The organism is Nocardiopsis sp. LDBS0036 (genome assembly GCF_041228755.1).
GTDB lineage: Bacteria > Actinomycetota > Actinomycetes > Streptosporangiales > Streptosporangiaceae > Nocardiopsis > Nocardiopsis dassonvillei.
Window position 1 is genome coordinate 806680 of sequence record NZ_CP141103.1, and the last position, 56541, is coordinate 863220.

A 56541-nucleotide genomic window follows, 5' to 3' on the forward strand; every position below is an offset into this window, starting at 1 on the left:
GGTTTCCACCGCCCCGTCCGACCCGTCCTGTACGAGTACGGCCTCCGAACGGCTTCGCGGCTTCCGGCACCGCGGCACCCGAACCGCCGTCCGGGCCGCGCGGCGGCGGTCGTCCCGCTCCCCCCGCCTGTGGGGCGGGCCCCTCACCCGGGTCGGCGGACATCGGCCCAGGTCAACCTCTGTTGACCGCTGGTGTCGGCCGTCATACCGTGGGAGCGCGCGGTCGGCCGAACCGGCGGCGCCCCCTTCTGTGAAAGGCACCCACATGGCCACCATCCTGGTCACCGGCGCGTCGGACGGACTCGGCCGAGCCCTGGCCGAGGACCTCGCGGCGGCAGGGCACCGGCTCCTGCTCCACGGCCGCGACACCGGACGGCTCGCACAGGTCGCCGCGGACACCGGCGGCGAGGTCTACCGGGCCGACCTCTCCTCCCTCGCCGGGGCCAAGCGGCTCGCCGCCGAGGTCGCCGCCCGCCACGACCGGCTCGACGTGCTCGTCAACAACGCCGCGGTGGGCTTTCGGATCGACGGCGCCGAGCGCACGACCTCGGCTGACGGCCACGAGTTGCGCCTGGCGGTCAACTACCTGGCGCCGGTGCTGCTCACGAGGGAGCTGTTGCCGCTGCTGCGCCGGTCCGCTCCCTCACGGGTGGTCAACATCGCCTCCCGGGGACAGCAGGAGTTGGACCTGGAGGATCCGCAGTTCGAACGCGGCTTCACCGAACCCGCTGCCTACCGCCGGTCCAAGCTGGCCCTCATCAGCCACACCCTGGACCTGGCCGGGGAACTGGTCGGCAGCGGGGTCACGGTCAACTCCCTGCACCCGGGGACCTACATGGAGACCTCCCTCACCAGGGCCGCGGGCGTGGAGTTCCACGACCCCCTGGAGAAGGGGGTGGCCGCCACACGCCGTCTGGTGGACGCGCCCGAGCTGGAGCGGGTCAGCGGACGCCACTTCGACGACGGCGTGGAGACACCGCCCTCCGTCCCCGCCGCCCTCGACCCCGGGTACCGTCGTCGTCTCGCCGAACTGACGAACGAACTGCTGGAGAAGTCCGGCGTCTGACCGGCGGGGCGGGTCGGCCCCCGACGTCGGCTGAACGGCGGAGGCCGGGGCGGTGGAGTCAGCGTTCCTCGGTCCCGGTCTCCGACACCTCGACGCGGTCTTCCCGTGCCACCACGGCCCCTTCGGGGGTGGTCTCCGAGGTCTCACCGGTGTCCGGATCGTAGCCGTCGGCCCACTCCCCGGTCCCGAAGTCGAAGCCGACCGGTTCGCCCTCCTCATTGGTGCGCTGGTACCACTCCGTGTAGCTCTCGTCGGTGGAGTCGATGCCCGCCCCGGCTCCGTCCCCGGGCCGCGATTCCACGACCTTCAGGGAGAAGTCGTCGCCGTAGCGGTCCACCCCCTCCGTCACGGCGTTGTCCATCGCCGTGTCGATGTAGTGCATGCGCAGGGTGAGGGGATCGGTGCGCAGCTCCCTGAACCACGCGACGACGGCGAGGACCAGCACGAGCGCGAAGGGCACCGCCGTGACGATCACCAGCTGCTGCAGGCCCGTCAACGCCGTCGCGTCGCCCAGAAGCAGCATCACGATCGCGATCCCCGACATGACCAGGCCCCAGAAGACGACCACCCACAGGCGCGGGTTCTGGTCCCCCTGCGTGGTGAGCATGCCCATCACCACCGACGCGGAGTCGGCGGCGGTGATGAAGAAGATCGCGAGCACCACGATCACGACGAAGGGCAGCCACTCCACGTACGGCAGGTTGTCGATGAGGGCGAAGAGCACCTCGGGCGCGGGCATGCCCTCGGTGAGACCGGGGGCGCCCTCCCGGTACATCCAGATGGAGGTTCCGCCCATCACCCCGTAGGCGACGAAGAGCAGCGAGGACGGGATGATGATCGTGCCGAGGGTGAACTGGCGGATGGTGCGGCCGCGGGAGATGCGCGCGAGGAAGATGCCCACGAAGGGCGACCAGGAGATCCACCACGCCCAGTAGTAGACGGTCCACAGCGACTGGAACTCCTGCGTCTCGGGACCCCACGAGAGCGATCGGCCCATCATGTCGAACAGGGAGCCGAAGTACTCCATGACCGCCGAGGGCAGCAGGTTCAGGAGGAACAGTGTGGGGCCGAGGAAGAGGAAGACCGCGACGATGCCGATCGTGAGCACGATGTTCACGTTCGACAGGAGCCGGATGCCCCGTGCGACGCCCGAGACCGCCGAGACGACGAAGCCGACGGTCAGGACCGCGATGATGACGACCAGGGTGTTGTTCGTGAGGTCCCCGGCGCCCGACACGATGCTGACGCCGGAGCCGATCTGCATCGCCGCGATACCGAGGGCGGCGGCGGTGCCGAAGAGCGTGGCGATGATCGCGAAGATGTCGACGAGCTTTCCGGCGAAACCCTCGGTGAGCCGTCGGCCGAACAGGGCGCGGAAGATCGAGGACATGAGCAGGGGACGGCCGCGGCGGTAGGCGGCGTAGGCGACGGCCCCGCCGACCAGCGCGTAGACGGCCCACGCGTGGAAGCCCCAGTGGTAGTACATCTGAGCGAGCGCCGTGTGCATGGCCTCGACCGACTCCGGCTCGTTCGTCAGCGGAGGCGGTGAGATGAAGTAGCCGAGCGGCTCCGAGGGCCCCCAGAACAGGACCGCCACACCCAGCCCGGCGGCGAACAGCATGGCCGTCCAGGAGAACGTGCTGAACTCGGGCCGCTCGCCGTCCTTGCCCAGCGGGATCCTCCCGTAGGGCGAGAACGCTATGCCCACGGTGGAGACGAGCACGACGATGGCCACGACGTTGAACATCCAGCCGAGGTTGTCGGTCGACCAGTAGAACGCCGTCTCGGCGACCGCGGCGACGCTTCCCGGCGACCAGATGCCCCAGACGACGAAGGCGACCGTCAGCGATCCGGCGACCGCGAAGACGAGCCAGTCGACCCGGTAGCTGCGGCGCTGGTCGTCGATCGAGATGCCCGGGACGAGGACCGGGTGTGTGTCGTGGGGATACGTGGGGTGCTGGTAGTCCAGGCTCCCGAGCGCGGTGTGGCCCGTCCGGCTCCGCGACGCCGAGGCCCGGTCCTTGCCTTTCTCGTCTTTGTGTTCCTTCCTGCGACGGCTCGTTTGCTCTTTGTCTTTATGTGGTTTTTCGGGCATGGCGAACACAGCCTCACGAATAGTGGAGCAGGGGCGCGAACCGTGCCCGGGGGCACGAACGCACGCCGGAAAGGTTGATGAAAAGGGTGGGAGAACCGACGACCATGTCGCCTGGACCCGGCGGAACTAGCAGCCGCTGCCGCCGGGCGTGCCACCGCACAATACGTGTGCCTCGCCGCGTACGCGCTGATGCTGGGAAGCTCCGATCACCGTTTGCCGCGATGCCGATCGGATGTCCCGGAGGGCTCCTGGCCGCGGCTCACCGTGCCTGACCACGGGCTGTTTCCGGGGCTCACCGTGTCGGTCGGGTCGTGGGGCGGCCGGGTCGCCGGGTGCGGTTCGGGCCGTAGGTCCTCTTGTGAGCCCGGATCCGGGTCGGCCTTCCACCAACGATGCGAATTTCGACATAAGCGACGACAATAACTGTGGCGTGGGCAGTTGTCAACCGGAAGGGCGAAAACTCGGTGCGTCGATCGGATGGCGCGTTCGCGGTCGAGGCTTTTTTCTTGGTTCTTCTTGTCGGTGAATTCCTCTGCGGGGTCAGGTGTGCGCGTTTCCTTCGGGCCGCTGTGGCGGGCTTGGTCATCGTTCGCCTCGCGGGCCGGGCGCCGCCCGGTCGCCTGCCCGCCATAACGGTGAACGCCATCGTCGGCAGAGGTCGGATTCCGTACTCCGGCCCCGCCCCGGAGTGCGCGCCGCCGGGTCCCCTGTGTGGGTAACGTCCATAAGCGAACAGGGTTCGGATCGACGGCGTGCCGGAACTGCCGGAAGGACAGGGGGCCGCAGTGTCATGGGTCGGACGGATCGCCGACGCCGTCGAGCGGCGTCCGAGGAATGTCGACATCGCGTGGGATGTGGTCGAGGCGCGCCTGGGCACGGCGCTTCCCGCCGACCACAAGGAACTCTGCCGGTGTTCCGGCGCGGGGGAGTCCAGCGGTTATGTGCATGTGTACGGTGCGCCGAGGGCTGTGCCTGCGAGGGGGCCGGTGGGCGTGTGACCAGCTTGATAGACCCCTGGCCGCTGGATCTTCGGATGAGTTGCCAGACCGACGCTCCCCCTCTTCACCAGAGCGAACACCGTCATGTCTCGAGCGCGGAGGAATGGGCCAAGGTCGAGTAGCTGCGATTCCCTCCTACAACGAAACGCGCTCACCCCGGGCCCGACGCTTCAAGTACTCCTGCTCGAAGCGAGTCCCCCTGACACGCCGGCTTCCGGGGTAGTGGTTGTAGCCGCGGTACTCGCGGCCACGAGCGGTTACGGCGTAGGCGCCAAGCCAGAACTGTTCCGACTCCTTGCCGGCCTGGTATCTGGAGAAACCGGCGAGTGCGGTGCTCGGAACCTCCCGACTCGCATGGCCTCGCACCGTCAGTGGAAACTCCACCTCTGGTGCTGTGATTCTTGCCAGATCGACGCCCGTCTCGCGTGGTGCTCGGCGGAGAACGAACCCGGCCTCGGCGATCACCAGCGGCGCCGGAAGTTTGTTCCGGATGCTGAGTCGGTAGGTCTCGGGTTCCTCCCACGGCCTCCAGAAGAAGTCCCACGGCGCTGCTCTCGGGTCGGGGGAGCGGCCCGAGAAGCTCCAGCCGGGGCTGACGCTCGCATCGTTGGGTCCGTGCGATTCCCCGACGTTCACGATCTGGATCACGTCACCGTGCACCACGCCAGCTTGCACGACTGGCCCGTGAGGATCTCCGGTGAGGTGGTTGCTCGTCTCCATACGTACATAGTGGTACGCCTCGGAGGTTGTCGGATCGAAGGGCTGACGTGCGGCCGGACACGTGGGTCCAGGGTGTGCCTATCAATCTTGGACGAGTGGACCTCACACGGGGTTTCTCAGCCCGATGGGTGCGTTTGACTGAGGTTGAACTGAAGAGCGCGTATGGAGCACACATCGCCCAAAAAAAGCTGTGAGGTCCTTTTGCGGGATCCTCGTGCACTCCGTCTGAGCTGGGTTTTCGTGGCGTACCCGGCAGGGTTCGAGCCTGCGGCCATCGGATGAGAATTTCGCTGGATACGTACCGTCACGTGTCGCTTTGCAACCGTCGGTCCCCTACCATCCGATCAGCCGTGCCGTCGGATGCCGTGTGGTGACGCCCGGTGTCGTCCCAGTCCGCAACTGCGGAGCGCGAACGGAGCGCACGCCGGCCCCTGGCGGTATCCGATGGCACCTCGCGAGGTCCTGGTGCGCTGCGGCGGGTTCTCGCGCGAGTCCGTTGAGTGGCCCTTTCGGTCGCGTCTGTCGTGCGTGTGCGTCTCAGTCCTTGGCGAACATCCCGTGGGTGAGCAGCCGCTGGTTGGCCGCGCTGCGTTCGGCGACCACCGAGGGGTCGAAGACTGGTGTGTCCAGGCCCGGTCGCATCACCGGTTCCAGGAGCATGGGGCCCAGGACGAGGAAGAGTACCTGGTAGGGGGCCCACCGCTCATCCGTGCCGCCCATCGTCGAGAGCCGTACCCGTACCCCCTCCAGCAGACGGGCGAAGAGGCGGGCGCTCAGGTCGCTGCCTTCTGCCAAGGCGCGGCGGAGGTATTCACGCCGGATCGCGTCCGTTCCGAACAGCCTGGCGCTGGCCTCGCCGAAAGCAGCGAGGCTCTCCGGTGCGCCTTCCCGCTCGCCGATGTCGGAGAGGACCGTGTCGAAGGCGTCCAGGACGTCCTCGTCCACGGCCTCGCGCAGTTTCTCCTTGGAACCGAAGTGGTGCCGGACCAAGGCGTGAGAGACCCCGGCGTCGGCCGCGATGGCGCGGAGCGAGGTGCTGGAGAAGCCGTGTTCGGCGAACAGGCGCAGCGCGGACATCCGGATGCGGGCCCGGCCGGTGAGATCGGCACTGTGCGTCATGGGCGCACAGCCTAGCCGTCCCACCGGCGGGGCGCCGTTCACAGCACCCGGCGCAGGTAGGGGGTTCGACTGGCGCCCCAGGCCAGCGCGAAGCTCAACACCAGGCCACCGACGGCGGACAGGGCGAAACCCTCCCACGGGCCCGCGGCCAGGGCACCCGCCGTGTACTGCAGGGCGACGACCACTGGAACGTGGACGAGGTAGACGGTGAAGGCCAGCCCCGCCAGGGCGAGCGGCAGCCGACTCGGCCGGGCGGCCCACCGGCGGAACAGCACGAGCAGGCCGATGGACAGGGAGACGCACATCAGCGTCTCCACGGTCGACCACAGCAGGGAGCCGGTGTTCCAGCCGCCTGTGGTGTACCACCTGTCCAGTTCCTCACCGAAGGCCAGGTGGGCTCCGGCGAGCACCGTGCCGAGGGTGAGCCAGGCATACCCCGCGCGGTCGGGGAAGGCCGTGAGCCAGCCCTGCCGGTAGGCGAGGAGGCCTGTCACGAAGAAGGAGGACTGCAGGGCCAGGTCGCCGGGCTCGGCTTGGATGAACTCCAGGAGCGGGACCCAGGTGTCCACGGGATACCAGACCCGCAGTGCGAAGGTCGCCAGCGCCACCAGGGCCACGAAGAGCAGGATCGCGGCGGTCGAGGGGGCCCGGGGAGCAGTGTCCGTGGAGGAGGGCGCCCGGCTGCGCAGCCGGGCCGTCAGAGCGCGCCACAGGGCGTACAGGAGGGCATAGACCAGCAGGTGCTGGATGAACCACAGGTGGGCGAACTGGCGGTCCGGCCAGATGGGGCCGGACCAGCCCTGCGGTCGATCGGCACCGCCCATGTAGACGTCGGCGTAGTAGGCGGCGAAGCCGAGGTCGGGGTGAGGACGGAAGTTCAAGTAGTAGGCGTACATCAGGACCGGGACGACCACCAGGAATCCGACGAGGACCAGCGGCAGGAACCGCCGGAAGCGGTCGCCCAGGAAGGCCTTGGGGCCCTTGTGGTCGTAGGCCGCCGGGACGAGGTAGGCGGAGATCAGGAGGAAGAGGCTCATCAGAAAAGTGCCCGCGACGAGTGCGGCGTTGGAGAGCAACGGCGCCTGGGCCTGGTCCTCGAAGTACCACCAGTCGGCGGGGCCGTAGGGCTGTGCCGCGTGGAGGAGTACGACGAGTGCGATGAGCAGGAGTTTGAGGTGGTCAAGGTAGTACAGCCGACCGTTGTCGGCCTGCGGGTACTGTCCAGCTGGATTCTTTACTGTCCACATGGACAGTACGCTAAGCGGGCGTGTTGACGGCTGCCAGGGGTTCGCGTTGATATCAGGGAATTCTCCGGGATCTCCCTTGGGGTGCGTGGGCTGTCGGTGCTACGGCCTCAACGGCGGGCTGTCACCCGGGCGGGTTGGTGGAGTTGGCGCCCAAGAGCGCGGCGAGCCGCCGCATGCTCGTGCTGGACCACACCACCACCGGGGTGTTGCGCCGTCACCAGTGGCATCAGCAGAAGGAGGCTGAATCTCATAGTCGGGTGTGGGATGCGCGCGGGTTCGTTTCACCGCTGTGCGGGGTGGTCCGCTGGCTCCTCAGCGGTTGTCCCGGCTGTTCCGGAAACTGAACACGGAGAGTGGGTCGCCGCCGGTGCGGTGGCACGATCTGCGCCACGGTGCGGCGACGTTGGCGCTGGCGGCGGGGGTGGAGCTGAAATGTGGTGCAGGCGATGCTGGGCCATGCCAGCATCGTGCTCACCGCGGACACCTAGTCCGGGGCGCATCCCGCGCAGTGCTGTTGCCGCCCCTGGTGGCGTATCCGCGAGCCCCGCGCCGGGGTGCCCTTGCGCGGCACAGGGCGGAGCAGTCCATGGGACTGGCCAGGGACCAAGGCCGAGGGCGGGACCGCGGGGGCGCAGTAGACGGGGCTGCGGCGCCCCCGGCCGACCCCTCAGAAGCGGCTGCCGGGCCTGGCCACGCTCACCGGGCCGGAGAACCCGCGTGCCGCGTGCAGGGCGCCCTCCTCCCACATGCCGGGGTCGGCGAAGTGGGTGAGGACCAGGTGGTCGACCCCGGCCTCCGCGGCCAGGTCACCGGCCATCGCGGCGGTGAGGTGGCCGTGGCCGGTCAGGGCCTGGTCGTCGGCCTCCAGGTAGGTCGACTCGCACACGAACAGGTCGGCCCCCTCGGCCGCGCGCACGACGGCCTCGCAGTACCCCGTGTCGGAGGAGAAGGAGACGACTCTGCCGCCGTCGGGGTCCTCGAACCGCAGCGCCGCCGAGGGGACGCTGTGGTGGGCCCGGAAGGAGCGGAAGGAGGCTCCCGCCGCCTCGTAGCGGGTGGTCCCGTCCATGGCCATCTCCCTGGGCTCGAAGGACTGGGCGATGGGGCTGTTCATCGTGGGCAGCGTCGGGATGCCGAAGACCGCGTCGAAGGCGGCCAGGCGCTCTGCCTCCCCCTCCGGGTAGTACAGGGGGATGCGCGGCAGGACCTCGGGGAAGGTCCACCGGTAGGCCCAGGCCATGAGGTCCAGGCTGTGGTCGGCGTGCAGGTGCGTCACCACGATCCCGCGCAGCCGGTCCAGCCCGTAACGCGCACAGTAGGCCAGCAGGGACCCCGGCCCGGCGTCGACCAGCAGGACGCCGTCGTCGGTGTGCAGCAGGTAGCAGGAGGCGGGACCCTCCGGGGTGGGAGCGGTGGCGTTGGAGCCGAGGATTTCGAGTTCGAGCACGGGTTCCTCCGTCGTGGGGTGGTCCGGCGGCATCGGGGGCGGAGCCGGGGTGCTGCTCTCAGCGAGCGGTGCCCTCAGCGGGCGGTGTCCTCAGGGCACGTTGGTCTCAGGGCAGGCTGGTCTCAGGCCGCGGGAACGAGCAGGGTGGCGCGGCCGGGAACGACCGCCAGCGACACGGAGCGGCCGATCCGGGCGTCGGGCGGAACCCGCACGCCGAACACGTGGCCGTGCGCGTCGACCGTGAGGCGGACGGCGTCGCCGACGAACTCGGCGTGCGTGACCTGTGCGGTCACGGCTCGGGCGTCGTCGCGGTCGGTGACGGTGAGGCTGTCGTCGCGCAGGAGCAGGCGGGTGCGGCCGTGCCGGGTCGGCCCGGTCCGCAGGTCCGACGCGGGGATCCTCCACCGGCCGCCGAGCACCGCGGCCTCGCCCTGGGAGGGTTCGGCGTCCAGCAGGACCGCGTTGGCCAGGAAGTCCGCGACGAAGGCGTCGGCGGGATCCTCCCAGAGCTCCCGGGGCGTCCCGAACTGCACCAGGGACCCCTCGCGCATCAGGGCGATCCGCGACCCCAGGGACAGGGCCTCGCGCTGGTCGTGCGTGACGATCAGCGTGGCGCACCCCGAGGAGGAGAGCATGGCGGACAGCTCCCGGCGCAGGCCGCCCCGCAGCTGCGGGTCCAGGGCCGCCAGGGGCTCGTCCAGGAGCAGGACGTCCGGCTCGACGGCCAGGGCCCGGGCCAGGGCCACGCGCTGGCGCTGGCCGCCGGAGAGCTGGTCGGGCCGCCGCCCCGCGAGTTCGGTGAGCCGGGTCAGCTCCAGCATCTCGGCGACCCGGCGGCGCCTGCGGTCGGCGGGGAGCCGCCGGGCGCGCAGGCCGTAGGCGATGTTGCCCGCCACGCTCAGGTGCGGGAACACGGCGTAGTTCTGCGGGACCAGGCCCACGCCCCGGCGGGCCGGGTCCAGGTGCGTGATGTCGCGTCCGCCGAGGCCGATGCCCCCTTCGGCGACCGGGGTGAGCCCCGCCACCGCGCGCAGGGTGCTGCTCTTGCCGCAGCCGGAGGGGCCCACGACGGCCACGGTCTCGTCGGGCAGCACCTCCATCGACACCCCCCGGACGGCCTCGGTGTCTCCGTAGCGGATGGTCAGGTCGGACACGGTGAGGCCGGACGCGCGGGCGGCGTCGTCGGGCGTGGGAGCGGCGGGGTCGGACGCGCGGGTCCCGGGTTCACGGAGATCGGTCACGGAGTGCTCCTCAGGGCGTGCCGCCGGGCCAGCACGATGGCCGTCAGCACCGGGGCGACGAAGGCGATGAAGATGATCGACTGCGCGGACGCGGGTTCGAGCCTCTGGGTGGAGTAGGAGTCGAACAGGGCGAACGGCACGGTGGGCGTGGCGGGCGGATTGACGAAGAAGGAGATGTTGAACTCGCCGAAGGACAGGGCGAAGACCATCGTCATCGCCTGGGTGATGGCGATGAGGCAGCTGGGGACGGTGACCGTGGCCAGCACCCTGGCCGGTCCGGCCCCCAGGCTGCGGGCGACCTGCTCGTTGAGGCGCAGGCCGTCGTCGGCCAGCGCGGGCACCAGGGCGGCCAGGGTGAAGGGCAGCGTGAACACCACGTGGCCCATGACCAGCAGCAGCCCGCTGGGGCGCAGCGCCGCGTAGGCGCTCACCAGGGCGACGCTCAACGCGATGCCCGGCACGGCCAGGGGCACGTTGACCAGGTACCCCGTCAGCCGGGTCAGCGGCGAGGGGTGGCGGGCCACCCACCAGGCCAGCGGACCGCCCAGGGCGAGGTTGAGCACCACCACCAGCGCCGCCACGGCCAGGCTGCGGCCGATGACGGGAGCCAGCGGGGGCCAGGAGTACGCGAACCAGTCCAGCGTGAACCCGCCGCCCCAGGGGCCCTGGGAGAAGTCCACGCTGGTGGCCACCACCAGGGTCGCCAGGATCGGGACGAGGACGAAGGCGCAGACGGCCCAGGTGACGACGCGGTTCACGAGGCCACCGCCCGTCCGACCAGGCGGCCCAGGCCGCGGCCGAGGACCAGCGCGGCGACGGCCATGGCCGCCAGCAGCACCGCCAGGGTGGAGGAGGCGGCCAGGCGGTAGCCGGTGGTCAGTTCGTTGGCGACGTTGAGCGGAAGCAGGCGGATCCCCTCCGAGAGCGTGGCGACCGTGCCGTACCCGCCCAGGGCGATCGCCGCCGCCGTGCCCCCGGTCTCGATGAGCGCGGGCAGCAGCAGGGGCAGGGTGACCGTGAACAGCACCCGCACCCTGGAGGCGCCCAGGGTGCGGGCGCTCTCGGTGAGCGAGGGCGCAAGCCCGGCCGCGGCGGCACGCAGCGGCCCCAGGACCCGGGGCAGCGAGAAGTAGACGTAGGCCACGAGCAGGCCGGGCAGGGTGTAGGCCAGCCCCGCGAAGCCCTCCCACAGCGGCGCGAGCAGCCCGGTCCTGCCGTTGAGCACGATCGCGAAGAACCCGATGATGATGCCGGGCAGGGCGATGGGCAGGGTGAGCAGGGCGTCGGTGGCGGCCCCGCCGCCCCCGGCACGGTCCTGCCGTGCCTGGTGCAGGACGACGGGGACGGCGATCACGAGCGTGGCCAGGACCGCCACCCCGGCGACCAGCGCCGACGCGGCCAGCGACTCGCGCACGGCCGCCGAGGACAGGGCGTCGGCGTAGTGCTCCAGGGTGGGGCCCCCGTCGGCCGGGGACCGGCCCAGACCGAGGGAGTTGGCCACCAGCACCGCGACCGGGTAGGCGCTGAACAGGCAGACGAGGGTGAGCGCCGGGAGCGCCGCGGACCACGGGGGCGGTGTGCCGCGGCGCACGCGCGCGGTACCGGGGGACACTAGAAGCCGACCTCGCTCTGGTACAGGTCGATGAACTCCTGCTGCCGCTCGCCCTGTTCGAGGTAGTCGATGGTGATCGCGCGCTCGTAGTCGGACTCGGGCAGGACCCGGTCGGCGAGCTCCTCGGGCATCTGGCCGACCACCGGGCGCATGTACCCGTCCGCGAAGAGGCCCTGTCCCTGCTCGGAGAAGTAGAAGTCCAGCAGCTCCCTGCCGTTGTCGGCGTTGGGGGCGCCCTCGACCAGGCCGACGATGTAGGGGATCTGCAGCGAGCCCTCCTCGGGGATGACGACGCTGACGTCGGCGCCCTCGTCGCGGAGCTTGTAGCCGTTGAAGTCGGTGTCGATGAGGATGGGGATCTCGCCCTGGGCGACCTTGGCGGTGGCGGTCTGGGCCGAGGTGGAGGCGCCGTTCTCCTTCAGCTCGGCCAGGTAGTCCAGGCCCGGCTGCCAGTCGGACAGGTCGCCGCCGAGCGCGTGGTTGACCGCCGTCGCGGCGGAGTAGCCCACGGCCGCCTGGGTGGGGTCGAGGTAGCCGACCTTGCCCTCGTAGGCGGGGTCGAGGAGGTCCTCCCAGCTGCTCGGCACGGGCGCGCCGTCCAGGTGGTCCTCGTTGACGATGAAGGCGATGGTGCCGGTGTGGACGGCCGTCCAGTTCCCGTCGGGATCGCGCAGGTCCTCGGGGACCTCCTCCGCGCCCTCGGGCACGTAGGACTGCAGGACCCCGGCCTCCACGAGCTGTCCGGCGAAGGCGATGCCGGTGTAGGCGACGTCGGCGACGGGCGCGCCCTTCTCGGCCTGGAGCGCGGCCAGGGCCTGCCCGGAGTTCTTCGGGTCGTTGGGGGCCTGGATCCCGGTCCGCTCGGTGAAGGCGGCCAGGACCTCGCCGTAGTTGCCCCACTCGGCGGGGGAGTTGTAGGTGATGACGGTGCCGCCGTCGCCGGTGGCCGCGGCCGGGGGCAGGTCGGCGTTGCCGCAGGCGGTCATGGCGAGGACGGAGGTGATCGCGGCGGCGCTCAGGACGCCGCGTCCGCGGGTGAGGGTCATGGGGACTCCGGGTTCGGGGTCAGCGGTGCCCGCCGGACACCGCTGTGCGGAAGTGCGTGATTAAACGATTAATCAGTGCGGTGACCTGTTGTTTCGCAAACGGTGACCGGAGGCCGAACACCGGTGGAACAGCGTCCCGCGCCCTCGACCCGCCGGTGCCCGCCCCGAGCGGGCGCGCGGTACTTTCGAGTCCACGGTCACAGCCCCCCGAGGAGAGCCATGCCTGAACCGACCAAGCGCGCGACCCTGCGGGACGTCGCGGCGGGGGCGGGCGTCTCGGTCGCCCAGGCCAGCTTCGCCCTCAACGGCACCGGCCGCGTGGCCGCCGCGACCGCCGAGCGGGTCCGCCGGATCGCCGCGGAACTCGACTACCAGGCCGACGGCCGGGCCCGGGCGCTGCGCACCGGTCGGCGCTCCGCCTATGGCGTGGTGATCCGCAACATGCGCAACCCCTTCTTCCTGGACGTGCTGCGCGGCATGGAGACCGTCGCGCACCGCGAGGGGGCGCTCCTGCTGATCATGAGCTCGGACTACGACCAGGAGCGGGAGAGCGCCGCGCTGCGCAGGCTCGCCGCCGAGGCGGTCGCCGGGATCGCCATCGCGCCCATCGGGCGGCGCGACCGCCTCCTGGAGTGGATGGACCGCCACTCCCACGTTCCGGTGGTGGCCTTCAACTGCACACCCGAACCCGACCGGGAGGGCACCGCCAGCCGCCTGTCCACGGTCGGCCCCGACGACGAGGAGGCCGTCGCCCGGGCCGTGGCGCACCTTGCGCAGCGGGGCCACCGCGAGGCCACGCTGCTGATGGCCCCCGAGCACCTGGCCGCCGACTGGGGGCGCGAGGAGGCCTTCCAACGCCACTGCGCCGAGCACGGGGTGGCCGGTTCGGTGGCACGCGGACCCCTGGACTACGAGGCGGTGGCCCGCAGGTCCGCGGAGATGATGGCGCGCCCCGGGCACCGCGCCCTGGTCGTCAACTCCGACCACCTGAGCGCCGCCGTCTACGACGCCGCCCGCTCCCTGGGCCTGCGCGTGGGGCGCGACGTCAGCGTGGTGGGCCACGACGACCTGCCCACCTCGGCCCTGCTGGACCCCGGCCTGACCACGATCGCCGTGGAGCGCGAGGTACTGGGGGAGCGGATCATGAACCTGCTCGTGGAGGGCCCAGGCGCCGCCGTGCGGCTGCCCGTGCGCCTGGTGGAACGGGGGTCGGTGGCGGTCCTGGAGTGAGGCCGCCGACCGTTCCCTCCCCGCCGTCGCGGACCGCTCCCCGAGGCGGCGGGGACCTTCGCGGTGTTCCCGGCTTCAGCTGACGGCAGGGCCGACGCACGCGACGAGAAGCGGCTTCCCGCGCCCGTCCGCGGTCCTGCGGCACAGTGGAGGAAGCGGACACCGTGAAATCCGTCGGAAAAAAGTCACCGCGGGATGTCGAGAACCCGCGCGCGGCTCCGTCCCCGGAGTGAACACGGCCCGCGACGGGCCGCACCGCACCCGGCCCGCAGGGGCCACGAGAGCGACCCACGGAGGACATCATGGCCAAGTACCTGCTGCTCAAGCACTACCGAGGCGCACCGGCACCGGTCAACGACGTGCCCATGGACCAGTGGACGCCGGAGGAGGTCTCGGCTCACATGCGGTACATGCGGGACTTCGCCGACCGGCTGGAGGGCACCGGCGAGTTCGTCGACGGCCAGGCGCTCTCCCCGGAGGGCGCGTTCGTCCGCTACGACGGCGAGGGACGGCCGCCGGTCACCGACGGCCCGTTCCCCGAGACCAAGGACCTGATCGCCGGCTGGATGGTGATCGACGTCGAGACCTACGAGCGGGCCGTCGAACTGGCCGGGGAGCTGTCGGCCGCACCCGGGGCGGGCGGGAAGCCGATCCACGAGTGGCTGGAGGTGCGCCCGTTCCTGACCGCGCCCCCGACCATCACGGAGTGACCCGCCATGGATGAGGCCCTTCTGCGGACCCTCACCCCCACCGTGATCGCCGTCCTCGGCCGCCGCGGAGCGGACTTCGCCGCGGCCGAGGACGCCGTACAGGAAGCCCTGGTCGAGGCCGTGCGCGTGTGGCCGGACCACCCGCCGCACGACCCCAGGGGCTGGCTGGTCACGGTGGCCTGGCGCAAGTTCCTCGACGCCGCCCGCGCCGACACCTCCCGACGGCACCGCGAGGTACGCGTCGAGGCCGAACCCGTACCCGGCCCGGGCGAGGCGGTGGACGACACGCTCCGGTTGTACTTCCTGTGCGCGCACCCGTCCCTGACACCGGCCTCGGCCGTGGCGCTCACGCTGCGCGCGGTCGGCGGCCTGACCACGCGCCAGATCGCGCGGGCCTACCTCGTGCCGGAGGCGACCATGGCCCAGCGCATCAGCAGGGCCAAGCGGACCGTCGCTGGCGTCCGGTTCGACCGGCCCGGCGACGTCGCCACTGTGCTGCGCGTGCTCTACCTGGTCTTCAACGAGGGCTACTCCGGAGACGTCGACCTCGCCGCCGAGGCGATCCGGCTCACCCGCCAGCTCGCGGCCGCGATCGACCACGAGGAGGTCGCGGGGCTGCTCGCGCTCATGCTTTTGCACCACGCCCGGCGCCCGGCGCGGACCGGACCCGACGGCAGGCTGGTGCCCCTCGCCGAGCAGGACCGCGGCCTGTGGGACACCCGCATGATCGCCGAGGGCGTCGGTGTGCTCCAGACGGCCCTGGCCCGCGACCGCCTGGGCGAGTACCAGGCCCAGGCCGCGATCGCCGCCCTCCACGCCGACGCCCGGACGGCCGAGGAGACCGACTGGACGCAGATCGTCGAGTGGTACGACGAACTGGTGCGCCTCACCGACAGCCCCGTGGCCCGCCTCAACCGGGCCGTCGCGGTCGGTGAGGCCGACGGTCCGCGGGCGGGTCTGGCCGCTCTGGCGGAGGTGGACCCCTCCGTGCCCCGGCACAGCGCCGCCGCCGCGTACCTGCGTGAGCGCGACGGCGATCCGGCCACCGCGGCGCGGCTCTACGCCGAGGCCGCCCGGTCGGCGCCCAACCTGCCCGAACGCGACCACCTCACGCGGCAGGCCGCACGGCTCAACGCGCGGCTGCGCGGCTGAGCGTTCCCCGGGGGGCGGCCCGGCCACCGACCGGGCTGGTAGGCCCGCCCATCCGTTGTTCGGACGGGCGGACCGTGCCGTGCGAAGGCGGTGGTCAGTCCAGGAGCCGTTCCCGGAGGACGGCCAGGTCCTCCTCCGCGACCCCCGCCGCCAGCAGGTAGGCGTGCGCGTCCAGCCCGCGCAGGGCGTCCAGGACGGTGTCGCGCAGGGTCAGGCCGCGCTCGGACAGCACGGCCTCGATCACGGGGCCCTGGTCCGGTTGCCCCATCGCGGCGAAGAGCGGGACGAGTTCGGTCGTGGACAGCTCGTAGTCGTCGGCGATCGCCTCGGCTCCGACGTCGGCCAGGGCGAGCAGCAGCAGGGCGACCAGACCGGTGCGGTCGCGTCCGGCCCCGCAGTGGAACAGGACGCCGCCGGGCCCGGCCTGGGCCAGGGCGGTGACCACCGCGGCGCACCGTTCGGCCTTGCGGTCGAGGAAGGGAGGGTAGTAGAGCGGGCTCCCGTTCAGCCGTCGGCGGTTGACGTCCTGCCAGAACCCGACGTCCTCGACATGGTCCAGGGCCACCTCCAGGCGCGTCATCCCGGCGGGCAGGGGAGTCGGGGCCGAATCCGCGGGGAAGGCGGCGGACCCGCCCCGGCTCGTGGGGCCCTCACCCGGAGCCGGTCGGATCTCGTCGGGGTTGCGCAGGTCCACGACGGTGCGCACACCCGCCTCGTAGGCGGCCCGCCAGCCCCTGTCGGTGACGAAGCGCGGGTCTGCGGAGCGGATGAAGGCGCCCCGGCGGACGCCGCGTCCGTCCCGGCTCGGCAGGCCGCCGAGGTCGCGGGTGTTGAAGAAGCCCTCCCAGGTGATCCTTCTGCTGTCGCTCATGGACGAAGGGGTACTTCACCTGACGGAGGAAGAAAAGTTCCTTGGTCCCTTGCCGGGCGGCGGTCAGGCGGTCGGTGAGGAGGCCCCCGAGGCCCCGACGTGGTCCGCGAGCAGCTCGGCGGCGCTGCGGGGCTCGCGGCCGAGGAGTTCGGTCAGCAGCGGGTGGTGTCCCGCGAAGTACCCGTCGCGGGCGGCCCGCGACATCATGAGCGTCAGCCCGACCACGTGTTCCGGGACTCCGCTCGCGACCTGTTCGGCGCTCCAGCGCTCGTCGTCCACGACGACGCGTTCGATGTCGCGGCCGGTGAGTTCGGAGGCGATCCGGGCGAAGTCGCCGAGGGTGACGGGCCCGGGCGGTGCGAGGGTGACGGGTCCGTCGAAGGAGCGCTCACCGGTGAGGATGACCGCCGCGGCCTCGGCCAGGTCGGCGCGGTCGGCCCAGGGGAGGGGGCCGTCCGCCGGTTGGGCGATCACCCCGGTCCGCTGCCACGGGCCGAGCAGGAGGTCGAGGCTGCCGAAGAACCCGTAGCGCAGCGCGGTCCAGGCGGTTCCCGACCCGGCGAGGATCGCCTCGGTGGCGGCGTGCAGGCGCGCCGGGAGGTAGGGGCTGTCGGCGGCGGCGCCGTGCTGGCTGGTGTAGAGGATCCGCCGGGCGCCGGCCGCGACGGCCGCCTCGATCGCGACGCGGTGCTGGCCGACCACGTCGGCCTCCGTGTCGCCGGAGGAGACCAGGAGCACCTGGTCGGCGCCCTCGAAGGAGTCGCGCAGCGCGGCCGGGTCGTCGTAGGAGCCCTGTCGCACACGCACCCCGCGGTCGGCGAGGTGCCGCGCCCTGGCGACGTCGCGCGCGCTGACGCCGATCCGGTCGGCCGGGACGCGCCTGAGGAGGTGCTCGACGGTGGCCCCGTTGAGTGCGCCGGTGGCGCCGGTGACGACGATCATGCCTGTGGTCCTCTCCATGTGTGTCCGTGCCCGGCCAGGTGGGCGGGTCGCGGCGGTGCCGGGGAACCCGACGCCCCGGCGGGGTGCGCGTACGGCGGTCCCCGGGCCCGGGCGGAAGCGGCACGGGTTTGGTGGTCGGCCACCCGCGCTTAAGTTGACCAGATCGGTCAACTTCGCTCGCGCCGATGACACTAGGTAAACTGACCATATGAGTCAAGTTGTTGTGACGGCGGTGGGGGACGGTGGGCGGCCATGACGGGTGCGGCGTCTTCGGGGCCCCGCCTGCGGGCCGACGCCAAGCGCAACGCCGAGCAGATCCGGCGCGCCGCGATCGACGTCTTCCGGGGGCGGGGCCTGACCGTGCCGCTGGAGGAGGTCGCCCGGGCGGCCGGGGTGAGCAAGGCCACGATCTTCAACCGGTTCGGCGGCAGGGTCGGCCTCATCGAGGCCGTCGTCGAGGAGGTGGTCGCGGCCGAGCTGTACGCCGCCATCGACCGCACCCGGGCCCTGGACGACGCCGGGGAGCGGATCGCCCACTACGTCACCGCGATGCGCGACCTCCTGTACCGCCAGCCCGCCGCGATCGACCTCCTGTTGCAGGCGTATCCGCACTCGCGGCGGCTCCTGGAGATCTGCCGGGCCGCGGGGGAGATCAACGACGAGCTGGTCGCGGCGGGCAGGGCCTGCGGCGCGCTGCGTCCCGCGTTCGAGGCGGACGACCTCCACGCGCTCGTCGTGGACACCGCGCTCGCCCTCAAGCACGGGACCCGCCCGCCGCGGGAGGACTACGACCGCCGCACCGCCTTCCTCCTCGACGGGATCCGCGGGCGCCGGGAGTCCGACTGACCCCCGGGGACGCACGCCCCGGGAGCCGGGGGAGCGAAGCGCCCGAGCGCGCGGGGTGCGGCGCGCCCGGGCGTTCTTATGAATCTACGATGTAAAGGCCATGGTTCCCAACGCCTTGCTCCACCTGAATCCCACACCTCTCATTCCGAACCGCCGAAGGCCCGGCCGTCCTCGGGCAGCACCTGGCCCCCGTCGACCACGATGGTCTGCCCGGTGATGAAGGAGGCTCCGGGACCGGCCAGGAACAGGCAGGCCGCGGCGATGTCCTCCACCTCGCCGATGCGTCCCAGCGGGATCGCCGCGCGCATGCGCTCCAGGTAGTCCGGCCCCAACTCCTCCAGGCCCTCGGTGCGCACGTTCCCCGGCAGCACCGCGTTGACGGTGATGCCCCGGGGCGCGAGCTCCAGGGCGGCGCTGCGCATGAACCCCAGCTGGGCGGCCTTGGTGGCGCCGTAGTGGGACCAGCCCGCGTATCCGGTCAGCGGTCCGGTGATGGAGGAGGTGATGACCACCCGCCCCCGCCCGGAGGCGGTCAGGGCCTCCACCGCGGCGCGCACCGTCAGCACGGTGCCCTTCACGTTGGTGTCCACGACCCGATCGAGTTCGCCGGGGTCCATCGACACCAGCGGGGACGAGGGGAAGATCCCGGCGTTGGCGCAGACCACGTCCAGGCCGCCGGTGCGCCGCACGGCCTGCTCCACGACGCGTTCGCAGTCCTCGGCCCCGGCCACGTCGCCGACCACCCACTCCGCCCCCGGGACGCCCCGGGCGGCCTCGCGCGCCCTGGCCTCGTCGCGCCCGACGATCACCACCCGGTCCCCGGCCTCGGCGAACCCCTTGGCGATACCGAGTCCGATGCCCCGGGTCCCGCCGGTCACCAGAACTGATCTGTCCACAGTCGTCTCCTGCGCTCAGGCCGATCACTGCTCCGTCCCGCCCAGGATTCCGTACGGGGGCGCGCTCTCGCCCGGCTTTCCCGGTGAACGGGCGGGGGCCGCGCGGCTGCCGACGCCGACCCCCGGCCCCCGACCGGCCGCGGTCCGCCGAGGGACGCCTGCGCCACCGACGCCCGGCTTCCGGCACACGGACTCCCGCCACCCCGGCTCACGGCAGGACGGCCGGTGAACACGGAACGGCCGGACGTCCCTCAGTCGAGTGCCGGGCGCGGCGGCGCGAGGGAGTCGGTGATCCGCACCTCGGTGGGCAGCCTGCGCCCCCGGGGGCGGGTCCCCGCGGGCCCGTCGACCAGCTCGACCAGCGCCGACACCGCCGCGCGGCCCAGCTCGTCGGCCGGGGCCAGCACCGCCGAGATCGGCGGCCCCGGCAGGTCGGCCAGGGCGATGTCGTCGGCCGCGGCCACGCTGATGTCCTCGGGCACCCGCACCCCCATGCGGCCGAACTCGAACATGGCTCCCAGCAGCAACAGGCTGTTGTAGACCAGCATCGCCGTGCAGCCCGAGTCCACGATCTCCCGCGCCGCCGCGGCCCCCTCCGCGAAGGCCGGTCGCACGGGCCCGAAGACCCGCACCCGCAGCCGGGACCGGGCGGCGTGCTCCACCAGCTCCTCGCGCCTGCGCCGGTCCATCCACGAACTGGGCGGCCCCGCCAGGTAGGCGACGTCGCGGTGCCCCAGCTCCACCAGGCGGTCGTAGACGGTGCCCAGACCGCCGGGGGTGTCCACCGTGAACGAGGTCAGTCCGGGCACGCGGCGGTTGATCACCACCAGCGGCTTGCGCCGGTGCGCCTCCTTCAGGTCGGCGGCCGAGCCCACCGGTGACTGGAGCGCGAATCCGTCCACCTGGCTCTCCAGTTCGCCGAGCACCTCGGCCTCGCGGGCCGCGTCGCCCCCGGTGACGGCGATGATCACCCGGCGCCCGCTCCTGCCCGCCAGCTCCTGCGCGGCGGTGGCGGTGGTGGAGTAGAAGGGGTTGTCCAGGTCGGGGACGAGCAGGGCGAAGAAACCGCTGCGACCCGTGGTCAGCGCCCGCGCGGCGGGGTTGGCCCGAAAGCCCAGTCTCTCCGCGGCGGCGCGGACCCTGACCAGGGTGGGCTCGGAGACCATGGACGGCCGCGACAGGGCCCGCGAAACGGTGGACGCCGACACGCCGGCCTCCCTGGCCACGTCGTCCAGACTCGCCATTGCAGCTCCTCACGCCCGGTGGTGCCCCCTGTCACACTCGCGACCCGGGGGTTGGCTCATGTCCCCGACACAGGCTACGGTGTGCAAGCGCTTGTGCAAGCGCTTGCAGATGTTTTTGCAGATGAAGCGCTGTTCAGATCAGGCATCGTGCAGGCGAATCCTCGCGTAGACACGGCATCGCGCAGCTCGGGCGCCGTGCCGAACCCAGACCGTCCCCTCGACAGCGACCGGGAGTGGAATTGCCCCGCCCGTCACCCACCGTCGGCGCCGACGCGGCCGCTCCGCGCCGCGGCCGCCTCCCACGACCACCCGTCACGGTCCTGCTGGTCCCGGGGCTGGCCGTGGTCCTGTTCGCCTTCTGCTACCCGGTCGTGGCCACCCTGGCCTGGCCGCCCGACGGCGACCCCGCCACGGTCGCGCGCGAGACGGGCGGCCTGCTCACCGACCCCTACCTGCTCCCCGTGGTCGCGCGCACCGTCCGCGTGGCCGTGGTGACCACCGCGCTGTGCCTGCTCATGGGCTTCCCGGTGGCCTACCTCATCTCCCGGGCCCCCGGCCGCTGGCCCGGCCGCCTCCTGGCCCTGGCGATCTTCCCGCTGCTGCTCAACACCGTCGTGCGCACCTACGGCTGGATCATGGTCCTGGGCGGCAACGGCCTCATCAGCGGCATCAGCGAGGCCCTGGGCATGGGCCGGGTCCAGCTGCTCTACACCGAGACCGCCATCGTGCTCGGCCTGGTCCAGCTCTTCCTGCCGCTGATGATCCTGTCCTCCTACTCCAGCCTCGCCCAGCAGGACCACCGCCTGGAGGACGCCGCCCGCGGGCTGGGCGCCTCGCCCGGCCGGGCCTTCCGCACCGTGGTCTTCCCGCTCGCCCTGCCCGGGGTGCTGGTGGGCTGCACGCTCGTCTTCGCGGGCGCGGTCACCGCCTTCACCACGCCCCAGCTGCTCGGCGGGCCGCGCGAACGCCTTCTGTCCACCCTGCTCTACAGCCGGGTCAACGTCAGCCTCGACTGGCCCTCCGCCAGCGCCGTCGCCCTGGTGATGACGGTGCTCGTGCTGGCGGTCAGCGCGCTGTCCGGCCGGCTCGGCAAGATCGGGAGCACCACGTCATGATCCTGAGACGCCCCTTCCTGTCGCTGCTCGCGGCGGCGGCCTTCGTCCTCATGCTCGGCCCCGTGGTGATCCTGGTCGGGGTCGCCTTCACCGCCGGGAGCACCCTGGCCTTCCCGCCCGAGGGCCTGTCCCTGCGCTGGTTCGCCGCCGCCCTGGACTACGGGCCCTTCGTCGACTCCTTCGGCACCAGCGTCGCCGTGGCGCTGGCCTCCACCGCGATCGCCCTGCTCCTGGGCGTTCCGGCGACCCTGGCCCTGCACCGGGGCAACCCGCGCGGGCGCAGGGTGATGGAGAACCTCTTCTTCGCCCCGATCGTGGTCCCCGAACTCGTCCTGAGCCTGGCCCTGTTCCAGCAGCTCATGGTGGGCATGCGCGTCACCGCGCTGGGCGCGCTGATCGTCGGGCACACCGTCCTGCTGCTGCCCTACACCGTCCGCGTGGTGGGCGCCTCGCTGTCGCTGGCCGACGCGCGCCTGGAGGAGGCCGCCCGGGGGCTGGGGGCCGGGCCGGTGCGGGCCTTCTTCACCGTGACCCTGCCGGTCATGGCGCCGGGCATCCTGTCCGCCACCATCCTGGCCTTCATCACCTCCCTGAACAACGTTCCCCTGTCCCTGCTGCTCACCGGCCCGGGCGTGGCGACGCTGCCGGTGGAGATGCTCAACTACGTCCAGTCCTCGTTCGACCCGGTGGTCGCGGCGGTCAGCGTGCTGCTCCTGGTGCTCAGCGTCGCGGTCGCCTTCGCCACCGAACGCATGGTCGGTTTCACGAAGGTCTTCGGCCGCTAACCGGGAAGAAGGACACACCACTTGACTTCCTCTCCTGCCTGAAGGCAGAAGAATCCGGAACCACCTAACGGCGGTTCGAGGCCAACGCCTCGTCACGGGTCGCCCCGTGGCCTTCCTGCTTCACCGCCGGTCGCCCCGTCCGGGAGGACTCCCGTTGAGGTCTCACACCAGCTCCACAGGCAACAACCGCCAGCCCGGCGGCTTCGAGATTGAGCGCCGCGTTCACATCCCGGTCATGAGCCACCCCACAACCGGGACACGTCCACTCCCGTACACGCAGCGACAACGACGCATTGAGGTACCCGCACCCGGGCGTCGAGCACAACTTGGAGGAGGGAAAGAACCGGTCCACCACGACCAGGTCCCGCCCATACCAAGCGCACTTGTACTCCAGCATGCTGCGCAGCTCACGCCAGGCCACATCGGAGATCGCCCGGGAAAGCCGACGGTTCTTGACCATGTTGCGCACCGACAGGTCCTCGATCACGACCACTTGGTTCTCACGGACGAGTCGAGTGGAGAGCTTGTGCAAAAAGTCCCGACGCCGGTCGGTGATACGGGCGCACACCCGCGCCACCCTGCGACGCGCCTTGTCCCGGTTCGTGCTGCCCCTGGCCTTACGCGACAGCGCCCGCTGAGCCCGGGCCAGCTTCGCCCGGTCGCGTTGCTCGTGGCGGGGGTTGGCCACCTTCTCCCCCGTGGACAAGGTCACCACGGAGGTGATTCCGGCATCGACACCGACCGCGTTGTTGACGGCCGGGGCCGACGTGATGGTGTCCTCGCACAGGAGCGAGACGAACCAGCGCCCGGCCGCATCGCGCGAGACCGTGACCGTGGAGGGGCGTGCTCCTTCGGGCAGGGGCCGCGACCACACGATGGCCAGGGGTTCGGCCATCTTGGCCAATGTCAGACGGCCGTCGCGGTAGCGAAAGGCCGACCGGGTGTACTCCGCCGAGGCCCGGGACGTCTTCTTGGACTTGAACCGCGGGTACTGCGCGCGGCGGTCGAAGAAGTTGCCGAAGGCGGTGTGCAGGTGGCGCAGCGTCTGTTGCAGCGGGACGCAGGAGACCTCGGTGAGGAAGGACAGCTCCTCAGTGCTCTTCCAGGCGGTGAGCATCGCCGAGGTGTGGGGGTAGCCCACCCGTTCGCGGCGCTGGTGCCAGGCGGTGGTGCGTTCGGCCAGGGCGCGGTTGTAGACCAGGCGCACGCACCCGAACGTGCGCGACAGCTCAGCCGCCTGCGCATCAGTGGGATAGAAGCGGTACCGAAACGCCCGCTTCACGCTCTTCCTGGCCATGGCACACACCGTAGCGACCGCACTGCGATCGCGTGAGGCGAATCCAACAGAAAGTCACGAGAAGGGAGAGGGCGTTTCCTCCCCGCCCTGAAGGACGGGGTATCCACGCCCAACAAACAGATGACACCCGTCGTCGAACTCGACCGCGTCACCCACCGCTTCGGCGGACGCAAGGGCAAGGACGGCCCCGCCGCCGTCGCCGACCTGGACCTGGCCGTGCAGCGCGGCAGGTTCACCACGCTGCTGGGCCCCAGCGGCTGCGGCAAGACCACCACCCTGCGCATGATCGCCGGGTTCCTCCAGCCCACCTCCGGCAGGATCCTGCTGGAGGGGGAGGACGCCACCCGCACCCCGCCGGAGAAGCGCAACATCGGCATGGTCTTCCAGTCCTACGCGCTCTTCCCGCACATGACCCTGCGCGACAACGTCGGCTACGGGCTGCGCACCCGCAGGATCGCCGCCCAGGAGGTGGCCAGGCGCGCGGGTGAGGCGCTGGACCTGGTGGGCCTGGCGCACCTGGCCGACCGCAAGCCCGCCGAGCTGTCCGGCGGCCAGCAGCAGCGGGTGGCCCTGGCCCGCGCCGTGGCCATCCGACCCTCGGTGCTGCTGCTGGACGAGCCGCTGTCCAACCTCGACGCCCAGCTGCGCGTGCAGATGCGCCGCGAACTGCTGCGGGTCCAGCGCGAGACCGGGCTGACCGCCGTCCTGGTCACCCACGACCAGGACGAGGCGCTGGAGCTGTCCGACACCATGGTCATCCTCAACGAGGGGCGCCTGGAGCAGCAGGGCGCGCCCCGGGAGGTCTTCCCCGCGCCCGCCAACCGCTTCGTCGCCGAGTTCCTGGGCTACGACAACTTCCCGCGGGTGCCCGGGCACGGAGCCGTCACCATCCGGCCCGAACACGTGCGCCTGCTGCCCGCCGGAACCCGCGAGGGCGAGGGCGAGACCGGCCTGGGCGGCACCGTCGGCGAGGTCACCTTCCAGGGCAGCAACTGCCTGGTCGAGGCCCGCATCGACGGCGTGGAGGGGCCCGGGTCGGTCCTGCGCTCCCTGCACCCGGCCGACGACCTGCGTCCCGGCGACCCCGTGCGTATCGCCCTGCCCCACCGCCACCTGGTGGAACTCGCCGAGGAGACCGGATGAGCCGCACCGCACGCCCGCGCCGCATGCTCGCCGCGCTCGCCGGGACGGCGGCGCTGGCCCTGGTGAGCGCCTCGTGCGCACCGGTGCGCGAGGACGACCCCGACACGCTGGTGGTGAGCACCTTCGCCTTCGCCACCGAGGAGTTCACCGAGGTGGTGGCCGACCCCTTCGAGGCCGAGACCGGGATCCGGGTGGTCCTGGACACCGGCAACAACGCCGGGCGGCTCACCAAGCTCAGGATCAACGCCGAGACGCCCGACACCGACGTCGTGCTCATCTCCGACTACTACGCCCAGATCGGCAAGGACATGGGGCTGTTCGCCCCCGTCGACCCCGCCGACGTGCCCAACCTCGACGCCATCCAGCCCTGGGCGGTGGACCCGGACGGGTACGGCCCCGCCTACACCTTCCAGCTCCTGGGCCTGCTCTACCGCACCGACCTCGTCGAGGAGGCCCCCGACTCCTGGGACGACCTGTGGGCCGAGCCCGAGGGAGGGTACGTGCTGCCCGACATCTCGGTCTCGGCCGGTCCGATGTTCGTCCTGGCCGCGGGCGAACACTTCGGCTCGGGTCCCTCCGACCCCGACGCCGGCTTCGAGGCGATGGGCCGGATCGGCGCGGACGCGCTCCAGTTCTACACCGGCTCCACCGAGCTCACCAGCCTGCTCGAACGCGGTGAGATCGCCATGGCGCCCGGCCTGGACAACTTCGCCATGGGCTCGGTGGAGGCCGGGCAGCCGATCGGCTTCGCCGCGCCCGAACAGGGCCGGGTGATGACCGCCAACACCGTCCAGGTGGTCGACGGGGCGCCCAACGAGGCCGGTGCACTGGCCTTCGTCGACTTCCTGCTGCGCCCCGAGATCCAGGAGGGGATGGCCGAGGCCCTCTACGACAAGCCCGTGGCGCTGGAGGCCGACCCCACCCCGCTCATGGAGCGGGTGTCGGGACAGGCCGCCTCCTCCCCGTCCGACAGCGGCTACCACCAGGGCGACCTGGCCCTCATCGCGCAGGAGCGCTCCACCTGGCTGGACCGCTTCACCGAGGAGGTGGCGCGGTGAGCGTGCCCATCGTGATCGACTGCGACCCCGGCGTCGACGACGCCCTGGCCCTGCTGCTCGCGCTGGCCTCCCCGGAGCTGGAGGTGCGGGGGGTGACCACGGTGGCCGGGAACGCCTCCCTCGCCGACGTGGACCGCAACGCCGCGCACGTGCTGGACCTGGCCGCGGCCCCGGCCGACCTGCCGCTGGTGTCGGGGCTGGCCGGGCCGATCTCGCGGACCGCGCGCCTGCGCGACGAGCCCATGCACGGGGCCGGCGGCCTGGGCGGGCTGGTCCCCGCCTCGCCGCCCCGGGCGTTCGGTCCCGGCCACGCGGTCGACTGGCTGGCGGAGCAGGCCCTGCGCTCGCCGGGGGAGCTGACCCTGGTGGCGATCGGCCCGCTGTCCAACGTGGCCGCCCTGCTCGCCCGCCACCCGCAGGCCGGACCGGCGCTGCGCGAGATCGTCGTCATGGGCGGCGCCGCCTTCGCCCAGGGCAACATCACCCCGGCCGCGGAGTTCAACTTCCACGCCGACCCCGAGGCCGCCCGCTACGTCCTGGAGTCGGGCCTGCCGGTGCGGATCGTGGGCCTGGACGTCACCCGCGCCGCCCTGTACCCGCTGCGCGAGGCCGAGGAGCTGGCGGCGCTGCCCGGCACCGCCGGGATCGCCGGAGCACTGCTGCGCGACTACGCCCTGCGCTACCTGGACCGCTTCGGCGTCGCCGCCGTGCCGGTGCACGACGCGCTGGCGGTGGCCGCCGTCGCCCATCCCGGACTGCTGGGCTGGGAGGAGGGCACCGCCTCGGTGGAGTGCGCCGGAGAACTCACCCGCGGCGCCCTCGTGGCCGACCTGCGCACCCCCGGCCGCGCACGGCACGTGCGCGTGGCCCGCACCGTGGACGCCGACGGGTTCGCCGCCCGCCTCACCGAGGGCATCGCCAGCTACGCCGCAGAACCGAACGACAGCGCGCGGACGCCGTGAACCGCGACCGCGCACCGGAAGGGGAACCGACTCCGATGCTCACCGCAGACCTGCTCATCCGCGGCGGAGACGTCGTCTCCGTCCACACCGGCCAGGTGTGGCGGGCCGACGTCGCCGTGGTCGGCGACGCGATCCGCGCGGTGCTGCCGCCGGGCACCCCCGTCGAGGCCCGCGAGACCGTCGACGCCGACGGGCTCGTGGTCGCGCCCGGGTACGTGGACGCGCACATGCACATCGAGAGCTCCCTGCTGGCCCCGGCCGAGTTCGCCCGGGTCACGCTCGCGCGCGGCACCACGACCGTGCTCGCCGACGCCCACGAGATCGTCAACGTCGCCGGGCGCGAGGGGCAGGCGTGGATGATCGGGCAGGGCGAGGCCACCGGGCAGACCATGCGCTGGGCGGTCCCCTCGTGCGTGCCCGCGCTCGACGGGTTCGAGACGGCCGGGGCCCGCCTGGACGCCGACGACGTCGCCGAGATGCTGGACTGGGAGGGGGTCACCACCCTCGGCGAGGTGATGGACTACCGCGCGGTGGTCTCCGGCGACCCCAGGATGGGCGCCATCATCGCCGCGGCCCGCAGCCGGGGCGTGCGCCTGGACGGGCACTGCCCCAACCTGTCCGGCGCCGAGCTGGGCGAGTACCTGTGGGCCGGGATCGACTCCGACCACTGCAAGAACACCGCCGAGGTGGCGGTGGAGAAGGCCCGCCTGGGCATGCTGCTGATGCTCCAGGAGAAGTGCCTGACCCCCGAGGTCGTGCGGGCCCTGCTGGACCTGCCGCACCTGCCCGACTTCTGCCTGGTCACCGACGACATCGTCGTGGACGCCATCGTGAGCACCGGTCACCTGGACCGGGTGGGGGCGGTGGCCCTCGAACGCGGACTGCCCCCGCTGGCGGTGCTGCGGGCGCTCACGCTCCAGCCCGCGCGCAGGCTCGGCCTCGACGACCGGGGGACCGTCACCCCGGGCAAGCGCGCCGACCTGGTCCTGCTGCGCTCGCTCACCGAGCTGACCCCCGTGGTCGCGATCGCCGGCGGCACGGTCGTGGGCCGCGACGGCGCCCCGCTCACCGGACCCGGGCCCGCGCCGGAGCACCCGTTCGGCGGCACGGTGCGCATCGGCGCGCCCGACGCGCGGGCGGCCCGCTGGCGGGTGGACCTGCCCGACGGCGACCACGCCTTCCGGGCGCTGCGGGTGAACCCGGTGGACACCTACACCGAGCCGGACGAGGTCGTGCTGCCCGTGCGCGGGGGAGTGGTGCACTGGCAGGGCAGGACCGCGGTGGTGGCGGTCTTCGAGCGCCACACCGGGGCGGGCGGGGTGGCGTTCGCGCCGGTCACCGGGCAGGAACTGGGCGCGGGGGCCTTCGCCACCACCTACGCCCACGACAGCCACAACCTCACGGTCGTGGCCACGAGCGAGGACGCGCTGCGCGAGGCCGCCGCGCGGGTGGTGTCCTGGGGCGGGGGCATGCGCCTGGTCCGCGAGGGCGGCGCGGGCGCCGGGATCGCCCTGCCCATCGGCGGGGTCATGTCGGAGAGGCCCGCCGACGAGGTCGCCCGGGCCACCCGGGAGCTGCGCGCGGAGCTGGCGGCGTGGGGCTGGGACAACCGCAACGCCTTCATGAGCCTGTCCACGCTGACCCTGGCGGTGTCCCCGAGCGTGAAGATCACCGACCGGGGCCTGGTGCGCGTGGTCGAGCGCGCCTGGGAACCGGCGACGGTGGGCTGACCCGTTGCGCAGGGCGGAGCCGCGTACCTTCCCCGGGTGCGCGGCTCCTCGTGCGACCGCGGCTCCGCCACCGCGGCGGGAGCCGAACCGGTCCGGCGGACCCGTCCGCCGAGGCTGTACCCGAGCTGACGGAAAATAAATCTACGCCGTATAGGTGGGCTTTCCGGTAACAACGAACCCCGGACAGACCAGACACTGACAGACCACCGGTCACAATCAGCTCCGCCCGGAGAAACCCGCGCCGGGCCGCTGTCCTCGTCCGGGGCGCGATGGAGCCCCGGGTCGTGGCGGGAGCCCGTCGTCCCCCTGGGCGGGCCGCCCCGCCCTCAGTCGGTGCGGGTGTCCAGGACCTCCCGGTGGCCCAGGGCGCGCAGCAGGTAGGGCAGGAGCCGGTCGGCGATGCCGTGGCCGGGGGAGGCGCCGGGCGCGGGCGGCACCAGGAACGTGTGGCTGACCATCGGGCCGATCACCATCTCCGCCACCACCAGGGGATCCTCCACCGGCGGGATCTCCCCGCGCGCGACGGCGCGTTCCACCACCGCCAGCACCCGTTCCTGGAGCGGCACCACGAAGTCGCCGAAGAGCGCGTCGGCGAGCGCCTGGTTGTGCGCGGCCTCGCCCAGCACCGCGCGCAGCAGCCTCCCGGAGGCCCCCTCCAGGGCCGCGGCCTTGTCGTGCAGGAGCCGGGACAGGTCCGAGCGCAGCGCGCCGGTGTCGAGGTCGGGCCCCAGGTTCTCCGCCCAGTCCCGGGCGGCTCCCAGCACCAGGTCCTCCTTGGAGCGCCAGCGCCGGTAGAGGGTGGCGGTGGAGACGCCGGCCCGCCGGGCGACGGCGGCCGTGGTCAGGCCGCCGTACCCGTGCAGTTCGAGCTCGGCGAGGGTGGCGTCCATCAGCGCGCGGTCCCGGGACGCGTCGCGCGGTCGGCCCCGGTGGGGGGCGCGCGAGGCGTCGGGCAGATGGTCGGTGGTCATGCCCGAATCCTATGTGAGCGAGGCCTAGGGAAACGAAAGCGTTTCGTTTAGTATCGCTCCATGACCGACACCCAAGGCGCCCCCGCCGCCGAGGCCGCCCCCCGGCCCCCCGCCGAGCCGCTCACCCTGACCACCGAGATCCCACCGGTGGTCGCCCGCCTGCGCGCCGCCTTCGCCTCCGGCCGCACCAAGCCCGTCGCCTGGCGCCGCGCCCAGCTGCGCGCGCTGCGCCGCATGCTCACCGAGGAGCGCACCGCGTTCGAACGCGCGCTCAAGGCCGACCTCGGCAAGAGCCCCATCGAGGCCCACACCACCGAGATCGGCTTCGTGGTCAACGAGATCGACCACACCCTCAGGCACCTGGCCTCCTGGCTGCGCCCGCAGCGGGTGCCCGTGCCCGTCGCCCTGGCCCCGGCCAGGGCCCGCCGCGTGCGCGAGCCGCTGGGCACCGTGCTGATCATCGCCCCGTGGAACTACCCGGTGAACCTGTCCCTGGCGCCCCTGGTCGGCGCCCTCGCCGCGGGCAACGCCGCCCTGGTCAAGCCCAGCGAACTGGCCCCGGCCACCTCCGCCGCCCTGGCCGAGCTGCTGCCCCGCTACCTGGACACCGAGGCGGTCGCGGTCGTGGAGGGCGGCATCCCCGAGAGCACCGCCCTGCTCGATGAGCGCTTCGACCACATCTTCTACACCGGCAACGGCACCGTGGCCCGCATCGTCATGGCCGCCGCCGCCAAGCACCTGACCCCCGTCACCCTGGAGCTGGGCGGCAAGAGCCCGGCCATCGTCGAACCCGGGGTGGACCTGGCCACCACCGCCCGCCGCCTGGCCTGGGGCAAGTTCACCAACACCGGTCAGACCTGCGTGGCCCCCGACTACGTGCTCGCCGTCGGCGACACCGCCGAACCGCTCCAGCGCGAGCTGACCGCCGCCATCACCGAGATGTTCGGCGAGGACCCCTCACACAGCGCCGACTACGGGCGCATCGTCAACGAGCGCCACTTCGCCCGGATCACCGCCCTGCTGGGCAGCGGCACCGTGGTCACCGGCGGACAGCACGACATCGACCGCCTCTACGTCGCCCCCACCGTCCTGGCCGACGTGGACCCCGACTCCCCGGTGATGTCGGAGGAGATCTTCGGCCCCGTCCTGCCGGTCCTGCGGGTCCCCGACCTGGACGCGGCCATCGCCTTCGTCAACGCACGCGACAAGCCGCTGGCGCTGTACGGCTTCACCGACTCCGAGGAGACCAAGCGCCGCCTGACCACCGAGACCTCCTCGGGCGGCCTGGCCTTCGGTCTGCCGATCGCCCACCTGGCCGTTCCCGACCTGCCCTTCGGCGGCGTGGGGGACAGCGGTATGGGCGCCTACCACTCCGCGGCCTCCCTGGACACCTTCTCGCACACCAAGTCGGTGCTGGACAAGTCGCTGTTCATGGACACCATGCGCATCGCCTACGCGCCCGTCACCGACCTCAAGCAGAAGCTGCTCCGCCGGCTCCTGTGAGCGGGGGGCGGGGGCGGGAGCGGCCGCCCCCGCCCCCCGCCCGCGCGGGTCAGCTCCTCGGGGCGCTCTCCTCGCGCCCGGAGTCCAGGGCCCGCGACGCCACATGCGGGTGGTTCAGGTCGAACGCGGGACGCTCGGAACGGATCCGCGGCAGCGACGTGAAGTTGTGCCGCGGCGGCGGGCAGGACGTGGCCCACTCCAGCGAGCAGCCGTAGCCCCACGGGTCGTCCATCCCCACCTGGGGAGCGTTGCGCGCGGTCACGAAGACGTTCCAGAAGAAGATCAGCGTCGAGGCCGCCAGCACGAACGAGGAGACCGAGGAGATCTGGTTGAGCTCGGTGAAGCCGTCACCGGGCAGGTAGTCGGCGTAGCGGCGCGGGAAGCCGGCGGCGCCCAGCCAGTGCTGCACCAGGAACGTGCCGTGGAAGCCCAGGAACAGCAGCCAGAAGTGGAACTTGCCCAACTTCTCGTTGAGCATCGTCCCGGTGAACTTGGGCCACCAGAAGTAGAAGCCCGCGAACATCGCGAACACCACCGTGCCGAACACCACGTAGTGGAAGTGGGCCACCACGAAGTAGGAGTCGGTGACGTGGAAGTCGATCGGCGGGGAGGCCAGCAGCACACCGGTCAGACCACCGAACAGGAAGGTCACCAGGAACCCGATCGAGAACAGCATCGGCGTCTCGAAGCTGATCTGGCCCCGCCACATGGTGCCGATCCAGTTGAAGAACTTCACCCCGGTCGGCACCGCGATGAGGAAGCTCATGAACGAGAAGAACGGCAGAAGCACCGCACCCGTCGGGAACATGTGGTGCGCCCACACCGTCACCGACAGGCCCGTGATGGCGATGGTCGCCGCCACAAGCCCCTTGTAGCCGAAGATCGGCTTGCGGCTGAACACCGGCAGGATCTCGGTCACGATGCCGAAGAACGGCAGCGCGATGATGTACACCTCGGGGTGGCCGAAGAACCAGAACAGGTGCTGCCACAGGATGGCCCCGCCGTGCTCGGCGTTGAACACCTGCGTGCCGACGATGCGGTCCGCGCCCAGCGCGATCAGGGCCGCCGTCAGCACGGGGAACGCGATGAGCACCAGCACGCTGGTCAGGATGATGTTCCAGGTGAAGATCGGCATGCGGAACATCGTCATGCCCGGCGCGCGCATGCACAGGGCGGTGGTGATGAAGTTGACCGCGCCCAGGATCGTGCCCAGACCCGACACCACCAACCCCATGATCCACAGGTTGCCCCCCACCCCCGGTGAGTGGACCTCGTTCGACAGGGGCGTGTAGGCGAACCAGCCGAAGCTGGCCGCGCCGCCCGGGGTCAGGAACCCGGCCGAGACGATCAGCCCGCCGAACAGGAACAGGTAGTAGCCGAACAGGTTCATCCTCGGGAACGCCACGTCGGGCGCGCCGATCTGCAACGGCATGATCACGTTGCCGAACCCGACGAACAGCGGGGTCGCGAAGAGCAGCAGCATGATCGTGCCGTGCATGGTGAACAGCTGGTTGTACTCCTCGTTGGACATGATCTGCATGCCCGGAAAGAACAGTTCGGCGCGGATGAGCACCGCCAGGATTCCGCCGAAGACGAAGAAGGCGAAGGCGGTGATGATGTACATGTACCCGATGACCTTGTGGTCGGTCGAGGTCAGCCAGCTCACGATGATCGACCCCTTGGGGGCCTTCACGGAGGAGGACTCCTCTGCCTCGGTTTTCGCTGGTGCCACTGCTCGTGCCTCCGTGCGGAAGATGGGTGCGGGCGAATGGGAAAAACGAGGCTTTTCCTTTTGGGGGTGATTCGGGAAGGGAGTGTCCCAGGCCTCGGAAACGCAACCTAGCCCATCGGGTCCGCCGGAGCCGGTAAACGCCACCAGCGTTTTCCTCGCCGGACGGAGAATGTCCTCTTTGTTTGCGAAAAGGCGGCGGGGCCGCACCCCCGCCGGCGCCCTTCCGACCCCCGGCGGGGTTCTTCCGGGCACGGCCCCCGGCGCCGCGGCCCCCCGTGCGGGGCCCGCGGGCACACCGTCCCCCGCCGCCTTCCCGCCGGGGCCCGACCGCCGCGCGGGCGCGGGGCCTACGAGAGCCGCGCGTCGGTGTACACGTCGCCCGACTCCATGCCCTGGTAACCGAAGATGTCGGTGACCGTCACGAAGTGGTAGCCCTGCCGGTGCAGCCCCGCCAGCACGTCCGGGATCGCCTTCACGGAGGTTTCGTGGATGTCGTGGAAGAGCACCACGCTCCCCGGCACGGTGTTGTCCAGAGCCGCCTCACTGACGTCCTCGGTGTCGCGGCTCCTCCAGTCCAGCGTGTCCACGTCCCACAGGACCAGGGGCTGTTCCACCGTCTTGCGCACCGTCCCGTTCAGCGACCCGTAGGGCGGCCGGATGGTCGGCGGTTCCACCCCGGTCACCTCGCGCACGGCCGCGTTGGTGCGTTCGATGTCCTTGCGGATCCCGTCGGCCGACATCTTCGCCAGGTCGTCGTGCTTCCAGGTGTGGTTGCCCAGCTCGTGGCCCTCCTCGGCCATGCGCTCCACCGGTGCGGGGAAGTCGTCCACGAGCGAACCCAGCACGTAGAACGTGGCGTGGGCGTCGTACTCGGCCAGGCTGTCCAGCAACCGGTCGGTGTGCTCCCCCGGCCCGTCGTCGAAGGTCAGCGCCACGCACTTGAGGCGCTCGCAGTCCAGGGTGTGCCCCTGGGCGCTCAGGCCGCCCCCGTCCTGCGAGAGGTCGTCGCCCAGGCCGTCCCCGCTCAGGGCCGCCTCCCGGGCCAGGTAGCCCAGCTCGGACAGCAGCCCCTCGACCTCGGCGGCCTCCACCGGAACCAGCACCTCGCCGACCCGGCCCGCGCCGGGCACCGCGTCGGGGTCCATGCGCACGGCCAGGCCGCCCGCGGTGCTGAAGGCCAGGTCGCCCAGCGGCGAGCCCGCCCAGCGCTCGGCGGCCTTGCGGGCCTGGCCGGGCTCGGACAGGTCGAGCGGCTCGGAACCCCCGTCCGCCCCACCGTCGGCCGTCCCGTCCCGGCCGTCAGCGGACGCGCCGCCCTCCGGCGCGGTCCGCTCGCCCGAGGCGACCTCGCCGACCAGGCCGGGCAGCTGGTGCTCGGGCAGGTCGTACCCCTCCTCCAGGACGTCGGCCAGGGCCAGGTGGGCCTGCTCGATCGCCTCCTCGTCCCGGAACAGCGAGGTCCAGGGCAGCACCTCCTCGCTGCCCGCGTCGTACCACAGGGTGTCGGCCTCGAAGGTCTCGTCCCCTCCCGCGGAGGCGGTCGCGGTCAGCCGCGCGCCCACCACCTCAGGGGAGGCGGCGAGGATGACCGTGTCCTGGTGCAGCTCGGGGGACCCCCCCTCCGGCAGGTCCTCCAGGAAGGCGGTCTGGCGCGCGGCCATGGCGGTGCGCGCCTCCACCGTCAGCGGGTGGTTGTCGCCCAACCGCGGGTAGCGGTAGCTCACCACGCTGTCGTCGGTGGTCACCGACACGGTGCTCGCCTCCATCCCCGCCAGGTCGTCGGGCGAGGAGCGGACCGGTTCGGCGTAGGGAAGCTCCTGTTCCACGGCACGGCAGCCGGGGACCAGGAGCAGACCCACGGCGGCGCTGACGGAGAGTTTGCGTCGTAGTGAGGTGACAGCCACGAGGGGGACCATATCCGAGCCGCTCACCTCAGCGTGAATCGCCTCGCAGGCGTCCGCGTACTCAGCGTGTCCGGTGCGTGGTCACTCTCTGTTCACCCGTCCCGCCTCCGGTGGCCCCCCTGGTGCCTCCGGGAGGGCCCGGGAGGGGGATCGCGCGGCCAGGTCCCCGGTAGGCCGGCGGCTTGGCTCCGGGCCCGTTTCCGGGGATTTGCGGACCCGTGCCGACACTGTCCGAAACCCGGTGCGGACACGGGGGCACCGGTCCTCGGCGGGTCCGCGTTCCGGCCATACTGATCCCGAAGGGGCGTACACCGTTCTCCCCCGCGAATCCGGACGCCGGTGACACGCCCTCCTCCGTCGGAGCGCCCGCTCCGTCCACCCCTGAAAGGCACCCATGAGTTACGGTCCCGGAACCGGCGGCTACCTTCCCCCCGGAGGGGGGAGCGGTGGCTACCAGCCCCCTCCCGGAGGAGGCGGAGGGTATCCGCCGCCCGGCGGCGGCCTCCCCCCGCCCCCCGGAGGCTGGTACGGCGGCCCCGGTTTCCAGCCGCCGCCTCCGCCCGCGAGCCAGGGTTCGGCCATCGGCGCACTCATCGCCAACATCTTCGGCCTGTGCCTGTGCTGGATGCTGTCGATCGTCGGCCTCATCCTGGCCATCGTCGCGCTGACCATGACCACCACCAACCCCCAGTCGGCCAGGACCTGCACCATCATCTCCTGGGTGCTCTTCGCAGTCGGGACCGCGCTGTACGCCGTGCTGTTCTTCGTCTACGGGGCTGCGGGGCTCATGAGCGTCTTCGCCACGAACTCGGCCTACTGAGACGGGCGGGGGCGGGGGAGGGGGTCAGCCCCGCCCCGCCTCCTCCCGGGGCTCGGCCGCGTCGGCGGCCACGGCCGCCACGATCCGCCGGACCTGCGCCAGGACCTCGGCGTTCTCCCGAGGGGAGGCCACCTTGGGCAGGTGCACGTGCCCGGCCGCGATCCGCCGCCCCGCCCGTTCCCGCAGCAGCGTGTTGCGGTAGGCGATCTCGTTGGACAGGTAGTCCCCGCCGCCCCCGCGGCGCGCCGCCGACCCCTCCGTGGGGCCGTCCGGGCGCACCACCACCCCGCGGCCGTCCGGCGCGGCCTCGGCCACCTCGGTGTTGACCACCACCGGGTAGGGGTCCTCCCGCGCCGCCGCCAGGATCCGTTCGTGGGGCAGCGAGGAGAGCGTCCACTCCGGGACGCCGGGGCCCGGCACCGGTGCCCGGCCGGTGCGCGACACCCGCAGGTTGTCCTCGCCCCCGCCGCGCCAGACGCCGTTCCACACCTCCAGGTCGAAGCGGCCCGGCCGCCCGCGGCTGAGCGTGACCACCGCGTCCGCGCGCCGGTGCTGCTCGGCCAGCGCCTCCTCCACCAGCCCGGCGTCGAAGTCCGCCCAGCGCACCGGGAACACCGCGGTGCGCACCACGGCCGTGCGCCCGCCCACGGGGAACGTCCACCCGTTCAGGTCCAGCGCCGCCGCGCCGGAGGGGTTGGAGCACGCCGGGTCCTCGTCCAGGCGGAAGGGGTCGAAGCCGGTCACGACCACCCGCACCCACCGGTCGCCCGGCGGGAAGTCGAGGTCGGCGATGCCGCGCGAGCCCGTCTCCAGCAGGTGCAGCAGGTCGGCGCGGTCGGCGTCGGACACGGCGAAGTCCGGCCGCCAGGAGCGCAGCCGGGTCGAGAGCACCAGCCGCGCCCAGTACAGGGGGCGGTCGTCGGCGCCGTCGCGGGCGGCCTCCGTCCACAGCCGGGAGGCGTGCGCGGCGACCGCCTCCCGTGCCTGGGCGAGGTCGGCGCTCGCCCGCAGATCGGCGCTGAACAGGGGCTCGGCCGCGCCGAAACCGGAGCGGGTCAGGACCAGGCGGGGCTCGGGGAGACCGGCACGGTCCTCTTCGGGAGTGGTGTGGTGGTGCACGGGGGTCGCTGTCCGTCTCAGGGGCGTCGGGAGGGCCGCCGGGGGAGGGGCCAGCCGAGTCTAACGCCGCCCGCGACCGCCCCGGGGACGGCGTGTCCGGCGCGTCCGGCCGACGAGACACGGGGGCTGGACCGGCGGGGTCGGACTTGGCAGGGTGTGAGGTGACCGCCCGTTCCTCTCAACGGAGAGAGCAGCACATGCCGATTTCCGCCCTCCCCACCACCGCCTCCCTCGCCGACCGCGCGCGGGCCGCCCTGGACCGGTGCCGCGTCGCCGCGCCCCAGGAACCGGCCGGGGCCGGCGGCGCGGCGAGGTCGCCCATCACCGGCCGGGAGCTCTTCGCCCTGGGCCACGAGTCCGCCGCCGACGTCGAGCAGGCCGTCACCGAGGCCCGGGAGGCCTTCGCCGCCTGGCGCGACACCCCCGCCCCGGTGCGCGGGCAGCTCGTCCACAGGCTCGGCGAGCTGCTGCGCGAGCACAAGGCCGACCTGGCCGAGCTGGTGACCATCGAGGCGGGCAAGATCCGCTCCGAGGCCCTGGGCGAGGTCCAGGAGATGATCGACGTCTGCGACCTGGCCGTGGGCATGTCCCGGCAGCTGTACGGGCGCACCATGCCCTCCGAGCGGCCCGGCCACCGGCTCATGGAGACCTGGCACCCGCTGGGCGTGGTCGGCGTGATCACCGCCTTCAACTTCCCCGTGGCGGTGTGGTCGTGGAACACGTGCGTGGCCCTGGTGTGCGGCAACACCGTGGTCTGGAAGCCCTCGGAGCTGACCCCGCTCACCGCGCTGGCCTGCCACGGCCTGCTCATGCGCGCGGCGCAGGAGGTCGGCGCGCCCGCCCGGGGTCTGCACCGGGTCGTGCTGGGCGGCCGCGAGATCGGCCGGGCCCTGGCCGACGACCCCCGGGTGGCCCTGCTGTCGGCCACGGGATCGACCGCCATGGGCCGCGAGGTGGCGCCCCGGGTGGCCGCCCGCATGGGCCGCTACCTGCTGGAACTGGGCGGCAACAACGCGGCCGTGGTGGCCCCCTCCGCCGACCTGGACCTGGTGGTGCGCGGCAGCGTCTTCTCCGCCGCGGGCACGGCGGGTCAGCGCTGCACGACGCTGCGCCGCCTCATCGTGCACGAGGACGTGGCCGAGGAGGTCACCCGGCGGATCGTGGACGCCTACAAGCAGCTGCGCGACCGCGTCGGCGACCCCTTCGCGGAGTCGACGCTGGTGGGTCCGCTGGTGGGCGAGCGCGGGTACGCCGCGATGCGCTCGGCGCTGGAGCGCGCCGCGGCCGAGGGCGGCCAGGTGCTGGTCGGCGGCGCCCGGGTCCTGGAGGAGGAGGCCGCCGACGCCTACTACGTCGAGCCCGCGGTGGTGCGCATGCCCGGCCAGACCGCCGTCGTGCGCGAGGAGACCTTCGCGCCGATCCTGTACGTGATGCCCTACCGCACGCTGGAGGAGGCGGTGGAGCTGCACAACGGCGTGCCCCAGGGGCTGTCGTCGTCGATCTTCACCCAGGACCAGTCCGAGGCCGAGCGGTTCCTGTCCGCGGCCGGTTCGGACTGCGGGATCGTCAACGTCAACATCGGCACCTCCGGCGCGGAGATCGGCGGCGCCTTCGGCGGGGAGAAGGACACCGGCGGCGGCCGCGAGTCGGGTTCGGACTCCTGGAAGGCCTACATGCGCCGGGCGACCAACACGGTCAACTACGGCGGCGAGCTGCCGCTGGCCCAGGGCGTGAGCTTCCTCTGAGGGCCCCGGTGCCCGCGCCCGGCCGGGCGCGGGCACCCGCGACACACCAAAAAAGTTGCGCACGATCATGTTGCGTGCAACTTAATTCTGTTACGGTGGTGCCCACCGAACGGTTCCGCACGCGCAGGAGGGAACACCGTGGCCGACGAGCAAGGGGAGAACCCCCTCGCCCTGGACAACCAGCTGTGCTTCTCCCTCTACGCGGCCTCCCGGGCCATGACCGGGCTCTACCGGGAACTGCTGGGCGACCTGGAACTGACCTACCCCCAGTACCTGGTCATGCTCGTGCTCTGGGAGCGCGGAACGCTCACCGTCAAGGAGCTCAGCCGGGCCCTGCACCTGGACTCGGGCACGCTCTCGCCGCTGCTGCGCCGCCTGGAGTGCGCCGGGCTCCTGACCCGCGAACGCAGTTCCACCGACGAGCGCGTCGTCGAGGTCTCGGCCACCCCGAAGGGCGACGCGCTGCGCGCACGTGCCGAGGAGGTCCCCGAACGGGTCATGTGCTCGGCCGGGCTGCCCCGGGAGCGGGCCCGGGAGTTGCAGGAGGCGCTCGGCCTGCTCACGCGTTCGGTGGAGACCGCCTCCCGCAGGCACAGCCCGTGCTGAACGGGACCGCGGGCCCCCACCCGTACCACCACACCGATCACGGACCACGAAGGAGAGAGGCAACCATGGCCTACGACGTGATGTACACCGCCAACGCCACCGTCACCGGAGAGGGCCGCAAGGGCACCGGTCGCACCGACGACCGCCGCCTGGAGGTCGACCTGTCCGTGCCCAAGGGCATGGGCGGCGACGACGGCCCCGGCACCAACCCCGAGCAGCTCTTCGCGGTCGGCTACGGCGCCTGCTTCCACGGCGCCCTCAAGGCCGTCGCCCGCAAGGAGAAGGTCGACGTCGACGGCTCCACCATCGACGCCCAGGTCAGCCTGGGCAAGGCCGACGACGGTATGGCCCTGGCCGTGGCGCTGACCGTCACCATCCCGGGCGTGGACCAGGCCAAGGCCGAGGAGCTGGTCGAGGGCGCGCACCAGATGTGCCCCTACTCCCGCGCCACCCGCGGCAACATCGAGGTGACCCTGACGGCCAAGACCGCCTAGCGACACCTGCGCGGAGCCCCCCGAGGACATCCCCGGGGGGCTCCGTCCTGTCCGCCCGCCACCGCTCGCGGGCGCGCCCCGCGTCGAGGCGGCCGCCGCTCCCCACCGGCGCCCGCGGCGCGGTCCCGCCCCGCCGATCCGCCTCCGACACCCCTCCAGCCCCGAGGGCACCCCGACCAGGGGGGAGGGCGCGCACCGCGCCCTCCCCCCTCGGCATGTCCGGGGCCGGGGACGACCGCTGGGCCGCACCTCCTCCGAAAAGTTCCCGTGGTGCGGCCTATGTGATAAAAACGATTCCTTTGTGATGCTTGTTACAAACAGCTGGCCCTGAGTGACAGGCGTCCGGCGGTCCCCGACCCGACCGGAGCCCCGAAGCCACGAAGAGAGAAGGAACGGATGTCCTCTGTCCCGACCCGCGGCCCAGCGGAGGCCGGGTCCCCCCGGCCGCGGTGGACGCCCCGCAGCATCGCCGTCTGGACCGCCGTCGCCCTCGTCGGCGCCGTCGCCTGGGGCATGATCGCCATCGGCCGCGGAGAGGAGGTCTCCGCCGCCTGGCTGGTCTTCGCCGCCCTGGCCTCCTACGCCATCGGCTACCGCTTCTACGCCCGGTTCATCCAGTACAAGGTGCTGATCACCGACGACACGCGGGCCACCCCGGCCGAGCGGCTCGACAACGGCGCCGACTACCACCCCACCGACCGCCGGGTGCTGTTCGGCCACCACTTCGCCGCCATCGCGGGCGCCGGTCCGCTCGTGGGCCCCGTGCTGGCCGCACAGATGGGCTTCCTGCCGGGCACCATCTGGATCATCGTCGGCGTGATCTTCGCCGGCGCCGTCCAGGACATGGTGGTGCTGTTCTTCTCCACCCGCCGCAACGGCCGCTCCCTGGGCCAGATGGCGCGCGAGGAGATCGGCCCGGTGGGCGGCGTCGCCGCCCTCGTCGCCGTCATGGCGATCATGATCATCCTGCTGGCCGTCCTGGCCATGGTCGTGGTCAACGCGCTGGCCGAGTCCCCCTGGGGCTCGTTCTCGCTCATCATGACGGTCCCGATCGCCCTGTTCATGGGCGTCTACCTCAGGTTCCTCAGACCCGGCAAGGTCATCGAGACCTCCGCCATCGGCGTCGTCCTGCTGCTGCTGTCCATCGTGGGCGGCGGCTGGGTGGCCGAGCACGCCGTGCTGAGCGAGCTCTTCCTCTTCAGCAAGAACGAGCTCACCTTCGGCCTGATCGTCTACGGCTTCGTCGCCTCGGTCCTGCCGGTCTGGCTGCTGCTGGCCCCCCGCGACTACCTGTCCACCTTCATGAAGGTGGGCGTGGTCGTGCTCCTGGCCGCCTCCATCCTCATCGTCGCCCCCGACCTGCGGCTGCCGCGCTTCACCGACTTCGCCTTCAACGGCGAGGGGCCGGTCTTCGCCGGGTCGCTGTTCCCGTTCGTGTTCATCACGATCGCCTGCGGCGCCCTGTCGGGCTTCCACGCGCTGATCTCCTCGGGCACCACGCCCAAGCTCATCGAGAAGGAGAGCCAGGTCCGGATGATCGGCTACGGCTCCATGCTCACGGAGTCGTTCGTGGCGATCATGGCGCTGATCACCGCCTGCATCATCGACCCCGGCGTGTACTTCGCCATGAACATGCCCGCCACCGCGCTGGGCGACACCGTCCAGAGCGCCGCCGCGGCGGTCAGCCAGCTCGGCTTCACCGTCGACGCCCAGACCCTGGAGCGCACCGCCGAGCTGATCGGCGAGGAGTCGATCCTGGCCCGCACCGGCGGGGCCCCCACGTTCGCCCTGGGCGCCGCGCAGATCTTCTCCGCGGTCTTCGGCGGCCAGGCCATGATGGCGTTCTGGTACCACTTCGCCGTCATGTTCGAGGCGCTGTTCATCCTCACCACCGTGGACGCGGGCACCCGGGTGGGCCGCTTCATGCTCCAGGACACCCTGGGCAACGTCTACAAGCCCATGCGCGACCCCAGCTGGCGCCCGGGCGCCTGGCTGTGCAGCGCCCTGATCGTGGGGGCGTGGGGCTACTTCCTGTGGGCCGGGGTCAACGACCCCCTGGGCGGCATCAACCAGCTCTTCCCGCTGTTCGGCATCGCCAACCAGCTCCTGGCGGCGATCGCCCTGGCGGTGTGCACCACGCTGATCATCAAGTCCGGACGCGCCAAGTACGCCTGGGTGACCCTGGTGCCGCTGGCCTGGGACGCGGCGGTCACGCTGACCGCCAGCTACCAGAAGATCTTCTCCTCCGACCCCGCCATCGGGTTCTTCGCCCAGCGCCAGCAGTTCTCCGAGGCCCTGGCCGCGGGGGAGACGAGCGTGGGCGCCATCCAGGGCGTGGAGGACATGCAGAGGGTCGTGCTCAACACCACCGTCAACGGCGTCCTGTCGGCGCTGTTCGCGATCCTGGTCCTCATCATCCTGGTCGACTCGGTCCGGGTGTGGATCAGGGCGCTGCGGGCGCCGGAGGGCACGCTGCCCACCAGCGAGGCGCCCCACGAGACGTCCCGGCTGTGGGCCCCCTCGGGGCTGGTGCCCACCCGCGAGGAGCGTGAGCACGCCCGCCGACTGGCCCCGGCGGGGGAGGGCGACGTCACCGCGCGCAGGGAGGAGTAGCCCATGGAGCGGGTACGCGCGCGGCTGGGCCCCGCCCTGCTGCGGGGCCTGCGCGAGGCGTGGCAGATCGTCCGCGGCGTGGCCGGTGAGCGCGCCTACGAGATCTACCTCGACCACCACCGGCGCACGCACCCCGGGCAGGAGCCCATGAGCGAGCGCGCCTTCTGGCGCCAGCACGTGGACCGGGGCGACACCGACCCGGGGTCGCGCTGCTGCTGAACACGCGCACACACACGAGGGGCCGGGAGGGGGATCCCCCTCCCGGCCCCTCACGGCCTCACGGCCCCGCTCAGGCGGCCGTGTCCAGCAGCAGCAGGCGGTCCAGGATGTCCTGGAGGGTGACCAGGCCGATCACCTCGCCGTCCGTCTCCACCAGGGACAGGTGGCTGCGGCTCTCCCGCATGATGCCCATCGCCGCGTACATCGGCGTCTCCGCGGCCAGGGTGAGCACCGGCCGCATCAGGTCGGCCGCGGTGGTCCCCTCCGGGCCCGTCAGCGCCTCGCGCACGTGCAGCACGCCCACGGGTTCGGTGCCGTCCATCACCACCAGGCGCAGGTGCGTGGACTCCCGCGACACCTGCTTGATGTCGTCCACCGTCGAGTTCGGGGACACCGACGCGATCTCCTCGCGCGGTGTCACGATCTCGCTCAGCGGACGGGAGTTGACCTCCAGCGCCGTGGCCAGCTGGGCGCGGCGCTCGGGGTCGAGCGCACCGGCCTTGGCCGAGTGCTCCACCAGCTCGCGCACGTCGTCGGGACCGTGCCCGGACGACATCTCGTCCACCGCCTCCACGCCCAGCCGGTGCAGGCACCAGTTGGCCATGCCGTTGAGCATCAGCAGCAGCGGACGGGTGAACCACATGAACGCCCGCATCGGCACGGCCAGCATGATCGCCGACTTCTCCGGGTGCGAGATCGCCCAGGACTTGGGCGCCATCTCACCCACCACCAGGTGCAGGAAGGTCACCACGATCAGCGACAGCACGAACGAGACCACGTAGCCCACCGCCGCCGGCAGGCCGCCGAACAGCGGCTCCAGCATGTGGTGGACGGCGGGCTTGGAGATCGCGCCCAGCGCCAGGGCGCACAGGGTGATCCCCAGCTGCGAACCGGCCAGCAGCAGCGACAGGTCGCGGGCGCTCCTGACCGCGGCCCGTGCCGAGAAGCTGGACTCGGCGGCCTCCTCCAGCCGGTAGCGGCGCGCCGCCACCAGGGCGAACTCGATCGCCACGAAGAAGGCGCTCAGCGCGATGATCACCGCGGTCAGCGCGAGCGCCACCCACACGTTCATGTCACTCATGCCGACGCCTCCTGCGACTCGTTGCCCTGCACCTCGTGCAGACGCAGCTCCACGGTGTGCGGAACGTGCCTCTGCACCGCGCTGACGACCATGGTCAGCCCCATGTCGGGGTCCTCGTCGTGCGCGCTGGGCGGTCGGGGCAGGGCGATGGAGACCCTGTCACCGGCCTCGGGGAGCCGGTGCAGCTCGTGCACCACCAGACCGCCCAGGGTCTCGTAGTCCCCCTCGGGCAGGTCGTGGCCGAGCAGCCGCTCGACCTCGTCGATGTGCAGAGCGCCCGGGACCAGGTAGGAGCCCTCGCCCTCCAGGTAGGAGGGGGACTCCTCCGCGGGGCTGTGCTCGTCGGCGATCTCGCCGACCAGCTCCTCGGCCAGGTCCTCGGTCGTGATGACCCCGGCCAGGCCGCCGTACTCGTCCACCACGCAGGCGAACTCCTCGCCCGCCTCGCGCAGCTGGCTCAGCGCGGAGGGCAGCGGCAGCGACGCGGGAAGCATCACGGTGGGCCGCGCCACCTCGCTGACCTTGGTGTTGGCCAGGTCCCGGTCGCCCAGCGCGAGCACGTCGCGCAGGCAGATGACGCCGACGATGTCGTCCACGCCGTCACCCAGCACCGGGAAGCGCGAGTGGTCGGAGGCCATCAGCTCCACGACCCGGCTGACCGGGTCGCCCTCCTCCACCGTGGCCACCTCCGGACGCGGGATCATCGCGTGTCCGGCGGTGCGCTCGTGGAAGTCCAGGGTGCGGTCCAGCAGGGTGGACAGCTCCGGCGGCAGGTCGCCGCTGGCCTTGGACTCGGCGATGATGCTCTCCAGGTCGCGCGCGGTCGCCGCGTGCTGGACGTCCTCGACCGGTTCGATCCGCACCGCCTTGAGCAGCAGGATCGCCGCCTGGTCGAACAGCCAGATGACCGGGCCGAAGATCTTCAGGTAGATCCCCGTGGACAGCGCCAGCCAGCGCGCGACCGGCTCGGGCCGGGCGATGGCCAGGTTCTTGGGGAAGAGCTCTCCGAAGACCATCTGCACGACGGTGGAGAAGAGCAGGGCCAGGACGGTGCCGATGGCCACGCCCGTCCCCGTGGGGATTCCGGCGAGGCCGAGCAGCTCACCGACGCCCTCGCCGATCATGGGCTCGGCCACGTAACCCACCAGCAGGGCGGTCACGGTGATGCCCAGCTGGGCACCGGAGAGCATGAAGGACGTCCGGTTGGTGATGCCCAGGGCCCTCTGGGCCCCGGCGTCCCCGGCCGCCGCCTTCGCCCGCAGTCGCGAGCGGTCCACGGCCATGTAACCGAACTCCTGGGCGACGAAGTAACCCGTCGCCACGGTGATCAGGAAGACCACCACGATCCCGAAGGCGATACTGAGGATGGTGCTCATCATCGGGCACGCACCGCCTGGTTCCGCTTCGGGCTCGGACTCCTACGAGGGTGCGCACCCTTCGTAGAAGGGGGCTCGTCGTCTGTGTCGCAGCGTCCGTTCAGGACGCTGCCGGTACTTCGGGACGGGTCCACTGTTCCTCTCTCTGCGCCTGTTGCGCTTTGTGGTGATATGTGACTACCAGGAATAAAGACGATCGGCCTGGGGCGGTTGTTCCCCGGCGGCGGATGTTTCGGAGCGGTCAGCTCCCGGCGGGGGCGTCGGCCTCCCCGCCGAGCCCGGCCCACTCCCGGCGGCGGGCCTCGGAGAGCGCGATCGCGGTGGCCACGGCCACGTTGAGCGATCCCACCCGTCCGATCTGGGGAACGTAGGTGACGGCGTCCGCGCCCGCCAGCAGGGCGGGGGAGCATCCGTGGTCCTCGGCGCCCACGGCCAGGCACACGTCCGGCTCCAGGGGAGCCGCGTGCAGCGGGAGCGCGCCGGAGGCCAGCTCGACCGCGACCACCCGGTACCCGTCCGCGCGTGCGGCGGCCAGGGCGTCGGCGGTGGAGGCCATCCGGATGTGCTCGACCTTGGCGGCGGTGCCCAGGGCGGTCTTGCCGACCTTGGGGTCGTCGGGGTCGGCGCTGTTGCCGGTCAACCAGAGCTGGTCGACACCGAAGGTCGCAGCCGTGCGCAGGATCGAGCCCAGGTTGTAGGGCTGGGTGACCGATTCGACGAGAAGGGCGAGTCGCCCCTCGGTGCGCCTGCGCCACTGGCGGTTCAGGCGTTTGACGTCCGTGGGACGCAACTGCGTGCTCAACTGCGGTGTTTTCCTCGGCGGGTGTTCCCGGGCTGGTCCCGGAGGCCATCTGTTCGCCACAGAGTACAGGTCACCGTGCGTGGGCGCACGCATGACCCGTGACACACCACGGCAAAAGCCGCGTCAAGCCACGGAACGGCGCACCGCGAGCACCCGGAAACCCGCTCGGGAGGCCACCCGTTCGGCGGGCAGGCCCTGCTCGTCCAGCCACTTCTGCAACGAGTCCGAGCCCAGGTGGCGCTGGACCACGAGGTGGGCGACGCCCTCGGGGGTGAGCCGCCCCAGCCACGTGCGCAGCATGGAGTGCAGCACGCCCTTGCCCACCCGGATGGGCGGGTTGGACCACACCGCGTCGAAGGGGCCCAGCAGGTCCTGGGCGGTCACGTCGTCCCGCGCTGGCGCGCCCTCCCCGGACGCGCCCCGCTCCACCGACAGCCCGCCCTCGGGCTCCACCACCGCGAACCGCGCGTTGTCCAGCCCGTGCTCGGCGGCGTTGCGCCGCGCCAGCCCCACGGCCCGCGCGTTGACGTCCACGCCCAGCACCCGCGCCCCCGGCGCGCGCGAGGCCATCGTCAGCGCGATGGGCCCGTAGCCGCAGCCCAGGTCGAGCAGGCGCCCGCCCTCGGGCGGCGGCGGGACCGACTCCAGCAGCACCCGCGTGCCGAGGTCGACCTTGTCGGGGGAGAACACGCCACGGTCGGTGCGCAGCCGCAGGTGCAGGTCCGGCAGGACCAGGTCGGCGGTGGAGGGGCGGCTGGCGGCGCCCGGATCGGAGTCGAAGTAGTGCTGAGCCACGCCGTGACGCTACCAGGGGCGGCCCCGACCACGGCACACGGCAAAAACCTCCCAGTCCCACGCCAACAAAGGCCCAACCCCCGCGCCGTGGGGCGCCGGGGTGCCGAAGATGGAGGTATCCGACGTTTGCGGGGGAACCCATGCGAGCACACGTAGGGGACCAGCTGGTGGTCGAGAGCCCGCGCGCCGACGCCCACCGCAGGACGGGCGTCGTCACCGGCGTCGGGGGATCCGACGGGGAACCCCCCTACCGGGTCCACTGGGCCGGCGCCGAACAGGGCCACGACGACCTGGTCTACCCGGGTCCGGACGCGCACATCGAACACCCGCCCGGCTGCACGGGCGCCAACGCAGAGGGGGCCGATGCCATGCAGACGACCAAGCGCTGGAACGTCGACGTCGTCGTCGCCGAGGAGAACGAGGGCGACAGCGCGCGCACCTGGGCCGAGGTCGGCCTGGTCGCCGACGACGGGACGGCGCTGCGGGGCCACGGGATGGCCCGCAAGCACCCCACGGACCTGGACGTCCCCGAGATCGGTGAGGAGCTCGCGGTCTCGCGCGCCCTGTCCGACCTCTCGCGCCAGCTCCGTCAGGTCGCGGCGGAGGACATCACCGACAACACCGGAACGCCCTGGCGCCCCACCTGAACCGGTGGCGGCCCCGCGGCCGACCGCGGGGGACGGGAGCGGGCGCGGGCCCGGAACGGCGGGGGCCGTTCCGGGCCCGCCGCGCTGCGCCGGGGCGTCCCGCGCCACCGCGTGGACACCGTACGGACCGATACCGGCCACCTTCGTCATGGCCGGACTGCTCCCGGTGGTCACCGGGATCGGGCACACTCGGAAGTCGGACACGACCGCCGCCCCGGCGGCGCAGCCGAGCCCCGGCCCCCGAAGCGCCGGGACCCCGCGTCGTGTCCGGTCAGGACGCGACGGGGGGAGGGTGCGCCAGCCGGGCACACGAGGTCCGCCGTCACGTCCCGAGGTACCGCTGTGCTTTACCGGAGGCGTCCGGGGAAGGGAGCGTTGCCGCCCGGCGCGAGCCGGGAGTACTCACGCAAGGGAGACCCCGTTGACCACCTCCTCCTCCGGCCCCCAGGCCAGACCCGCCCGCGTCCTGGGCACCGTCGACGCCGTCGCCATCGGCGCGGGCGCGATGCTCGGCGCCGGGGTGTTCACCGTCTTCGCCCCGGCCGCGCTCGGCGCGGGCGCCTGGCTGCCCGTGGCCATCCTCATCGCGGGGATCGTCGCCTACTGCAACGCCGTCTCCTCGGCCAGGCTCGCCGCCCGCCACCCCGAGTCCGGCGGCGCCTACGTCTACGGCCGCGAGCGCCTGGGCGACCTGTGGGGCTACCTGGCGGGCTGGTCCTTCGTGGTCGGCAAGACCGCCTCCTGCGCGGCCATGGCGCTGACCTTCGGCGCCTACCTCCTCCCCGGCTGGGAGAAGGCCCTGGCGGCGGCCACCGTGGTCGCGCTCACCGCGCTCAACTACCGCGGGATCCAGCGCTCCACGATGGTGATCAAGATCCTGCTGGCCGCGGTCCTGGCCGTCCTGGCCGCCGTGTGCGTTGCCATGCTCCTCAGCGGGCGCCTGGCCGCCGTCGCCCAGGTGGAGGGCCTGGGGCCCTGGCCCGGCTCCTTCGGTGTGCTCGGCGCGGCCGGGATGATCTTCTTCGCCTTCGCCGGGTACGCCAGGGTGGCCACCCTGGGCGGCGAGGTCCGCGACCCCCAGACCACGATCCCCCGCGCGGTCAACATCTCCCTGGGCGGCGTGCTGGCGCTCTACCTCGTCATCGGCACCGGACTGCTGATCGTGCTGGGCCGCGAGCGCCTGTCCACCACCGACACCCCGATGGTCGACGCCGTCCGGGTGGCCGGGTTCGACTGGCTGGCCCCCGTGGTGGTCGCGGGCGCGGCCGTGGCCAGCCTGGGGGCCCTGCTCTCCCTCATCCTCGGGGTCTCGCGCACCACCGCCGCGATGGCCGCCGACGGACACCTGCCCCGCTCCCTGGCCTCGGTCCACGAGCGCCACGGGGTGCCCCACCGCGCCGAGCTGCTGGTCGGCGCCGTCGTCATCGCCCTGGTCCTGGTCACCGACCTGCGCGGCGCGATCGCCTTCTCCGCCTTCGGAGTGCTGGTCTACTACGCCATCACCAACGCCTCGGCGCTGCGCCTGGGCCCCGACGAGCCCCGCCCGCCGCTGCTGGTGCCGCTGACCGGGCTGGGCGGCTGCGTCGTGCTGGCGTGCAGCCTGCCGCTGCCCACGGTCATCACCGGCATGGCGGTCCTGGCGGTGGGAGCCGGGCTGTGGTGGCTGCGCGAGCGCTTCGACCTGCGCTTCTAGGAGTGCGGGCGGGGAACACGCCAGCCCGGAAGGGGGGCGCGGGTTCCTCCGCGGTGAAGGCGCGGCCGAAGGCACCGCGTTCGGCGACGAACACGTAGCGCCGCTCCGGTCGCGGCCGGTGCGCTGGTGTGGCCGGAGCGGACCCGACCCGTGACCCCGAAGGCGGTCAGCCCCGCCGGCGGGCCGCCGTGGCGCGGTCAACCACGAGGGGACTCCTCCGGTGCGACCAGGCGGCGTACGGCGTCGGTGATGATAGTGCGTCGCTGCGCGTCGGTGACGAGGTGGCTGACGTCCTCGGTGCGGTGCTGCCACATGTTGGCCAGCGTCAGGACCAGGGCGAGGATCTCACCGGCCGGTCTGTCGGATCTGACGGTGCCGCTCCGCTGTGCCGCCTCGATGGCCGTGATCTTCTCGTCCACGGAGCGGGCGACGATCTCGGAGACCGGTCGTTCGGCGCGTTCGAGCGCGTACCACGTGAGGAACCGCATGACCTGCGGGTGCTGTGCCGCGGCGTCGTGCAGGCGGCCGGCGTATCCGGGCAGGTCGTCGGCGTCGATGGGCACGGCGCCCACCGTCTGCTCGACGATCGCCTCGTGGACGGCCTCGAACAGGCCCTCCTTTCCGGCGAAGAACGAGTACACGAGGCCGGGGCTGATACCGGCGCGTTTGGCGAGCCGGTCCACCCGGGCGCCGGCCACGCCGTACTCGGCGAACTCGGCCAGGGCCGCTTCCATCAACTGCTGCCGTTTGCGGTCGGGATCGCGCGTTGCCATGCCTCCATCCTCCCTTAATGAACGTTCATTTGACAAACCCGGCTCGGGCGAGCATGCTGAGCTTGATAAATGAACATTCATTTAATAGGTGTGTGATGACCGCGCAGCACTGGACTCCCGCCGACATTCCGCCGCTCGACGGCCGGACCGCTCTGATCACCGGCGCCAACAGCGGCATCGGCTACCGCACCGCCCGGGCCCTGGCCCGGCACGGCGCCCGTGTCCTGCTCACCGGGCGCCGTCCGGACGCGCTGGCCGAAGCCGCCGCCCGCCTGCGCGGCGACGTGCCCGGCGCGCGTCTGGAGACCGTGGAGCTCGACCTCGGCGACCTGGCCGCGATCCGCGACGCGGCGGCCCCGCTCGCCGCCGAGGAGACGATCGACATCCTCGTCAACAACGCCGGAGTCATGAACGTCCCCCAACGCCGCACCACCCGTGACGGCCTCGAACTGACCGTCGGCACGAACCACCTCGGCCACTTCGCGTTGACCGCCCATCTGATGCCCGCCCTGACGCGTTCGGCGGCCGCGCGGATCGTCACGGTCAGCGCCATCGCCGCCACCTGGCGCTCAGGCGACCTCACCGACCTGATGAGCGAACAGCGCTACCGCCCGATGGGCGCGTACGCCAAGTCCAAGCGCGCCAACATCGTCTTCACCCGGGAACTCGCCCGCCGCCTCGACGGCAGCGCGCACCGCGCCCTGGCCGTGCACCCGGGGTCGGCCGTCACCAACCTGCAGCGCCACACGTCCACGGGGCGGGCGGGGCGGCTGTTCGTCGCCCTGGCCGCGCGCACCCTGATGGGCTCGCCCGAGGGCGCCGCCTGGCCCTCCCTGTACGGCGCGACCCACGCCGCGGCCGCCAACGGCGCCTTCCTCGGTCCCGCCGGACGGGACCAGACCTCCGGGACCCCCGAGCCGACCCCCCTGCCCGCCGGGGCCGACAGTCCCGAGCAGGGTTCCCGGCTGTGGCGTGAGAGCGAACGGCTGACCGGGGTCGCGTTCCCGGTCCCGCGGACCTGACCCCCGCGCCGCACGGTGCGGCCGGGCGGCTCCCCGTGCTCGACGGCGCCGCCGCTCTCGCGGCGCACTCCGGCCGGCGGCCGGGGCCTCAACCGCGTTCTCGCAGGTACGCCTCCAGCTCGGCGGCCCCGGCCAGCATCGCCCGCCCGCGCGCGGACAGCCGGGCGCGCCAGTCGCGCAGCGCGCCCTCCAACGGCTCCAGCCCGCCGGCCGAGCGCACCTGGGCGATCAGCGGGGCGATCTGCTCCAGCAGGTAACCGCCCCGCCTGAGCTGGTGGACCAGCAGGGCGTCGCGCACGTCGGCCCCGCCGTAGACGCGGTACCCGGTCCTCGGGTCGCGGCGGGGACGCACCAGCCCGGCGCGCTCCCAGGCGCGCAGCGTCGCGGGCCGGACGCCGAGCCTGCCCGCCAGCGGTCCGATGAACGTGGCGTCGGGCTCCGCCGCCCCGGCCGTCCCGGGCTCCTTGGCCGGTCGTGGGGGTGGAGCCGCCCCGGCCCGCCCACCGGAGCTGGTCCGCCCGCCGGATTCGATCCGGTCGGCGGACCGGGACCGCGCGCCGGTCTCCAGGCCGCGCAGCGCCTCCTCCACGGCCCGCAGGGTCCGCCGGTCGTCCAGGAGCTGGGCGTGGCCCTCGTCGATGAGGCGCAGCGCCTCATCCGCCCGGTCCCCGTTCACCGCCCGCATGATCGAGGCCGCCCCCTGGTGGCCGTGGCCGGGTACCAGGGCCACGAACGCGCTCAGGGCCCGCGCGTGCAGCGGAGTGTAGGTGCGGTAGCCGTGACGCGTGCGGTCGGCCGCCGGAAGGATCCCGTCCTCCTCGTAGTTCCTGACCGCCTGCGTGGACAGGCCGTGCCCGCGCGCCAGGTCGATCGGCCTGAGCCGATCACCGCTTTGAAGGTTCTTAGCCATATCCCCGCCGCTGTACCGAAAAACTCTCAACCGTTACTTCAACGATACCGTCGAAGGTATGGACACTGGCACCACGATCACCGCACACACCTTCGAGGCCGCGGCCGCCATGGGGCTGCTCCCGGCCCGGCCGCGACTGCTCGCCCTGGGCGAGCCCACCCACGGGGAGGACGCCCTGCTGGACCTGCGCAACGGGCTCTTCCGCCAGCTCGTCGAGCAGGAGGGCTACCGGACGATCGCCGTCGAGAGCGACTGTCTGGCGGGCCTGGCCGTGGACGCGTACGTCACCTCGGGCACGGGCACCCTCGACGAGGCCATGGAGCACGGGTTCAGCCACGGGCTCGGCGCGTCGGCGGCCAACCGCGAACTCGTACGCTGGATGCGCGCCCACAACGACGGCAGGCCCGCCGCCGAACAGGTGCGCTTCGCCGGTTTCGACGGCCCGCTGGAGGTCACCGGCGCCCAGAGCCCCCGGCGGGCCCTGACCGCGCTCCACGACTACCTCGCGCGCTGGGTGGAGGCGGACCAGCTCCCGTGCGACGCGCGGACGCTGGACCGCCTGGTCGGCGACGACGCGCGGTGGACCAACCCCGACGCGATGCTGGACCCGGCCGAGTCCGTGGGGCGCTCGGACGACGTCCGGGAGCTGCGCATGCTCGCCGACGACCTGGCGGCGCTGCTCGACGCGCACACGCCGCGCCTGGTCTCGGCGACCTCGCGCGAGGACTGGGACCGGGCGCGCCTGTACGGGCGCACCGCCACCGGCCTGTTGCGCTACCACTTCTGGATGGCCGACACCTCCTCGCGCCGCATGACGCGGCTGGAGGACCTGGGCATGACGGTCGACACCTCACCGAGCCGGATGACGCGGCTGCTGGGCCTGCGCGACCAGATGATGGCCGACAACCTCTTCGCCCTCGCCGAGCGGGGCCCGGTGCTGGTCCACGCCCACAACTCCCACCTCCAGCGCGGCATGAGCACGATGCGGATGGGCGGGCCGCCGCTGGACTGGTGGGGCGCCGGGGCGATCGCGGGCGCCCGCCTGGGGCAGGAGTACGCCTTCCTGGCCACGGCCGTGGGCACGATCCGGCACCGGGGCGTGGACACCCCGCCCCCGGACAGCGTCGAGGGCCTCCTGTACGCCCTCGGGGAGGAGCGCTGCGTGGTCGACGCGCCCCGGCTGGCCGCGGACCTGGACGGCGCGATCCCCGCACCCCGTGTGTCCCCCTGGTTCGGCTACGCCCCGCTCGATCCGGCCCGTCTGGCCGACAGCGACGGGATCGTGTTCGTCAGGGACCTCCGGCAGGGCTGACGGCCCGCCCGGAGGGGGCGCCGGTGCGACGCACGAGGCTCCCACCTGCGGTGATCCTGTACCTGTGGCGTGTTCGGCCGCCTTGCTGCCAAACGGCTGTCGCGACGGATACGAGATCACGGCGTCCGCGTCGGTCCTGTGCGGGCACCGCAGGGGAGCCGGTGCCCGGCCGAGGGCTCAGGCCGTGCCGGACAGGCCCAGGTAGGCCAGACCGCGCCGGGCCGTGGTGGACAGCCGCAGCCCGGCGACCTCACCGGGGGCGAACCAGCGCGCGTCGGCGGTCGAGCCGTTCTCCTCCAGTACCCGGGCCGGACCCGGGTCGCGGACCAGGACGCGGAAGAACGCCCACACCGCGTAGATGTCGTGGCCGCCGGAGCCCTCACGGCGGTGGCTGGACACGGTGACCAGCTCCCCGACCAGGCCGTCCTGGCCGGTCTCCTCGACCACCTCGCGGCGCAGCGCGGCCCGCACGTCCTCGCCCGCGTCCACGCCGCCGCCCGGCAGGTGCCAGGTCCCGGCGCCGGGGAACCCCTCGGCGATCAGGCTCAGCAGCACGTTGCCGTCGGGGTCGGTGACGATCCCGTAGGAGGCGAACCGGCGCAGCGGCGTCAGCCCGTTCTCGGGCGCGGCCTCCTCCACGGCCAGTTCGGCGGGGGAGGGCCGCAGACCGGCGCCCGCGGCCGAGGGCCAGGAGGCCTCCGCCCCGACTCCTGCGAACACCACCCGGTCGATGTGCAGCGGGGCGCCGCCGGGCGCGGACGCCAGCTCGGTGAGCACGTCCAGCGCGCGCAGGGGAGCGTCCGGGGCCAGGCCGCCCAGGCCGCGGGCCACGTCCGCGGGGTCCTGGCCGAACAGCACGCGACCCCCGAGCACCGCGGGCGCACCGGCGGTGACCAGGTGCGCGGTGACGCGCCGTCCCGGAGCGCCCGGGGAGGCGGCGGTCACAGCGATCCGGCGGCGGGGGTCGCGCTGGGCAGGCCCACCAGACGCAGCAGTTCGTCCAGGTTGGCGATGGTGGTCACCGACTCGAACCGCTGGTGGCCCCGGCGGTCGATCATGATCGGGCGCATGCTCGCGGCCGCGGCGCCCACGCCGTCGGCCTGGATCTGGTCCCCCACGTGCCAGCACGCGGTGGGGTCCACACCCAGGCGCTGGGCGGCGGTGTGGAAGATGCGCGGGTCCGGCTTGCCCGTTCCGACCGTGTCGGTGCACACCACGGCGTGGAAGTAGGGGGCCAGCTCCATGGACTGGAGCTTGGCGTGCTGGAGGGACTCGATGCCGTTGGTCACCACGGCCAGGCGGTATCCGGCCGAGGCCAGCGCGTTCAGCGCCGGGATCGCGTCGGGGAAGACCTGCCACGCCGAGCGGTGGGCCTCCAGGTAGATCCGGTACAACTCGTCGCAGTGCTGGTCGGCGAGGTCGGGGTGACCGGCCTGGACGGCCAGGGCCCGGATCCGCTCGCGGCGCTGCTGCTCCAGGCTCAGGCGTCCGCGCAGGTAGGAACCGAAGGAGATCTCGGTCTGCACGTCCCACAGACTGCGGGCTGCTCCGAAGTCCGGGTGGCCGAGCCGGTCCATGACCGCGCGGAGCCCCGTGGACGACGCGGCGAGATCGTCGATCAGGGTGTCGTCCAGGTCAAAGCAGATCGCCGTCGGCACTGCGGGTGTGTTCGGCATCGTTCCTCATGTGATGGGCAGGACAAAACATGCCCACGCTAACCCGTGGACATAACAGGAACGGTGTAAACCCCACCTAAAGGGATGTGGCCCACGTCACCCGAGGCCCGTGCGGGAGGGGGTCCGCGGACCCCCTCCCGCTCACGGGAGCCGCTGGAACCACAGGAGTGACGTCACGGCGGTGGCCATCGCCAGGACGATCGCCGCCAGCACGAAACGTGTGACGATTTCCTCGTGCACCAGCTCGGTGCCCAGCGACGAGCCGATGTCCTCGTAGACCTCGTCCAGCTCCGTCTCGCTCTCCGCCTCGTAGAAGTGCCCCCCGGTGTCCGAGGCCAGACCGCGCAGCGCCTCCTTGTCGATGTCGGCGGGCACCTGGTAGCCGTCGATCTCGATCATCGCCGCGCCCGTGCCGAACGCGATCGTGGAGACCGGGACCTCCTGCTCCGCCGCCATCGCCACGGCCTGCGAGATGTCGCGGCCACTGGTGTTCTCCCCGTCCGAGAGCAGCACGATCGCCGACGGCGGCGGGTCCACGTCCGCGTCCTCGTCGAAACTGCTGATCGACTCCAGCGAGGCGAACACCCCCTCGCCGATCGCCGTGCCCGGACCCAGCTGGAGGTTCTCGATCGAGCCGATCACCGCCTGGTGGTCATGGGTGGGGGAGGAGACCACCGTCGCCGTCGAGGAGAAGGCCACCAGGCCCACGTTGAACCGGTCCGGCAGCGTCTCCACGAACCCCTGGGCCGACTTCTTGGCCGCCTCCAGCCGGTTGGGGTCGATGTCGTTGGCCGCCATCGACAGCGACACGTCCACCGCCACCATGATCGTCGCCCGCTCACGCGGCTGCTGCACCGGCATCGCCGGCAGCGCCATCGAGGCGATCAGCACCCCGATCGTCACCGTGAACAGCACCGCCGGCACGTGCCTGCGCACGTCCGGGCGGTGCGGCGCCACCTGGTCCAGCAACGCCAGGTTGGTGAAGCGCATCGTGTACTCGCGCCGCCGGGTCTGCGCGAACACGTACGCGGCGACCAGTACGACGACGAGGAGCAGCCACCACAACCTCTGGGGCTCCAGGAAGGTCATGACTCAATCCCCCGTGCCTCGGCTCTGTCCCGCGGGTCCGCGCCCGCGCCCTCGTTCGGTTCCTCGGTGGGGCCCGCCGCGCTCACCGGGGCGTTCCCGGAGTGTGGCGGGCCAGGTGGTGCGCGGTACGCCTCTGGTGGATAACGAAGCGTGCCGTATCCAGTACCCAGTCCCGGTCCGTCCTTAGCATCAGGTGGTGCACCCCGCACCGGCGCAGCGCGTCGCGCACCGCGCGGCGCTGCCCCTCGGCCGCCTGACGGTAGCGCTCGCGCACCGCCCGCGTCAGCCGCACGTCGCGCACCATGCCCGTGCCCGGATCGCGCAGCGTCACGTCGCCCACCTCGGGCACGTCCAGCTCGCGCGGATCGATCACCTCCACCACCAGCACCTGGTGGCGCGCGGCCAACTGGCGCAGGGGGCGCTCCCAGGTCACCTCGCCGCCGAAGGCGGGGGTGTCCAGGAAGTCGGAGATCACCACCCGCAGGCCGCGCCTGCGGCGCACCCGCACCAGGTCACCGATGGCGTCTGCCAGGGACGCCCGGTGCGGCGAGGGCTCGCGCTCGTCACCGGTCGGCGCCGCGGCCACCGTGGCCAACAGCGCCAGCAGGGCCTCCTTGCCCGAACGCGCGGGCCAGCGCCGGATCGTGCCCCGGTGCAGGAAGTGGGCGCCGAAGCGGTCGCCCACCCGCTGGGTGAGGAGGTTGGCCGCGACCATCGCCCCGACCGCCACCTCGTGCTTGGAGCGCAGGCCCGTGCCGAAGTCCATGCTCGGCGACAGGTCCAGCAGGGTCCAGCTCTCCAGCTCACGGTCGGCGACCAGGTCGCGCACGTGCGGGGTGTCGGTGCGCGCGGTCACCGACCAGTCCATGAGCCGCACGTCGTCCTCGCCCGGCTGGTACAGGCGCGCCTCGGCCGCCTCCGAGCCGGGCCCCAGGCGCAGCCCGAGGTGCTCACCGTGCAGCAGCCCCTCCAGGCGGTGCACGATGCGCAGGTCCAGACGGCGCAGCGCGGCGCGCAGCCGGGGGTCGGTACCGATGGCGGGTGCGTTCACCGGCTCACCTCGCGGA

Annotated in this window: 51 protein-coding genes (1 of these 51 only partly in view); 22 read left to right on the forward strand and 29 right to left on the reverse strand. The window is 72.4% G+C overall.

Translation table 11 applies throughout. From position 1 onward, the window contains the following. Positions 1-265 precede the first annotated feature (265 nt). On the forward strand, positions 266-1066 hold the full coding sequence (locus tag UIS43_RS03200) for an SDR family NAD(P)-dependent oxidoreductase (RefSeq protein WP_013152938.1): 801 nt from the start codon (positions 266-268) through the stop codon (positions 1064-1066). A gap of 58 nt (positions 1067-1124) precedes the next feature. Here the strand turns inward: UIS43_RS03200 and UIS43_RS03205 are convergent, their stop codons facing one another. The 9 genes from UIS43_RS03205 to UIS43_RS03245 all read right to left on the reverse strand — a co-directional run bounded on the left by UIS43_RS03205 (position 1125) and on the right by UIS43_RS03245 (position 12591). After that, positions 1125-3161 (reverse strand): BCCT family transporter, encoded by a 2037-nt coding sequence (locus UIS43_RS03205; RefSeq protein ID WP_370012418.1) that lies wholly within the window; start codon positions 3159-3161, stop codon positions 1125-1127. A 1133-nt stretch (positions 3162-4294) separates the two neighbouring features. Beyond that, the gene (locus UIS43_RS03210; RefSeq protein ID WP_126624978.1) at positions 4295-4879 is read right to left on the reverse strand and encodes a hypothetical protein; all 585 of its coding nucleotides are present in this window, start codon (positions 4877-4879) and stop codon (positions 4295-4297) included. A 537-nt stretch (positions 4880-5416) separates the two neighbouring features. Further along, complete coding sequence (locus UIS43_RS03215; protein WP_013152941.1) at positions 5417-5998, reverse strand: TetR/AcrR family transcriptional regulator; 582 nt, start codon at positions 5996-5998, stop codon at positions 5417-5419. A gap of 38 nt (positions 5999-6036) precedes the next feature. Further along, on the reverse strand, positions 6037-7245 hold the full coding sequence (locus UIS43_RS03220) for an acyltransferase family protein (RefSeq protein WP_370012420.1): 1209 nt from the start codon (positions 7243-7245) through the stop codon (positions 6037-6039). 667 nt (positions 7246-7912) lie between these two features. Continuing rightward, the gene (locus tag UIS43_RS03225; RefSeq protein ID WP_370012421.1) at positions 7913-8692 is read right to left on the reverse strand and encodes an MBL fold metallo-hydrolase; all 780 of its coding nucleotides are present in this window, start codon (positions 8690-8692) and stop codon (positions 7913-7915) included. 122 nt (positions 8693-8814) lie between these two features. Then, complete coding sequence (locus tag UIS43_RS03230; RefSeq protein ID WP_071622025.1) at positions 8815-9933, reverse strand: ABC transporter ATP-binding protein; 1119 nt, start codon at positions 9931-9933, stop codon at positions 8815-8817. Beyond that, entirely contained in the window at positions 9930-10691 is a 762-nt protein-coding gene (locus UIS43_RS03235; protein ID WP_013152945.1) for an ABC transporter permease, read from the reverse strand. The genes UIS43_RS03230 and UIS43_RS03235 overlap by 4 nt, the downstream gene beginning before the upstream one ends. Then, positions 10688-11545, reverse strand: coding sequence for an ABC transporter permease subunit (locus UIS43_RS03240; protein WP_013152946.1), 858 nt, complete (start codon positions 11543-11545; stop codon positions 10688-10690). The genes UIS43_RS03235 and UIS43_RS03240 overlap by 4 nt, the downstream gene beginning before the upstream one ends. Next, entirely contained in the window at positions 11545-12591 is a 1047-nt protein-coding gene (locus UIS43_RS03245) for an ABC transporter substrate-binding protein (protein ID WP_071622028.1), read from the reverse strand. Before UIS43_RS03245 ends, UIS43_RS03240 begins: the two co-directional genes overlap by 1 nt. Before the next feature lie 219 nt (positions 12592-12810). Here UIS43_RS03245 and UIS43_RS03250 point away from each other — a divergent pair, with 219 nt between their 5' ends. The 3 genes from UIS43_RS03250 (at position 12811) to UIS43_RS03260 (ending at position 15683) form a co-directional block, all read left to right on the forward strand. Beyond that, positions 12811-13821 carry a LacI family DNA-binding transcriptional regulator gene (locus UIS43_RS03250; protein ID WP_013152948.1) on the forward strand — a complete coding sequence of 337 codons (1011 nt, stop codon included), beginning with the start codon at positions 12811-12813 and terminating at the stop codon, positions 13819-13821. Between the two features lie 302 nt (positions 13822-14123). Next, a complete protein-coding gene (locus tag UIS43_RS03255; RefSeq protein ID WP_013152949.1) occupies positions 14124-14531 on the forward strand; it encodes a YciI family protein in 408 nt (135 codons plus the stop codon). A gap of 6 nt (positions 14532-14537) precedes the next feature. Next, on the forward strand, positions 14538-15683 hold the full coding sequence (locus UIS43_RS03260) for an RNA polymerase sigma factor (protein ID WP_071622029.1): 1146 nt from the start codon (positions 14538-14540) through the stop codon (positions 15681-15683). 94 nt (positions 15684-15777) lie between these two features. Here the strand turns inward: UIS43_RS03260 and UIS43_RS03265 are convergent, their stop codons facing one another. Beyond that, positions 15778-16554, reverse strand: coding sequence for a tyrosine-protein phosphatase (locus tag UIS43_RS03265; protein ID WP_071622030.1), 777 nt, complete (start codon positions 16552-16554; stop codon positions 15778-15780). A gap of 63 nt (positions 16555-16617) precedes the next feature. After that, a complete protein-coding gene (locus UIS43_RS03270) occupies positions 16618-17496 on the reverse strand; it encodes an NAD(P)H-binding protein (RefSeq protein WP_370013222.1) in 879 nt (292 codons plus the stop codon). A gap of 252 nt (positions 17497-17748) precedes the next feature. Between UIS43_RS03270 and UIS43_RS03275 the strand changes: the two genes are divergently transcribed. Further along, entirely contained in the window at positions 17749-18342 is a 594-nt protein-coding gene (locus UIS43_RS03275) for a TetR/AcrR family transcriptional regulator (protein WP_013152953.1), read from the forward strand. A 140-nt stretch (positions 18343-18482) separates the two neighbouring features. Here the strand turns inward: UIS43_RS03275 and fabG are convergent, their stop codons facing one another. Both fabG and UIS43_RS03285 read right to left on the reverse strand, forming a co-directional pair. Then, positions 18483-19238: a 3-oxoacyl-ACP reductase FabG gene (fabG, locus tag UIS43_RS03280; RefSeq protein ID WP_117199078.1), complete on the reverse strand. Its 756-nt coding sequence runs from the start codon at positions 19236-19238 to the stop codon at positions 18483-18485. A gap of 251 nt (positions 19239-19489) precedes the next feature. Then, complete coding sequence (locus tag UIS43_RS03285) at positions 19490-20482, reverse strand: LacI family DNA-binding transcriptional regulator (RefSeq protein WP_071622033.1); 993 nt, start codon at positions 20480-20482, stop codon at positions 19490-19492. 233 nt (positions 20483-20715) lie between these two features. On the opposite strand from UIS43_RS03285, the gene UIS43_RS03290 reads away from it, so the two are divergent. Both UIS43_RS03290 and UIS43_RS03295 read left to right on the forward strand, forming a co-directional pair. Further along, positions 20716-21597 (forward strand): ABC transporter permease, encoded by an 882-nt coding sequence (locus tag UIS43_RS03290; RefSeq protein ID WP_232051660.1) that lies wholly within the window; start codon positions 20716-20718, stop codon positions 21595-21597. Continuing rightward, the gene (locus tag UIS43_RS03295; protein ID WP_013152957.1) at positions 21594-22382 is read left to right on the forward strand and encodes an ABC transporter permease; all 789 of its coding nucleotides are present in this window, start codon (positions 21594-21596) and stop codon (positions 22380-22382) included. The genes UIS43_RS03290 and UIS43_RS03295 overlap by 4 nt, the downstream gene beginning before the upstream one ends. Before the next feature lie 64 nt (positions 22383-22446). Here UIS43_RS03295 and UIS43_RS03300 read toward each other — a convergent pair whose 3' ends face one another. Further along, positions 22447-23679 (reverse strand): RNA-guided endonuclease TnpB family protein, encoded by a 1233-nt coding sequence (locus UIS43_RS03300; RefSeq protein WP_212639961.1) that lies wholly within the window; start codon positions 23677-23679, stop codon positions 22447-22449. A 120-nt stretch (positions 23680-23799) separates the two neighbouring features. Here UIS43_RS03300 and UIS43_RS03305 point away from each other — a divergent pair, with 120 nt between their 5' ends. Genes UIS43_RS03305 through UIS43_RS03320 form a run of 4 tightly spaced genes read left to right on the forward strand, consistent with a single transcriptional unit; the run spans position 23800 to position 28572 of the window. Beyond that, positions 23800-24822: an ABC transporter ATP-binding protein gene (locus UIS43_RS03305; protein ID WP_013152959.1), complete on the forward strand. Its 1023-nt coding sequence runs from the start codon at positions 23800-23802 to the stop codon at positions 24820-24822. Then, complete coding sequence (locus tag UIS43_RS03310) at positions 24819-25880, forward strand: ABC transporter substrate-binding protein (RefSeq protein ID WP_071622034.1); 1062 nt, start codon at positions 24819-24821, stop codon at positions 25878-25880. The genes UIS43_RS03305 and UIS43_RS03310 overlap by 4 nt, the downstream gene beginning before the upstream one ends. Beyond that, the gene (locus tag UIS43_RS03315) at positions 25877-26842 is read left to right on the forward strand and encodes a nucleoside hydrolase (RefSeq protein WP_013152961.1); all 966 of its coding nucleotides are present in this window, start codon (positions 25877-25879) and stop codon (positions 26840-26842) included. The genes UIS43_RS03310 and UIS43_RS03315 overlap by 4 nt, the downstream gene beginning before the upstream one ends. 35 nt (positions 26843-26877) lie before the next feature. Next, positions 26878-28572 carry an adenine deaminase C-terminal domain-containing protein gene (locus UIS43_RS03320; RefSeq protein WP_013152962.1) on the forward strand — a complete coding sequence of 565 codons (1695 nt, stop codon included), beginning with the start codon at positions 26878-26880 and terminating at the stop codon, positions 28570-28572. Between the two features lie 326 nt (positions 28573-28898). Here UIS43_RS03320 and UIS43_RS03325 read toward each other — a convergent pair whose 3' ends face one another. After that, entirely contained in the window at positions 28899-29543 is a 645-nt protein-coding gene (locus UIS43_RS03325; protein ID WP_071622035.1) for a TetR/AcrR family transcriptional regulator, read from the reverse strand. A 60-nt stretch (positions 29544-29603) separates the two neighbouring features. Here UIS43_RS03325 and UIS43_RS03330 point away from each other — a divergent pair, with 60 nt between their 5' ends. Then, positions 29604-31046: an aldehyde dehydrogenase family protein gene (locus tag UIS43_RS03330; protein WP_370012425.1), complete on the forward strand. Its 1443-nt coding sequence runs from the start codon at positions 29604-29606 to the stop codon at positions 31044-31046. Between the two features lie 49 nt (positions 31047-31095). Here UIS43_RS03330 and ctaD read toward each other — a convergent pair whose 3' ends face one another. Both ctaD and UIS43_RS03340 read right to left on the reverse strand, forming a co-directional pair. After that, positions 31096-32670, reverse strand: coding sequence for a cytochrome c oxidase subunit I (gene ctaD / locus UIS43_RS03335; RefSeq protein ID WP_232051712.1), 1575 nt, complete (start codon positions 32668-32670; stop codon positions 31096-31098). Between the two features lie 455 nt (positions 32671-33125). Further along, a complete protein-coding gene (locus tag UIS43_RS03340) occupies positions 33126-34694 on the reverse strand; it encodes a polysaccharide deacetylase family protein (RefSeq protein WP_013152966.1) in 1569 nt (522 codons plus the stop codon). 382 nt (positions 34695-35076) lie between these two features. On the opposite strand from UIS43_RS03340, the gene UIS43_RS03345 reads away from it, so the two are divergent. Further along, positions 35077-35502: a hypothetical protein gene (locus tag UIS43_RS03345; RefSeq protein ID WP_013152967.1), complete on the forward strand. Its 426-nt coding sequence runs from the start codon at positions 35077-35079 to the stop codon at positions 35500-35502. A gap of 24 nt (positions 35503-35526) precedes the next feature. Here the strand turns inward: UIS43_RS03345 and UIS43_RS03350 are convergent, their stop codons facing one another. Continuing rightward, positions 35527-36621 carry a pyroglutamyl peptidase gene (locus tag UIS43_RS03350; protein WP_370012426.1) on the reverse strand — a complete coding sequence of 365 codons (1095 nt, stop codon included), beginning with the start codon at positions 36619-36621 and terminating at the stop codon, positions 35527-35529. Between the two features lie 197 nt (positions 36622-36818). Between UIS43_RS03350 and UIS43_RS03355 the strand changes: the two genes are divergently transcribed. From UIS43_RS03355 to UIS43_RS03375, 5 genes are all read left to right on the forward strand, one after another. After that, the gene (locus tag UIS43_RS03355; protein ID WP_370012427.1) at positions 36819-38366 is read left to right on the forward strand and encodes an aldehyde dehydrogenase family protein; all 1548 of its coding nucleotides are present in this window, start codon (positions 36819-36821) and stop codon (positions 38364-38366) included. A 138-nt stretch (positions 38367-38504) separates the two neighbouring features. Further along, complete coding sequence (locus UIS43_RS03360) at positions 38505-38972, forward strand: MarR family winged helix-turn-helix transcriptional regulator (protein WP_013152970.1); 468 nt, start codon at positions 38505-38507, stop codon at positions 38970-38972. Between the two features lie 65 nt (positions 38973-39037). Then, positions 39038-39466, forward strand: coding sequence for an organic hydroperoxide resistance protein (locus UIS43_RS03365; protein WP_013152971.1), 429 nt, complete (start codon positions 39038-39040; stop codon positions 39464-39466). Between the two features lie 396 nt (positions 39467-39862). Next, positions 39863-42079 (forward strand): carbon starvation CstA family protein, encoded by a 2217-nt coding sequence (locus UIS43_RS03370; RefSeq protein ID WP_013152972.1) that lies wholly within the window; start codon positions 39863-39865, stop codon positions 42077-42079. Between the two features lie 3 nt (positions 42080-42082). Further along, a complete protein-coding gene (locus UIS43_RS03375; protein ID WP_013152973.1) occupies positions 42083-42298 on the forward strand; it encodes a YbdD/YjiX family protein in 216 nt (71 codons plus the stop codon). A gap of 70 nt (positions 42299-42368) precedes the next feature. On the opposite strand, the gene UIS43_RS03380 is transcribed toward UIS43_RS03375, so the two are convergent. The 4 genes from UIS43_RS03380 to UIS43_RS03395 form a co-directional block, all read right to left on the reverse strand. Beyond that, the gene (locus tag UIS43_RS03380; RefSeq protein WP_013152974.1) at positions 42369-43379 is read right to left on the reverse strand and encodes a hemolysin family protein; all 1011 of its coding nucleotides are present in this window, start codon (positions 43377-43379) and stop codon (positions 42369-42371) included. Further along, positions 43376-44758, reverse strand: a complete 1383-nt coding sequence (locus UIS43_RS03385; RefSeq protein WP_013152975.1) for a hemolysin family protein — start codon at positions 44756-44758, stop codon at positions 43376-43378. The genes UIS43_RS03380 and UIS43_RS03385 overlap by 4 nt, the downstream gene beginning before the upstream one ends. Before the next feature lie 238 nt (positions 44759-44996). Next, positions 44997-45557, reverse strand: a complete 561-nt coding sequence (locus UIS43_RS03390) for a TrmH family RNA methyltransferase (protein ID WP_370012431.1) — start codon at positions 45555-45557, stop codon at positions 44997-44999. A 123-nt stretch (positions 45558-45680) separates the two neighbouring features. Beyond that, entirely contained in the window at positions 45681-46352 is a 672-nt protein-coding gene (locus tag UIS43_RS03395) for a class I SAM-dependent methyltransferase (RefSeq protein ID WP_013152977.1), read from the reverse strand. Between the two features lie 140 nt (positions 46353-46492). Here UIS43_RS03395 and UIS43_RS03400 point away from each other — a divergent pair, with 140 nt between their 5' ends. Both UIS43_RS03400 and UIS43_RS03405 read left to right on the forward strand, forming a co-directional pair. Continuing rightward, a complete protein-coding gene (locus tag UIS43_RS03400; RefSeq protein WP_013152978.1) occupies positions 46493-46999 on the forward strand; it encodes a dsRBD fold-containing protein in 507 nt (168 codons plus the stop codon). 421 nt (positions 47000-47420) lie between these two features. Next, positions 47421-48692, forward strand: a complete 1272-nt coding sequence (locus UIS43_RS03405) for an APC family permease (RefSeq protein ID WP_013152979.1) — start codon at positions 47421-47423, stop codon at positions 48690-48692. 197 nt (positions 48693-48889) lie between these two features. On the opposite strand, the gene UIS43_RS03410 is transcribed toward UIS43_RS03405, so the two are convergent. Further along, a complete protein-coding gene (locus UIS43_RS03410; protein ID WP_013152980.1) occupies positions 48890-49465 on the reverse strand; it encodes a TetR family transcriptional regulator in 576 nt (191 codons plus the stop codon). A 95-nt stretch (positions 49466-49560) separates the two neighbouring features. Here UIS43_RS03410 and UIS43_RS03415 point away from each other — a divergent pair, with 95 nt between their 5' ends. Continuing rightward, complete coding sequence (locus tag UIS43_RS03415) at positions 49561-50487, forward strand: oxidoreductase (protein WP_013152981.1); 927 nt, start codon at positions 49561-49563, stop codon at positions 50485-50487. A gap of 88 nt (positions 50488-50575) precedes the next feature. Here the strand turns inward: UIS43_RS03415 and UIS43_RS03420 are convergent, their stop codons facing one another. Continuing rightward, a complete protein-coding gene (locus UIS43_RS03420; protein ID WP_117198427.1) occupies positions 50576-51397 on the reverse strand; it encodes a TioE family transcriptional regulator in 822 nt (273 codons plus the stop codon). 58 nt (positions 51398-51455) lie between these two features. On the opposite strand from UIS43_RS03420, the gene UIS43_RS03425 reads away from it, so the two are divergent. Then, positions 51456-52709: an erythromycin esterase family protein gene (locus UIS43_RS03425; RefSeq protein ID WP_013152983.1), complete on the forward strand. Its 1254-nt coding sequence runs from the start codon at positions 51456-51458 to the stop codon at positions 52707-52709. A 177-nt stretch (positions 52710-52886) separates the two neighbouring features. Here the strand turns inward: UIS43_RS03425 and UIS43_RS03430 are convergent, their stop codons facing one another. The 5 genes from UIS43_RS03430 to UIS43_RS03450 all read right to left on the reverse strand — a co-directional run. After that, positions 52887-53654, reverse strand: coding sequence for an NUDIX hydrolase (locus UIS43_RS03430; RefSeq protein WP_370012434.1), 768 nt, complete (start codon positions 53652-53654; stop codon positions 52887-52889). Continuing rightward, positions 53651-54385 carry an HAD family hydrolase gene (locus tag UIS43_RS03435; protein ID WP_013152985.1) on the reverse strand — a complete coding sequence of 245 codons (735 nt, stop codon included), beginning with the start codon at positions 54383-54385 and terminating at the stop codon, positions 53651-53653. Before UIS43_RS03435 ends, UIS43_RS03430 begins: the two co-directional genes overlap by 4 nt. Before the next feature lie 141 nt (positions 54386-54526). Next, a complete protein-coding gene (locus UIS43_RS03440; RefSeq protein ID WP_013152986.1) occupies positions 54527-55474 on the reverse strand; it encodes a VWA domain-containing protein in 948 nt (315 codons plus the stop codon). A gap of 82 nt (positions 55475-55556) precedes the next feature. Further along, positions 55557-56525 carry a DUF58 domain-containing protein gene (locus UIS43_RS03445; RefSeq protein ID WP_013152987.1) on the reverse strand — a complete coding sequence of 323 codons (969 nt, stop codon included), beginning with the start codon at positions 56523-56525 and terminating at the stop codon, positions 55557-55559. Positions 56526-56529: 4 nt separating this feature from the next. After that, positions 56530-56541 carry the 3' end of a MoxR family ATPase gene (locus tag UIS43_RS03450; RefSeq protein WP_013152988.1) on the reverse strand. It continues 1050 nt past the right edge of the window, so 12 of the gene's 1062 nt are visible here — the last part of the coding sequence; its start codon lies off the right edge, out of view — the gene reads right to left on this strand; its stop codon occupies positions 56530-56532.

What these genes read in the sequence shown, in the direction of transcription:
- UIS43_RS03410 (WP_013152980.1), bottom strand. Translation starts at nt 49,465, where the DNA reads ATGGCAACGCGCGATCCCGACCGCAAACGGCAGCAGTTGATGGAAGCG.
- UIS43_RS03340 (WP_013152966.1), bottom strand. Translation starts at nt 34,694, where the DNA reads ATGGTCCCCCTCGTGGCTGTCACCTCACTACGACGCAAACTCTCCGTC.
- UIS43_RS03325 (WP_071622035.1), bottom strand. Translation starts at nt 29,543, where the DNA reads ATGACCACCGACCATCTGCCCGACGCCTCGCGCGCCCCCCACCGGGGC.
- UIS43_RS03420 (WP_117198427.1), bottom strand. Translation starts at nt 51,397, where the DNA reads ATGGCTAAGAACCTTCAAAGCGGTGATCGGCTCAGGCCGATCGACCTG.
- UIS43_RS03215 (WP_013152941.1), bottom strand. Translation starts at nt 5,998, where the DNA reads ATGACGCACAGTGCCGATCTCACCGGCCGGGCCCGCATCCGGATGTCC.
- UIS43_RS03220 (WP_370012420.1), bottom strand. Translation starts at nt 7,245, where the DNA reads ATGTGGACAGTAAAGAATCCAGCTGGACAGTACCCGCAGGCCGACAAC.
- UIS43_RS03275 (WP_013152953.1), top strand. Translation starts at nt 17,749, where the DNA reads ATGACGGGTGCGGCGTCTTCGGGGCCCCGCCTGCGGGCCGACGCCAAG.
- UIS43_RS03305 (WP_013152959.1), top strand. Translation starts at nt 23,800, where the DNA reads ATGACACCCGTCGTCGAACTCGACCGCGTCACCCACCGCTTCGGCGGA.
- UIS43_RS03310 (WP_071622034.1), top strand. Translation starts at nt 24,819, where the DNA reads ATGAGCCGCACCGCACGCCCGCGCCGCATGCTCGCCGCGCTCGCCGGG.
- UIS43_RS03435 (WP_013152985.1), bottom strand. Translation starts at nt 54,385, where the DNA reads ATGCCGAACACACCCGCAGTGCCGACGGCGATCTGCTTTGACCTGGAC.
- UIS43_RS03200 (WP_013152938.1), top strand. Translation starts at nt 266, where the DNA reads ATGGCCACCATCCTGGTCACCGGCGCGTCGGACGGACTCGGCCGAGCC.
- UIS43_RS03365 (WP_013152971.1), top strand. Translation starts at nt 39,038, where the DNA reads ATGGCCTACGACGTGATGTACACCGCCAACGCCACCGTCACCGGAGAG.
- UIS43_RS03355 (WP_370012427.1), top strand. Translation starts at nt 36,819, where the DNA reads ATGCCGATTTCCGCCCTCCCCACCACCGCCTCCCTCGCCGACCGCGCG.
- UIS43_RS03255 (WP_013152949.1), top strand. Translation starts at nt 14,124, where the DNA reads ATGGCCAAGTACCTGCTGCTCAAGCACTACCGAGGCGCACCGGCACCG.
- UIS43_RS03210 (WP_126624978.1), bottom strand. Translation starts at nt 4,879, where the DNA reads ATGGAGACGAGCAACCACCTCACCGGAGATCCTCACGGGCCAGTCGTG.
- UIS43_RS03425 (WP_013152983.1), top strand. Translation starts at nt 51,456, where the DNA reads ATGGACACTGGCACCACGATCACCGCACACACCTTCGAGGCCGCGGCC.
- UIS43_RS03260 (WP_071622029.1), top strand. Translation starts at nt 14,538, where the DNA reads ATGGATGAGGCCCTTCTGCGGACCCTCACCCCCACCGTGATCGCCGTC.
- UIS43_RS03320 (WP_013152962.1), top strand. Translation starts at nt 26,878, where the DNA reads ATGCTCACCGCAGACCTGCTCATCCGCGGCGGAGACGTCGTCTCCGTC.
- UIS43_RS03265 (WP_071622030.1), bottom strand. Translation starts at nt 16,554, where the DNA reads ATGAGCGACAGCAGAAGGATCACCTGGGAGGGCTTCTTCAACACCCGC.
- UIS43_RS03400 (WP_013152978.1), top strand. Translation starts at nt 46,493, where the DNA reads ATGCGAGCACACGTAGGGGACCAGCTGGTGGTCGAGAGCCCGCGCGCC.
- UIS43_RS03380 (WP_013152974.1), bottom strand. Translation starts at nt 43,379, where the DNA reads ATGAGTGACATGAACGTGTGGGTGGCGCTCGCGCTGACCGCGGTGATC.
- UIS43_RS03205 (WP_370012418.1), bottom strand. Translation starts at nt 3,161, where the DNA reads ATGCCCGAAAAACCACATAAAGACAAAGAGCAAACGAGCCGTCGCAGG.
- UIS43_RS03440 (WP_013152986.1), bottom strand. Translation starts at nt 55,474, where the DNA reads ATGACCTTCCTGGAGCCCCAGAGGTTGTGGTGGCTGCTCCTCGTCGTC.
- UIS43_RS03295 (WP_013152957.1), top strand. Translation starts at nt 21,594, where the DNA reads ATGATCCTGAGACGCCCCTTCCTGTCGCTGCTCGCGGCGGCGGCCTTC.
- UIS43_RS03245 (WP_071622028.1), bottom strand. Translation starts at nt 12,591, where the DNA reads ATGACCCTCACCCGCGGACGCGGCGTCCTGAGCGCCGCCGCGATCACC.
- UIS43_RS03375 (WP_013152973.1), top strand. Translation starts at nt 42,083, where the DNA reads ATGGAGCGGGTACGCGCGCGGCTGGGCCCCGCCCTGCTGCGGGGCCTG.
- UIS43_RS03250 (WP_013152948.1), top strand. Translation starts at nt 12,811, where the DNA reads ATGCCTGAACCGACCAAGCGCGCGACCCTGCGGGACGTCGCGGCGGGG.
- UIS43_RS03345 (WP_013152967.1), top strand. Translation starts at nt 35,077, where the DNA reads ATGAGTTACGGTCCCGGAACCGGCGGCTACCTTCCCCCCGGAGGGGGG.
- UIS43_RS03300 (WP_212639961.1), bottom strand. Translation starts at nt 23,679, where the DNA reads ATGGCCAGGAAGAGCGTGAAGCGGGCGTTTCGGTACCGCTTCTATCCC.
- UIS43_RS03285 (WP_071622033.1), bottom strand. Translation starts at nt 20,482, where the DNA reads ATGGCGAGTCTGGACGACGTGGCCAGGGAGGCCGGCGTGTCGGCGTCC.
- ctaD (WP_232051712.1), bottom strand. Translation starts at nt 32,670, where the DNA reads ATGTACATCATCACCGCCTTCGCCTTCTTCGTCTTCGGCGGAATCCTG.
- UIS43_RS03385 (WP_013152975.1), bottom strand. Translation starts at nt 44,758, where the DNA reads ATGATGAGCACCATCCTCAGTATCGCCTTCGGGATCGTGGTGGTCTTC.
- UIS43_RS03370 (WP_013152972.1), top strand. Translation starts at nt 39,863, where the DNA reads ATGTCCTCTGTCCCGACCCGCGGCCCAGCGGAGGCCGGGTCCCCCCGG.
- UIS43_RS03270 (WP_370013222.1), bottom strand. Translation starts at nt 17,496, where the DNA reads ATGATCGTCGTCACCGGCGCCACCGGCGCACTCAACGGGGCCACCGTC.
- UIS43_RS03415 (WP_013152981.1), top strand. Translation starts at nt 49,561, where the DNA reads ATGACCGCGCAGCACTGGACTCCCGCCGACATTCCGCCGCTCGACGGC.
- UIS43_RS03330 (WP_370012425.1), top strand. Translation starts at nt 29,604, where the DNA reads ATGACCGACACCCAAGGCGCCCCCGCCGCCGAGGCCGCCCCCCGGCCC.